Raw genomic sequence first — 57,671 nt, 5'->3', positions numbered from 1 at the left:
GTCACCGGCCTGCGGGTGCTCAAGGGCATCGGCGCCGAAGCGGCCGCGGTGGCCCGCTACCGGACGGTCAGTCAGGACTCGCTCGCCGCGGCGCTGCGGGCCGCCCGCAGCCGGGCCGCGCACGACGGGGGGCTGCAGGCACTGACCGGTCTCTTCATCGTGCTGATCGCGCTGGTCGGCGCGGTGCTGGCGATGGACGGGCGGATCAGCGTCGGTGAACTGGTCGCGGCCGTCGGGCTGGCGCAGTTCCTGCTCGGCCCGTTCCAGGTGCTCACCTGGGCCAACGGCGAGTTCGCCCAGGGCCGGGCCTCGGCCGGGCGGATCGCGGAGGTGCTCGCGGCGCCGCCCGCGGTACCGCACCACGGCGCACCGGACCAGGCCTCGCCAGGCGGCACGGGCGCCGGCGGCCTGCGGCTGCGCGGCGTCAGCTACGGCGCCCTGCGCGGGCTGGACCTGGAGGTCGCGCCCGGCGAGCTGCTGGGCGTGGTCACGGACGATCCGGCGGCCGCCGCCGACCTGCTGACCTGCCTCGGCCGCGAGGCCGATCCGGCCACCGGCGCGGTCGAGTTGGACGGCACCGGCCTGACCGCCCTCCACCCCGACCGGCTGCGCCGCTCGCTCCTGGTCGCCCACCACGACGCGGTGCTCTTCGCCGGCACCCTCCGGGAGAACGTCCTCGCCTCCCCCGACGGCGAGCTGACCGAGGCCGTACTCGCCGCCTCCGCCGCCGACGAGGTGGCCGCCGCCCTACCCTCCGGGCTGGACACCGAGGTCAGCGAGGGCGGCCGTTCGCTCTCCGGCGGGCAGCGCCAACGCGTGGCGCTGGCACGGGCGTTGGCCGCCGCCCCGGCCGTGCTCGTGCTGCACGATCCGACCACCGCCGTGGACTCCGTCACCGAGTCCCGGATCGCCGGACGGCTGCGCGAGCTGCGCCACGGCCGCACCACCGTGCTGATCACCACCAGCCCGGCCCTGCTCGCCCGGGCCGACCGGGTGGTGGTGCTCACCGGCGGCGCCGTCACCGCCGACGGCACCCACCACACCCTCACCGCCGACCCCGCCTACCGCACCCTGGTACTGGCATGACGACCACCGCGGAGGACCCGACCATGGCCACCCCGTCCGTCCCCGTCACCCCTCCGGGCTCCCCGGAGGGGGAGCTGCTGCCGGTCGCGAGCGGCGCCGAGACCTGGGCGGTGCTGCGGCGCCTGCTGCTCCGTCAGCGCGCCCTGACGGCGGGCGCGCTGGCCGTGCTGGTGCTGGGCACCACCGTCGGGCTGCTCACCGCCCCGCTGCTCGGCCGCCTGGTCGACCTGGTGGCGCGGCGGGCCGGCACCGGCTCGCTCACCCTGCCGCTGGCCCTGCTGGTAGCCGTCGCGCTGGTGCGCGGGGCCGCCGTCGCGTACGGCAGCGCCCTGGTCGCCCGGTTGGGCGAGGGCGTGCTCGCCACCGTGCGCGAGGAGTTCGTGGAACGGGCGCTGCGGCTCCCGCTGGAGCGGGTCGAGCGGGCCGGGACCGGCGACCTGACCTCCCGGGTCACCGGGGACGTCACGCTGGTGGCCCGGACGGTCCGTCAGGCGCTGCCGGAGTTCGCCCGCTCGGTGCTCACCATCCTGCTCACGCTGGTGGCCCTGACCGTACTGGACTGGCGCTTCGCGCTCGCCGTGCTGGCCGCCGCGCCCGTGCACTGGCTGACCATGCGCTGGTACCTGCCGAAGGCCGTCCCGGTCTACGCCGCCCAGCGGGCCGCCGCCGGGGAGCTCCAGCAGCAGCTGCTGGACGGCGTCGGCGGGGTGCGGACGGTGCGGGCGCTGCGGCTGACGGAGCGCCAGGTGGCGCTGGTGGAGCAGCGTTCGGACGCCTCCGTCCAGCTCTGGATGCGCGGCACCCGGCTGGTCACCGGCTTCTTCTCCCGGCTCAACCTGGCCGAGTTCATCGGCCTGGCCTCGGTGCTGGTGGCCGGCTTCCTGCTGGTGGACGGCGGGGCGGTGAGCCTGGGCACGGCCACCGCCGCGGCCCTGTACTTCCACAGCCTCTTCAACCCGATCAACGCCGCCCTGGTCCTGGTCGACGACGCCCAGTCGGCCGGCGCCGCGCTGGCCCGACTGGTCGGCCTCGCCGCCCTCCCCGCCGAGCCCGAACCCGCCGACCCGGCCGAGCCCGCCGACGCCTCGGTCACCGTCTCCGCCCTCTGCCACGCCTACCGCGACGGGCACCCCGTCCTCCACGACGTCTCCCTGACGGTCCGTGACGGCGAGCGGGTCGCCCTGGTCGGGGCCAGCGGGGCCGGCAAGACCACCCTCGCCAAGCTGGTCGCCGGGGTGCACCGGGCCTCCGCCGGCACCGTCCGGCTCGGCGGCGCCGAGCTCGCGGAGCTCGGCCCGGCCGGGGTCCGGCGCAGCGTCGCCCTGATCAGCCAGGAGGTGCACGTCTTCGCCGGCCCGCTCGCCGACGACCTGCGGCTCGCCCGCCCGGCGGCCACCGACCCGGAGCTGCGCACCGCACTCGCCACCGTCGGCGCCCTGACCTGGGTGGACGCCCTCCCCAAGGGCCTGGCCACCGTGGTCGGCGACGGCGGCCACCGCCTGACGGTCGCTCAGGCCCAGCATCTCGCCCTGGCCCGGCTGGTCCTCTCCGACCCCCCGATAGCCGTCCTCGACGAGGCCACCGCCGACGCCGGCAGCGCGGGCGCCCGCGACCTGGAGGCCGCCGCCGACGCCGCCCTGGCCGGCCGCACCGCCCTCACCGTCGCCCACCGCCTCACCCAGGCCGCCACCGCCGACCGCATCGTCGTCCTCGACGCCGGCCGCGTCGTCGAGACCGGCACCCACGCCGACCTGGTCTCGGCCGACGGCCCGTACGCCGCCCTCTGGTCCGCCTGGTCCGCCGAACGCACCCCGGCCGGGCGCCGTGACATGCTGCCGGGGTGATCCTGACGAGCAGTGCGACCAGCCTCCGCCTGAGCCCGGTGAGCTACCAGTTCGGGGCCGCCCGTGGCGAGTACCACGACGACAACTGGCTGGTCATCGCCGGCCGGGTCACCGACCCGGCCGGCAGCTGGAACTTCCGGGACCCTTCCCTGCTGACCGACGAGGCCCGCCAACTGACCCACTGGCTGCGCGCCACCGCCGCCGGGCGGACTCCGGTGGCGCACCGCGACTCGGACGACGAGTGGTCACCGTCCCTGGAGTTCCTCGAACCGAACCTGCTCTTCAGCGTCGCCGCCCGCACCACCGGCGCCGTGACCGTCCGCCTCACCCTGCACCTGGAGGCCGCACCGCCCTGGAGCAGGGACGCCGACGGCGACGTGGAGGCGTACGACGTCCGGCTCGAACTCACCGAGGCCGATCTGCTGGCCGCGGCCGAGGAGTGGGAGCGCGAACTTCTCCCCTTCCCCGGCCGCTGACTCACTGCGCCCTGCCCGCCAACAGCCAGCGGCGGACCGGCACTTCGAGGAGGACGCGGCCGCAGTCGGGGCGCCACGGGGCGGTGACGTCCCAGTCGACTTGGCGGCGAAGGCCGCCACGATCTCCGGCGGGAAGTCGTCCTCCTGACGGACCGTGACCTCGCCCTCTGCGACCACCGGGTAGTCGCCGCCCTCCAGGGCGAGCGAGACGGTGGGGAAGCGGAGGGCGTTGCGGACCTTGACGTTGAGGGCGTCCGAGCCGATCCACCACACGCCGTCCCGGTGGACGAACCAGACGGGGGTCACGTGCGGCGTGCCGTCGGCGCGGACGGTGCAGAGCCAGGCGTTGCGCTCCACGGCGAGGCGTTCGGCCACCGACTCGGGCAGGGGTGTGTCGTTGTTCATGCCCCCATCCCACCCTCCCGCCGGGCCGGGCCGCCACGGGCGTCGGCCCTACGACCAGCGGCCCAGGACCGGGCCCGCCGCGCCCCGCCGCGCCCCGCCCGCCCCGGTACCCCGTTCCGTACGGAGTGCCGGGGCGTCGGCGCGCTGTTCCTGCTGTTCGCATGGGCCGTGCTGGCCGACCGGCTGGCGCGCTGGAGCGTCACCGGGCCGCTGGCCTTCGCCCTCGCCGGGATGGCGCTCACCACCGGCGACGACCCCACCGTCGCGATCGACCTGGACGCGCACGGCTTCCAGCTCACCACCGAAGTCGTGCGGGCCGTCCGGCCATGACCACCACGCCCGGCCCGGTGTGCTCGTCGGCGGGGATCCTGAGTTCGGCGACCACGTGCAGCCCGGCCCGCTCGATCAGCTCCACCAGCTGCTCCGGCCGCCACTTGTACGTGGTCCAGCGGACGGGCACTCCCCCGTAGGCCTCCGTACGCACCGCGTCCTCGTCGCCGACGTGGGTGGCCGTGATGAGGTGGCCGCCGGGCTTCAGGGCGCGCGCGAAGTGGGCGAGCACCTGCGGAAGGACCTCACGGGGGAGGTTGAACAGCGACCACCACCCGAGCACGCCACCGAGCGAGGCCTCACCGAGGTCGAGCTCGGTGGCGGATCCGACGCTGAAACGGCACTGCGGATAGAGCCGACGCGCGTTCTCGATCATCCGGGGAGAGAGGTCCACCCCGGACACGTCGAGCCCCCGTTCGGCGAGGTAGCCGGTCACCGTGCCGGGCCCACAACCGACGTCGAGCACCGGCCCGAGCCCGCCGACGGTGTCGGCGAAGGCATCGATCGCGGCCTTGAGCCAGGGGTGCCGACGGATGTCACCGATACCCGTCGTCACCACCATGTCGGCGTAGTTGTCCGCCACCAGGTCATAGGACTCCCGAACGACGTCGAGATCAGCCGGCCGGTCCACGGGGTGTGTGCGCATCCGACCACCATAGGGCGGCTGCCTCCGCTCGGTGGTGACCCGTCAATCTTGGTCGCTCCGACGGTCCGCGCGGAAGCGCCAGAGTCCGAGGAGTCGGTGATCATGCTCCGAGAACTCATCGAGCGGTCCGACCCGCTCGTACGCCCACCCGGTTCTCGGGTCGTCGCGGCAGGCGAGTGCGAAGGCCGCCTCCATCCGCAACTCCTTGTCGTCCCGGTCGAGGAGTGCCACGAGGGCATCCATCGTCGGGGGCGTGCGGTCAGCGGAGACCGACAGGGACTGGGCAGCGTGGCGCCGTACCCCGATGTCATCGTCGCGGAGCAGCACGAGCAAAGCGTCCCGGATCACCGGCGCGAGCTGATCGTCGGACGCGAACCGCGGGTTGAGCACCTGTGCCACGGATGCCCTGACCCCCGCCGCGGGGTCGGTCACCATGCCGAGCAGCGCCGATGTAACCGCCTCACTGCGCGCGGTCCGCTCCCGGCTCATGCAGAACGCCGCTTCGCCGCGCACGCGGGCGTCCGGATGGCCGGCGTACCGCAGACCGATGGCCACCTCCTCGGGGTGATCCCAACCGCTGTAGACGTCCAGAACTGCGGCGAGCACCTGCCCGTCGGGCTCCTCCTTCGCCCAGGACGCCAGGAAGTCGGCGTCCCCGGCGCGGTCCGTCGCGCGGTCGACGGTGGCCAGGAAGCTGCGCTGCCACAGGACCGAGGCCACGAAACGACGGTGCACGGGATCGGGATCCCGGCGCAGGGCGGTGAGCTCCGACCAGATTCGTGGGCCCTGCCGCTGACCGAGGTAGTGGGTGGCGGCGAACCAGTTGTTGTCCTCGTTCTCCGCGTGCGGAACGGCGCGGGCCATCAATTCGGCAACAGGCGGCATGATGCCGAAGTGCCACTCCAGCTGGGTGAGGATCGCGCCGTGCCCGGCCCGCACCGTGCGCCCGCCGAGTGTGACCTCGTCGAGCGTGTCACCGGCCGGCAGAACGTCGACCTGGCGCGTGACGGCAGGTCCCGTGGCCCCGGTCCGGCGGCGCAGCTCAGCGACCACGCCGACTTCGAGCCAGTGCCGCGCCAGGTCGAGCAGCTGTTGCCGGCGGACCTCGGGAATGCGGAGTCGGGGAGCTTCGCCGAGCATCACGTTGACCAGCATCCAGGAGCCGGTGTCGACGGCCCGCAGCAGAGGGGTGCTGCCGTCGGGGAGTTCACGGTCCTGGCCGGCGCCCCCTTCGACCAAGGTGTCGGCGACGGAGTCATCGAACCCGGCCACCGCGCTGCAGAGCAGGGGCAGTCCATCGGGGCCCGATGTGTCGGGATCCGCCCCCTGTTCCAGGCAGACCCGCACCGCGGCGGCGTCCCCGGTAGCCACGGCATCGATCAACCGGCCGACAAGGTCCGACGACGGCTCTACCAACGATCCTCCTGATGACGCGTTCGAGGAAAGCACCGTACCCGGACGAGGTGGGCTCATGCCGCCGGTGCGGCGGCGAGGCGGTCGACGCCGATGCCGCCGATCAGCAGGCGCTCCTTGCGGTTGCCGGTGAGGTGTTGGGTCCAGTCGGTGAAGCCGCCGTCGGCGACCTCGACCGGGCCGTCCGGTGTGACGAGGTGGACCTTGTAGCAGAGGCCGGAGTAGTAGCCGCGACCCGTGGCCCGGTCGGGGTCCTCGATCACGTCCAGGCCCGGGGTGCCGGCCATCCCGGTGCGGACGTGCTCCAGCAGCGGGGCGGCGGAGGCGTCCAGGGCGGTGAGGCGGATCTCGGCCCGCCCGCTGCCGGCCAGGGCCCGAGCCGCGAAGCGGAGGTGTTCGAGCAGGTGCTGTCGCTCGAAGCCCTGCCCGCCGGTGTCCCGGCCCGCCGTCACCAGGGCGAAGAGCTGGAAGTGCGCGAGCTTCCCGGCGCCCTCGAACCGCTGGGCCCGCACCACCCGCTGACTGCCCGCCAGCCGTACCGGCCCCGACGTCCCCTCCGCTCGCCGCCGGGCCGCCTCCAGCGCCAGCCCGTTGGTCGGATCCGCCGCCACCTCCGTGCCGCGCACGGTGGCCACCACCTTGCGCGGATCGACCGGCGCGACGGCGGTGTGCGTGGCCAGCGGCACCAACGGGGCGAGCGTCACCAGCTCGAACCCCTCGGGCAGCGCCGCCACCAACCGGTCCTCGGCCCGCCGCAGTTCCCGGTACCCGACCGGGGCCGGCGCCACGAAGCGGTCGCTGCGGTAACGCCGCATCACCTCGGCCGGCCCGGTGCGCTCGGCCCGCCGTCGGTACACCTCCAGCATCAGCGTGGTCAGGTCCGCCCCGCTCAACTCCTCGGCGAGCAGCGCCAGCGCCTCAGAGCCACCCGCCCGCGCCAGCACCCGCCGCAGCGCCGGACCGTCCACACCCTGATCACCCGTCATACCGGCCGAGTATGGCGGCCCACCAACCCCTCTGCCAGCGACTTTACCGAGCCTCCGCCATCAGCACCACGGCGTCCGCCTCCGGGTCGTACCCCAGGACCGGACCTCCGTAGCCGCCCTCCCCCGTCATGACCACCGCCTTCCCCAGCCGGCGCCCGACCGCCGCCAGGAACCGGCACAGGGTGTCCACGCCCTGCTGCCCCTGCAGCTCCCGCAGGTCCACGTCGAAGTCGATCTCCCCGGCCACCATCGGCCAGAAGCTCACCAGCACCCCGTCGGCCGGCCTGACCCGCAAGGTCACCACGTCGTCCTCGGGCGAGCGCGCGAACACCTGCTCCGCCGTCGGCAGCGGCCCCGCCACCTCCCCGACCAGGTACTCCCGCCCCCACCCGGCCTCCGCCACGAGGTCGAAGACGGCCTGCCAGTCCTCGACGGAGGCGCCCTCCACGCAGACGTCCGGCAGCACCCCCGTCAGCTCCGGATCGAAGTAGTCCCGCACGTCGTCCCACCGCAGATCGGTCACCACGCCATGGTCCCACCACGCAGCACCTGACCGAACGTCCGCTTGTCGAAGAGCAGGTCGTACCGGGCGCCCGTGATCTGCACCCCGTTGACGGCGACGGTCGGGGTGCCGGGGCCACGACGGTCGGCGCCGCCGGCCGCCTCGTACTGCTTCTGCGAGGCGGTGACGAAGTCGGCGTACTTCATCGTGGTGACCGCGGAGTCGAAGGTCTCGCTCCGCAACCCCGCTACCTGGTCGGCCAGTTGCAGCAGCGAGGCCGTGGTGTAGCCGCCCGAGCGCTCGTTGCGGGTCATGTTCTTGAACAGCACGGCGTGGTACTCGGCGAACCTTCCCGCGTCCAGCGCCGCGCGGAGGGCGTTGACCGCCCGCTTCGATCCGTCGCCGCCCAGGCGGTCGTCCTTGAAGGAGGCGAGGGTGTACACCGTCTTGGCCTCGCGGCGCAGCGTCATCTCGCGCAGCGCCGGGGCGCCGGTCGCCTCGAACTCCTCGACGACCGGACAGCGCGGGTCCTCGTACAGGCGGACGGTGGTGGCCGGCTCGGGGTCCCCCACCACGACCGTCGTGCCGTCGGCGGCGAGCTGCTCCGGCAACTCGCCGACACCCGCGTACGGTGCCGCCCTCGGTGCGTCGGCAACATCCTCGGCCGCCGAGCGCGTCCGCTGTCCGCAACCCGCCACCATCAGTGCGGCGATGACGACCGCCGTCACGGCAGCGACACCTCTTCCGTTCTTCACCACGAATCCCCTTCCCCGGGCACGGCACTAGGCGTCGGGGGCGGGGAACCGCACGGGAATTCCGGCTGCCGGACAGCAGGCTCAGCAGCGTTTATGTGTTTGGCGGGGCGCCCTGGTCACTGCTAGGTTGCTCGTGACCGTGTGGCAGAACGAGGAGGTGGTACCCGTGAACGTAGTTTCGACGTGGGTGCTCCTCTCCGAGGTCACGGTCGGGCGGTAGGTCGCCCGGGAGCGCCGTTTCTGAGCTCTCCCGAAAGGCATGACCACCATGCGCTTCACTTCCGAACAGCGTCTCGACGGCAAGGTCCTCGAGCGCGGGTTCACTCTCGGCGACGTCCCCGGTTTCCTCTGGATGCCCGAACCGACCGCCACCCCGGCCCCGTTGATCCTGCTCGGGCACCCTCCGCTCGGGCTGGCCCGGATGTACCCCGCCCTCCAGGCGCGGGCGCTCCGCTCCGCGGCGGACGGCTTCGCCACCGCCACCATCGAACTGCCCGGCAGCGGCGAGCGCCCGCGTCTGCCCGAACTCGACCGGGGCCGGGCCGAGTTGCGCCGCGCGATGGAGGCCGGCGAGCCGGTCGGGCCCGAGACCGTCGACGCCCTGGTCCTCCCGCTGGTGGAGCTCGCCGTCCCGGAGTGGCGGGCCGCGCTGGACGCGCTCCTCGCACTGCCCGAACTCGGCGGCCCGGTCGGCTACTCGGGCGGGGTGATCGCCATCGGCACCCGCCTCGCCGCCGTCGACCCGCGCGTCGAGGCCGCCGTGCTGTTCGCCGGGAGCTTCGTGCCGGCCGCCACCGTCGAGGACGCCCGCCGCGTCACCGTCCCGCTGCACGTGCTGCTCCAGTGGGACGACCACGGCAACGACCGGCAGGCCTCGCTCGACCTGTTCGACGCCTTCGCCTCGAAGGAGAAGACGCTGAACGCCAACATGGGCGGGCACACCGGCGTACCGCACTTCGCGGGAGAAGCGGCCGCCCAGTTCTTCGCCCGGCACCTGAAGTAGCGGCAGCTGCCGCCTGATCAAGGTCCTTTGCCCGTCGCCGAGCCTCGTGAGAGCATCGAGGCTCGGCGAGGGACGGGACCGTTTTGATCTACGCAGCAGAGGCCCGCATCGAGGATGCGGACAACATCCTGGTCGCACCTTCGACCCTGCGAGACGGTGACCTGATCGGGGACTTCTTCGGGTCCGTCGTCACCCCCGAGGACTTCGCCACCGGCGAGGTCACCGTCGCGGGCAGGAACGTCTACCTCTGCGGCGGCACCACTCGGTTCAGCGAGGACGAACTCCGTTCGGCGGGAAGGGTGTTCGTCGTTCGCGAGCTGTCCGACGAGCGCGAAGGCCGATGGCCGCTGATCGGCCTCGGCCGGGTCCCGCTCCGCGTGCACGGCATGGGCGTGTACTACCGCCGCTTCTTCGAGCCCGAGGCCGGCCACTTCGGGCGGATCCGGGCCGAGCACGAGTTCCAGTCCCTGACGGAGTCCACCAAGCCCGGCAGCGCCCACCGCAGCGGGATCTACCTGACGCCCGTCACCCAGGACGGAGCCGACCTGCGCTTCCGCCTGCTCCGCTGCTCCACCAACCTCGCGGGGCCGACCGAGACCTTCCGCCCGACCGACATCGAGGTCGTGGACGCTCTCAACCACGAGGCCGCCACGGTCTTCCGTGGCCACGCCCCGCTCAACCACGTGCTCGCGCAGATCTACCACAACTCCGGTGCCACGATGGAGCGCAAGCAGTCCAAGGCCAAGATCTCCTCCCACGCCGACAAGACCAAGGACATGCCCGTCAACGGCGTCATGGCCTTCTGCACCTTCTACGACGGGCTCGACCGGCTGCGGCCCATGGCGGATGACCCCTTCGACCTCGGCGTGAAGCGCGCCAGCGGTCTGACCCGGCTCGAATTCCGCCTGAAGGAACCGAACACCGCTCTCCCCGCGCGGTTCGGGATCACGCTGTATCCCGGCTCCGTCTTCTTCATGCCGCTCTCCACCAACCGCCTCTACACCCACGAGATCCGGCCCGCGTCCCTGGACGCCGAGCTGCTCCCGACCCGCCTCGGGTACGTGGCCCGCTGTTCGAGCACCGAGGCCGTCCACCGGGAGGGCCGGACCTTTCTCCAACGAGCGGGCGGGCCGGTCGAGTTGGCGGCCGCCACGCAGGAGGGCATGGAAGAGCTGCGGCGGCTGTACGCCGAGGAGAACCGGAGCACGGCGTTCATCGACTACGGCGACGATTTCCTCTTCAGCATGAACTCGGGGGACTACCTTGCTCCCCGTCCCTAGGACCTCGGACACCGTTCTCGCCTACGACCTCCCGGAGGAGCAGGGGAACCTCTTCGCGGAGCTCTCCGCCTCGGTCCGCTTCGAGGAGCTGGGGAAGGGCCGCCGGGGCACCACGATCACCAAGGTCGACTCGGCGAGCGGTGGCGTGCCGCTCGTGCGCACGACCAGTCAGTACGCCCACCCGGCGCAGCACTTCGGTGCGGTGCACGATCGCCTGGCGCGCCTGCTCCAGGAGCGCGCCGCGCTGCCGGTCGGCTTCGACAACGCCCTCGTCGAGTGCTACACGAACGCCTACGCCAAGATGGGCGCCCACTCGGACCAGGCCCTCGACCTCGCCGACGGCTCGCACATCGCGGTCTTCTCCTGCTACGAGCGTCCTGAGGCGGACCCGCCGAGGAGGCTGATCGTCGAAGCCAAGGACTCCGGCGAGACCTTCGAACTCCCCCTCGCCCACCACGGTTTCGTGGTGTTCTCGGTCGCGACGAACCGACGCCTCAAGCACAGGATCGTCCTCGACTCACCCACCCGGCGGGCCGAGAACCACTGGCTCGGCCTGACCTTCCGGGCCTCCAAGACCCACCTCCGCTTCCACGACGGACAGCCCCGTCTCCCCCAGGGCACCCGCCTGACCCTGGCCGACGAGGACCAACGGCGCGAGTTCTTCCAGCTCCGGCGCCGCGAGAACACCGAGACGGACTTCGTCTACCCGCCACTGACGTACACCATCAGCGCGAGCGACCTGCTGCCACCCGCCTGACCTCCGGACGCCGACGGGCTACCGCTCGAAGGTGATCGGGTACCCCGACGGGCCGCCGTCCAGCAGGTGGTCGTCGCAGCCCTTGAGGAAACGGTCGAAGAACGAGGAGACCAGCGCCCGGTTGGCCGCCACCGCTCGGCGTGGGTCGACCGTACCGAGTGCCGCGTCCAGCGTCGCGGCCGGCACCCGGCCGGCCAGTTGGGGCAGTAGGGCCTCGGCGTCGGTGAACGAGGCGTGCTCGGAGGCGTGCAGGGTGACGTCGGCCTTCCAGCCGCGCTGGTGCTGCCAGAACGAGGCCCAGGACGGCTCGCCGTGGATGTCGCTGGCCTCCCGGCCGGAGCTGCCCATCAGCAGGAAGGGGCGGTCCAGGCCGTGCAGCGCGACCTCGCTCAGGTGGGTGCCGTCGGGCTTCACGGTGTACTCGAGGGTGCCGTCCAGGTTGACGCCGGCCTTGATCCGCGGGTCGGCGTACATCGCGGTGGCCGTCGTGAAGCCGCCGGCGGAGTGGCCGAACATGCCGATCCGGCCGAGGTCCATGCCGGCGGTCAGCCGCTGCGGCAGGCCGGCCAGGCGGTCCAGGACCAGCTTGGTGTCGGCCTGGCGCGCCTGCATCAGCCGGGTGAAGAACTCCAGCGTCGTGCCGTTCCGGAACGCCTCCTCCCAGGCCGTCAGCACCGGGCCGTTGCCGACCAGGTGGCCGTCCGGGAACTGCGTGGCCGGCGCCTCCCCGGTGTGGTCGACGGTGACCACCACGAAGCCGCGCGAGGCGAGGTCCTCGACCAGCGACACGTTCCAGTCCCGCGAGTCCCCGGCGCCGGGCGAGTAGACGACGACCGGGAAGCGGCCCGGTGCGGCCGCGGCGTCCCGCACCGAGTGCGTCCTGGTCGCGGCCCAGTCCACCAGGCCGGCGGGCAGCTCGTTGCCCGCCTCGACCGACGGGCCGACCGCCGCGGCCACCGCCGCCGGGAACTGCTCGGTCGGCGGCCGGCCGCCGGTGTACGCGGCCGGGTAGAAGACGCTGATCATCAACTCCCGGTAGGACCGGCCGGGCACCCACGGGTCCGGCCGCCGGTCGTCGACGAGCCGGAAGGTCGATGCGCCGGTGGCGTAGCGGCCGCGTGGCGCGGGAAGTGCGAGCGTCAGGCCCTTCGCGGGGGTCGAAAACACCATGGTGGGAGGGGCGGGGGCCGCCGAGGCCGGGGCCGCGGTCGAGGCGGCGAGACCGGCCACGACGACCCCGGCCAGGGAAGCGGCGACGAGACGGTTGCTACGCATGCGGGTCCTTCGGAGGATGCGGCGTTGCGGTGCTCGGACACGTCGATCCTCGCAAGGCGGCTCCCCCCGGGCCATCCGGCTACCGGGCGGGTCCCGTCTCGGGATAACCCCCGTACGGCGGACGGCGGTCCGCCGTACGGAGGCGCTCAGGCCTGACGGGTGGTCAGGCTCGCGGGCCGGAGGTCGGTCCAGTGGGATTCGACGTGGGTGAGGCAGGCCTCGCGGCTGGTGGGGCCGAGGACGCTGGTCCAGCCGGGTGGGACGGGGGCGAAGGCGGGCCAGAGGGCGTGCTGGTTCTCGGCATTGACCAGGACGTGGAAGTCGGCCTCGGGGTCGTCGAAGGGGTTGGTGGTCATGGGGGGTGGGCTCCTCAGGCGGTGCAGGGGGTGGTCATCAGGGCGGCCAGGACGGTGAGCGGGAGGTCGGGGTTGGCGGTGGCGGCGCGCAGGAGGGTGAGGAGTTCGCCGGTCAGGGCGGCGGCCTTCTCGGGGCCCAGGCGGTCGGTGGTGTGGATCAGGGCGCAGTGCACCTCGCCGTCGCCGCGCGGCTCGTGGAAGCTGAGGGTCAGTTCGGCGGAGGTCCAGCCGGTCGGGACCGCTCCGAGGGTACCCACTCCGCCTTCCAGGGCGGCGAGTTCGGCGGCCTCGTGGTGGATGACCATGACCTCGGGCGAGCCGCCCGCCAGGTCGGTGGACCGGAGCACCTCGTCGAAGGGGAGCTCCTGGTGTTCGAGGGCGGCCAGGGTGGTCTCGCGGACCCGGGCGAGCAGCTCGGCGAAGCTCGGGTCGCCGCCGGTGTCGGTGCGCAGGACGACCGTGTTGAAGAAGCAGCCCACCAGGTCGGCGAGTTGGTCGTCGGTGCGGCCGGCCACCTTGGTGCCGATCGGCAGGTCGGTGTCGGCGCCGTGGGCGGTCAGCAGGGTGGCGAGGGCGGTGTGCAGCACCATGAACATGCTGGTGCCGGTGGCGCCCGCCAGGCGGTCGACGGCGCGGTGCAGGCGCGCGTCGAGGGTGAAGGGGACGTACGCGCCGTGGTGGGAGCGCACGGCCGGGAGCGGGCGGTCGGCGGGGAGCGCGAGGCGGGTCGGGACTCCGGCCAGGGTCCGCTGCCAGTAGGCGAGTTGGGAGGTTCCGAGGCCGGCGGCCAGGACGGCGTGGGCCCAGCGGGTGTAGTCGGCGTAGTCCACCGGCAGCGAGGTGGAGGCCGGGGCCCGGCCGGGGCCGGCGAGGCGGGCGCGGTAGGCCGTGGTGAGGTCGCGGAGCAGCGGGACCACGGACCACTCGTCCACGGCCAGGTGGTGCAGCGTCAGCAGGACGGCCTGGGCGCCGGCGGGGTCGGTGAGCAGGTGGGCCCGGAGCGGCGCGCCGCCGGGGAAGACGGCGCGGTCGGTGGCCAGTGCGGCGATCCGGCTCTCCAGGTCGGGGCAGGTCGAGACCTCCAAGCGCGGTCCGGTGACCGGGAGTTGGCCGCTCTCGGCCGCCGAGGTGCGCAGCGGGGCGTGCCGCGCCACCAGGTCGCCGAGGGCGGCGGCCAGCGCCGCCCGGTCCAGGCCGCCGGGTGAGCGCAGCACCAGGGCGTGGTCCCAGCCGGGGTGCACCGGGCTGGCGTGCCAGCGCTGGACCGGGGCCAGCGGCAGGGGGCCGGCGGCGGGTGCGGGTCGGAGGGCGGGGCGGGTGGTGGCCGAGGTGCCGAGCTTGGCGGCGAGGCCGGCCACGGTGGGGGTGTCGAAGACGTCCCGGACGCCGAGTTCGGCGCCCAGTTCGGCCCGCAGGCGCGCGACCAGTCGCATGGAGGCCATCGAGTGGCCGCCGAGGGCGAAGAAGTCGTCGTGGCGGCCGATGCCGGGCAGTCGGAGGATCTCGCGGAAGGCCCGGCCCACCGCCTGCTCGGCCGGGCCGTCGGGCTGGTCGGCTCCGGTCAGTCCGGCCCAGTCAGGGGCCGGGAGGGCGGCGCGGTCGAGCTTGCCGTTCGGGGTGAGCGGCAGCGGGCCGTCCAGCGGGAGGAGGGCGGTGGGGAGCATGTACTCGGGGAGGGTGGCGGCGAGCAGTTGGCGCAGGACGGCCAGGTCGAGGGTGTGCCCGGCGGCGGGGACGACGTAGCCGACCAGGCGGACGATGTCCTCCCGGCGGTCGGGGAGCACGGCGGCCTGGGCGACGGACGGATGGGCGGCCAACGCGGCCTCGATCTCGCCGAGTTCGATCCGGAAGCCGCGGATCTTGACCTGGGTGTCCACCCGGCCGAGGAAGTCGAGGTTGCCGTCGCGGCGCCAGCGGGCTCGGTCGCCGGTGCGGTACATCCGGGCGCCGGGGGCACCGAAGGGGTCGGCGACGAAGCGGGCGGCGGTCAGGCCGGGGCGGGCCAGGTAGCCGCGGGCCAATCCCCGTCCGGCGACGTGGAGTTCGCCGACCACGCCGGGCGGGACGGGGCGCAGGCCGTCGTCCAGCACGTAGCAGCGGGTGTTGGGGTCGGGGGCGCCGATCGGGACCTGGCCGGTGCGGCGGCCGGTACGGGCGGCGGACCAGAGGGTGGAGTTGACGGTAGCTTCGGTGAGTCCGTAGGCGGCGATCAGGTGGACGCTGCCGGCCCACCGGTCGATCAGGTCCGGCGGGACGGTCTCGGTGCCGACCAGGATGGTGGAGCCCTCGGGGAGTTCGCAGCCGGGCGGGAGGGCGGAGACCAGGGAGGGCGGCAGGATCAGGTGGGTGACGCGCTGTTCGGCCAGGAAGTCGGTGAGCGCGGGGCCCGCCACCCGGGCCTCGTCCGGGATCAGCACGAGGCGGCCGCCGTGGCACAGGGCCATGGCGAGTTCGAAGACGAAGACGTCGAAGCCGACGGAGGCGAACTGGAGGACCCGGCTGTCGGTGGTCAGGCCCATCCGGTCCACGGCGGTGGCGACCAGGCTGGCGATGCCCTCGTGCGGGACCACCACGCCCTTGGGGCGGCCGGTGGAGCCGGAGGTGTAGATGACGTACGCGGCCTGGTCGAGCGTCACGGAGGCCGCGGGCGCGGACTCAGCGGCCACGGTCAGTTCGGCGGCCACGGCCGGGGCGTCCAGCAGCAGGAGCGGGGCGACCGGCGGGAGCTTGCCGGCGACGGGTTCGGTGGCGACGACCAGGGTGGCGCCGGAGTCGGTGAGGAAGTGGGTGAGGCGGTCGGCGGGGTGGGCGAGGTCGAGCGGGAGGAAGGCGGCGCCGAGGCGCAGCACCGCCAGGACGGTGGCGACCAGGTCGGCCGAGCGCGGGACGGCGACCCCGACCACACTCTCCGCGCCGACTCCCCGGGCGGCCAGCAGGGCGGCGATCCGTCCGGCCCGGGCGTCGAGTTCGGCGTAGCCGACCTCCCGGCCCCGGTCCACCACGGCCACGGCGTCGGGGCGTTCGGCCCGGCGGGCGGCGAAGAGCTCGGGGAAGGTGAGCTCGTCGACCGGGCGGGCGGTGGCGTTGAAGGTCTCCAGGACCAGCTCCCGCTCGCCCTCGCGGAGCACCTCGGCCCGGGACAGCGGCCGGGACGGGTCGGCGAGCACGGCGGTGAGCAGCAGCTCCAGGCGGGCGGCCAGCTCCTCCACGGTGCGGCGGTCGAAGAGCTCGGTGGCGTACTCGACGCGGCAGGTGAGCCGCTCCCGCTCGCCCAGCTGCTCGGTGAAGCTGAAGACCAGGTCGAACTTGGCGGTCCGGGTCGGGTGCGGCAGGTACTCGGCGCGCAGGCCGTCCAGCGCCAGGGGTGCGTCGCCGCGGGTGTGGTGACCGACCATCACCTGGAAGAGCGGGTTGCGGGAGGTGGAGCGGGCCGGGTTGACGGCCTCCACGACGCGTTCGAAGGGCAGGTCGGCATGGGAGAACGCGGCCAGGTCGGTGGCGCGGACGCGGGTGAGGAGCTCGGCGAAGCCCGGGTCGCCGGTGAGGTCGGTGCGCAGGGCCACGGTGTTGACGAAGAAGCCGACCAGGTCGTCCAGGGCCTCCTCGCCGCGGCCGGCGACGGGTGCGCCGATCGGCAGGTCGGTGCCGGCGCCGAGCCGGTGCAGCAGGGCGGCGACGGCGGCGTGCAGCACCATGAACATGCTGGCGCCGTGGAGGCGGGCCAGCGCGCGCAGGGCGCGGTGGGTGTCGGGGGCGAGGTCCACGGCGAGGTCGGCGCCGTGGAAGCCGGGGCGGGCCGGGCGGGGGCGGTCGGTGGGGAGCTCCAGCTCCTCCGGCACTCCGGCCAGGGTCCGCTTCCAGTAGGCGAGTTGGGTGGCGGCGAGGCTCCCGGGGTCCTCGTCGGCGCCGAGCAGCCGCTGCTGCCAGAGCGCGTAGTCGGCGTACTGGACCGGGAGCGGCTCCCACGCGGGGGCCCGTCCGGCGCGGCGGGCGGCGTAGGCGGTGGTGAGGTCGCGCAGGAACGGGCGGTCGGACCACTCGTCGGTGGTGATGTGGTGGAGCAGCAGGACCACCACCCGGTCGTCCGGGTCGATCTCCAGCACGGTGGCGCGGAGCGGGAGTTCGGCGGCGAGGTCGAAGGGACGGGCCACCGCGGCGGCGACCAGGTCGGGCAGCAGCTCCTCACTGGCGGGGACCACCGTCACCTCGGGCCGGGCCTCGGCAGGTGCCAGGACGTGCTGGTGGGGCCGGCCGTCGCGGACCCGGAAGAGGGTGCGCAGCGGTTCGTGGCGGGCCGTCAGGTCGGCGAGGGCGGCCGTCCAGGCGGTGAGGTCGAAGGGGCCGCGCAGCCGGAGCACCAGCGGGAAGTTGTAGGCGGCCGAGGTGGCCTCCAACTGCTGGATCAGCCAGAGGCGTTGCTGTGCGGCGGAGAGCGGGAGCTCGGCGGGGCGGTCGGCCGCGCGGAGCACGGGGCGGGCGGCCGGTGCGGCCGCGCGGTCGGCGCGGGCGACCAGGTCGGCCACCGTGGGGGCCTCGAAGAGGTCGCGGATAGCCAGGTCGGCGCCGAGCACGGTGCGGGCCCGGCCGATCAGGCGGGTGGCGAGCAGGGAGTGGCCGCCGAGGTCGAAGAAGTCGGCGTCGAGCGTGACGCTGCCCTCGGGCAGGCCGAGCACCTCGGCGTAGAGCGCGCAGAGGGCGCGTTCGCGTTCGTCGCGGGGGGCACGGCCGGGGCCGGTGAGTCCGGCCGGGTCGGGGGCGGGGAGGGCGCGGGTGTCGAGCTTGCCGTTGACGGTGAGCGGGAGGGCGTCGAGCAGCACGGTGGTGGCGGGGACCATGTAGTCGGGCAGCGTCTCGCGCAGGTGGGCGCGGAGCTCCTCGGGGGTGACCGGTGCGGAGGGGACGGCGTAGCCGACCAGGCGGCCGCCCTCGCCCACCACCACGGCGGCCTGGGCGACGGCCGGATGGGTGGTCAGGGCGGAGGCGATCTCGCCGAGTTCGATCCGGTAGCCGCGGATCTTGACCTGGTCGTCGGTGCGGCCGAGGAAGTCCAGCAGGCCGTCGGGGCGGCGGCGGACCAGGTCCCCGGTGCGGTACATCCGCTCCCCCGGCTCGCCGAACGGGTCGGCGACGAAGCGCGCGGCGGTCAGCCCCGGCCGGTCGTGGTAGCCGCGGGCCAGGCCGGTGCCGGCGATGTAGAGCTCGCCGGGGGCGCCGGGGGCGACCGGGCGCAGCACGGCGTCCAGGACGTGGGCCCGGGTGTTGCGGATGGGACGGCCGACGGTGGGGGTGGGGCTGTCGGCGGTGGAGCCGCCGAGGGTGTTGATGGTGTACTCGGTGGGGCCGTAGAGGTTGTAACCGTAGGTGGCGTCGCTCTCGCGCAGCCGGTGCCAGACGGTGTCCGGGACGGCCTCCCCGCCGAGCAGCACCAGGGCGGGCCGATGGCCGTCCAACAGGCCCTGTTCGATCAGGAGTTGGGCGTAGGTCGGGGTGACGTTGACCACGTCCACCGCGTTCCGGTCGCAGTAGGCGACCAGCTGTTCGGCGTCCCGGCGCAGCTCCTCGTCGCAGACGTGCACCTCGTGGCCCTCGACCAGCCAGAGCAGCTCCTCCCAGGACATGTCGAAGGCGAAGGAGACGGTGTGGGCGATCCGCAGCCGGCGCCCGCCGGCCGAGGCGACGGCGGGGGCGAACACCTCGCGCTGGTGGTTGAGCTGCATGTTCGTCAGGCCCCGGTAGGGGGTGACCACGCCCTTGGGGCGGCCGGTGGAGCCGGAGGTGTGGATGACGTAGGCGGGGTGCTCCAGCCGGCCGGGGCGGCCGGGCTCGAAGCCGGGGACCTCGGCGAGCGGCCCGGCGGGGAGGGCGGCCAACTCGGCCTGGACGGACGGGTGGTCGAGCAGGACGGGCTCGGCGGCACCGGCCAGGGCCGGGGCGGTCCCGGTGGTGGTCAGCAGGCAGAGCGGGCGGGTGTCCTCGAGCATCAGCCGCAGGCGGTCGGCCGGGTGGTCGAGGTCGAGCGGCTGGTAGGCGGCGCCGGTGCGCAGCACCGCGAAGAGGGCGACCACGGTCCGCACCGAGCGCGGCAGGGCGAGCGCCACCACCCGCTCGGGGCCGGCGCCCCGGGCGAGCAGGAGGCGGGCCAGGCGGTTGATCTCGGCGTCCAACTCGGCGTAGCTGAGCCGCTGTTCGCCGCAGACCAGGGCGGTGGCGGCCGGGGTGCGGCGGGTCTGCTCGGCGAGGAGTTCGGCCACCGTGCGGTCCGGGAGGGGCTCCCGGGTGCCGCTGGTGTCGGGGGCCTCGCCGGGCAGCAGCAGGTCCAGGCGGCCGACCGGGGTGGCGGCGGCCAGGCCTTCGGCGAGGCGGGCCAGCACGGTGGTGTAGCGGTCCAGGACGGTGCGGGCGGCGGCAGCGGGGAAGTGGTCGGGGCGGGCGGCCAGGGTGACCCGCAGGCGGGCCTCGGGGGTGACGATCAGGGTGAGCGGGAAGTGGGTGCCGTCCACGTTGCCCACCCCGGTGATGCCGTGCTGGGCGCGCAGGGCGGCGGCGCGCTCCTCGCCGTCGGCCGAGCGGAGCACGAAGAGGGTGTCGAACAGCCGTCGGTGGCCGGTGCGTTGCTGGATCGCGCCGAGGCCGAGGTACTCGTGCGGCATCAGCTCGGCGCGCTCGGTCTGGAGGCGGCGGAGCAGCTCGGGCACCGGCTCGGCGGGGCGGAGCGCGACCCGGGTGGGCACGGTGTTGAGGAACATGCCGATGATCCCGGCCACCTCGGGCACCTCGGCGGGGCGCCCGGCCACGGCGGTGCCGAAGACCACGTCCTGGCGGCCGAGGACGGCCGAGAGGGTCAGGCCCCAGGCGGCGCTGAGCAGGGTGTTGAGGGTGAGGCCGTGAGCGCGGACGGCGGAGCGCAGCCGCTCGCTCAACTCGGCGTCCAGCAGGGCGTGGTGGTCCTCGGGGATGACCGGGCCGCCGTCGCGGCCGGCGGGGACGGTGAGGGTGGGCTCGTCCAGGCCGGAGAGAGCGCGGGCCCAGGCGTCGAGGCCGGCCGCGGAGTCCTGGGCGGACAGCCAGCGCAGGTGGTCGCGGTAGGAGCCGGGCCGGGCGAGGCCGGCGGTGTCGCCGGAGCGGGCGTAGAGGGTGAAGAGCTCCTCCAGGAACAGCCAGGCGGACCAGCCGTCCCAGAGGATCAGGTGGTGGGTGACGACCAGGGTGTCCCGGCCGCCGCCGCGCCGGAGCAGCAGCAGGCGGCAGAGCGGGGGCTCGGTCAGGTCGAACCGGCGGCGACGGTCGGCGGCGAGCAACTCGGCGGTGCGGTCCTCCTGTTCGTCCTCCGGGAGCTCGGAGAGGTCGGCCACGGTGAGGGGTATCGCGGCCTCGGCGACGAGGTACTGGACCGGGCCGGGGACACCGTCGGCGGTGAAGCCGGCCCGCAGGCCGGGGTTGCGCTCCAGCAGGGCGCGGCAGGCGGCGCGCAGCCGGTCGGCGTCCAGGCGGTGGTCCAGCTCCAGGGTCTCCTGGGAGAGGTAGACGTCGAGCGCGTCGCCGCTGTCGTAGCTGGCGTGGAAGTACATGCCCTCCTGGAGTGGTGAGAGCGGCCACACCTCGCTGACGGTCCGTCCGGCGGTGGCCTCGACGCTCGCGAGCTGCTCGTCCGTCAGCTCCAGCAGCCGGGCCGGGGCGGGGGCGGCGGGTGCCGCCGCGGTGAGCTTCGCCAACAGCGCGCGCAACGCCGGATCGGTGCTGCCCTGCTGGGCGAGCAGGGCCTGGAGGGCGGCGGCCTCGGCGGCGCCCAGGGTGAGGTCGGTCGGTTCGGTCACGGCGGTGGCGGGCTCCGGCTCGGTGGTCGGTGACGGTGACAGCGACGGTGACGGCGCGTCGGGGAGGAGCGCGGCCAGGGCGGCCGGGGTGCGGGCGGTGAACACCTCGCGCGGGCCGACCGGCAGGCCGAGCCCGCGGGCCCGGGTGGCCACCGCGATGGAGGTGATGCTGTCGCCGCCCAGCACGAAGAAGTCGTCCTCGGGGCCGACCTCGGGCAGGCGCAGCACCTCGGCGTAGACGGCGCAGAGCTCGCGCTCCAGGGCGCTGCCGGGGGCCCGGCCCGCGGTGGCGGGGCCGCCGGCGGGGGCCGGGTCGGGCAGGGCGCGCTGGTCCAGCTTCCCACTGGGCGTCAGGGGCAGCTCCGGCAGCGGGAGGACGGCCTGCGGGACCAGGGCGGCGGGCAGCACCGCGGCCAGCGCGGCGCGCAGGGCGGCCCCGTCCAGCACGGTGCCGGGAAGCACGGCCGCGGAGGGCACCGCGTAGCCGAGCAGCGCGCCGTCCCGGGCGATCACGGCGGCCCGGCCCACCCCGGGCAGAGCGGCCAGCGCGGCCTCGATCTCCCCCAGCTCGATCCGGTGGCCCCGGATCTTCACCTGACGGTCCGTCCGGCCCAGGTACTCCAGCGCGCCGTCCGGCCGCCGCCGCACCAGGTCCCCGGTGCGGTACATCCGGCTGCCCGGCTCGCCGAACGGGTCGGCGACGAAGCGCCCGGCCGTCAGCGCGGGCCGTCCGTGGTAGCCCCGGGCCAGCTGGACCCCGGCCAGGTACAACTCACCGGGCACGCCCTCCGGGACGGGCCGCAGGAAGGTGTCCAGCAGGTGCAGCCGGGTGTTCCAGACCGGGTGGCCGATCGGCACCGGGCCCGGCTCGGGGCCGGCCTCGAAGTGCGTGACGTCCACGGCGGCCTCGGTCGGACCGTAGAGGTTGTGCAGCGGGACCCCGCCCGAGACCTCGGCCCAGCCCGCGGCCGCCTCTCCGCCGAGCGCCTCGCCGCTCGCGAAGGCCCGGCGCAGGCTGCCCGCCCAGCCGGGCTCACCGGCCACCCTCATGGCCTGGACGAAGGCGGTCAGCATGGAGGGCACGAAGTGCAGGGTGGTTATCCGCTCGGCCCGGACCAGCGCGGCGAGGTAGGCCGGGTCCTTGTGGCCCTCGGGTTCGGCGAGCACCACCGCCGCGCCCTCGCACAGCGCCCAGAAGAACTCCCAGACGGAGACGTCGAAGCTCGACGGGGTCTTCTGGAGCACCCGGTCGGTGGCATCGAGCCGGTAGCGGTCCTGCATCCAGGCCAGCCGGTTGACGATGGCCCGGTGGGTGACGGCGACGCCCTTGGGGCGGCCGGTGGAGCCGGAGGTGTAGATCAGGTAGGCGGGATGGTCCGGCCCGGCTGCCACGGGGACGGCCACCACGGGGACGTCCGCCGGGGCGGGGAGGTCCTCGTGCTCCTCGACCAGCAGCCGCTCCACGCACGGGAGTTCGGGGAGGCGGACCCCGGCCGTGGTGACCACCGTCCGGGCCCCGGAGTCGGCGAGCATCCCGGCCAGCCGCTCGGCGGGGTAGTCCGGGTCCAGCGGGAGGTAGGCGGCGCCCGAGCGGAGCACGCCGAGCAGGGCCACCATCAGTTCGGCCGAGCGCGGCAGGGCGACGGCCACGTAGCCCTCCGGCCCGGCGCCCCGGGCCCGCAGTCGCCGGGCCAACCGCTCGGCGCGGAGCTCCAGTTCGGCGTAGGAGAGGGTGGTGCCGGCGAAGACCACGGCGGGTGCGTCCGGGGTGCGGGCGGTCTGCTCGGCGATCAGCCGGGGCAGGGTGGTGGCGGGCACCGGGTGGGCGGTCGCGTTGAGTGCGGCGAGTTGGTAGCGCTCGCGGTCGGAGAGCAGGTCGAGCGCGGCGAGCGGCAGCCAGGGTGTGGTGACGGCGGTGGTCAGCAGGGCCGTCAGCCGGGCGGCCAGGGCGGCGGTCTCGGCGGCCGTGATCCTGGCACCGTCGTGCTTGAACCGCAGTTCGAGCTGCTCGCCGGGGAGCACGATCAGGGCCAGCGGGTAGTGCACGGTGTCGCGGACCTCGACCCCGGTGATCCGCAGGCCGTCCCCGGCGGGGCCGGCCTCCAGAGCGGCCGTGGGGTGGTTCTCGAAGACCACCAGCGTGTCGAACAACTCGCCGCCACCGGCGATCCGTTGCAGCTCGGCCAGGCCGAGGTGGTGGTGGTCCAGCAGGGCGCTCTGCTCCTCCTGGAGCCGGGCCAGCAGGTCGGCGAGCGGCTCCTCCGGGCGCAGCCGCACCCGGGCCGGGACGGTGTTGCTGAACAGCCCGACCAGCTCGGCGCTCCCGTCCACCTCGGTGGTGCGGCCGGAGACGGTGGTGCCGAAGACCACCTCCTCGCGGTCGGCCAGCGCGCCGAGCAGCACGGCCCAGGCCCCGTGCAGCACGGTGCTCTGGGTGAGGCCGTGGGCGCGGGCGAACTCGGCCAGTCCTTCGGTGAGTTCGGCGGGGAGCCGGACCGTCACCGTCCCGGCTACGGCGGCGGGATCCACTGCATCACCCAGCAGCTTCAGGGGCTCGACCGGACCGGCGAGGGCGGTGCGCCAGGCGGCGCGGTCGGTCTCGCGGTCCCGGGTGGCCAGCCAGCCGAGGTAGCCGTCCGGGGACGGGACGGGCGGCAGCGGGGCGCCCCGGTAGGCGGCCGTCAGGTCGCGCAGGACCAGGGCCACGGACCAGCCGTCGGCCACGATGTGGTGCAGCGTCAGCAGCAGCCTGGTCCGGCCCGGCGTACGCAGCAGGGTGGCCCGCAGCAGCGGCGGCACCCCCAGGTCGAAGCCGGCCGCCCGGTCCTCGGCGAGCGCCGCCTCCAACGGACCGCCGGAACCGGCCCCGGCCTGCCCGCCGTCCAGCTGCCCGACGGCGGACGACGAGCCGTCGGCGAGGTCCTCGCTCCGCGAGCCTGCCGACGGCTGACCCGGGGAGGCCTCACCTGCCCAGGCCTCGGTCCCGCCCGCCCGGTCGGCGGCCCCACCCGGTTCGAGCACGCGCCAGGGCGGTTCGCCTACCGGCGCGATCCGCTGCACCACCCGGCCGTCCGGGAGCTGGCGGAACCCGGCCCGCAGCAGCGGGTGCCGCTCCAGGACGGTGTGCAGCGCCCCGCGCAGGCGCTCGCCGTCGACCTCGCCGGCCAGCTCCAGCACCTCCTGCACCAGGTAGCCGTCCTCCAAGCCCCCGTCCAGCGCCGCGTGGAAGAAGAGGCCCTCCTGGAGCGGGGAGACCGGCAGCGCCTCCCGGTCCAGCTCCACCACCGGGGCGGTGGCGACGAGCGGCCCGGCCGGGGTCGCCACGGCGGCCAGCGCGGCGACGGTGCGCAGCCGGAAGACCTGCCGGGGCGTCAGCGAGATGCCGTGCGCCCGGGCCGCGTTGACCAGCCGGATCGCCACGATGCTGTCGCCGCCCAGCTCGAAGAAGCTGTCGTGCACCCCCACCGAGGGCAGGGCCAGCACCTCGCCGAAGAGCCTGGCCAGCGTGGACTCCAGCGGGGTGCCGGGGGCCGAGCCGACGCCGCCGCCGGCGGTCCAGTCCGGGTCGGGCAGCGCCCGGTGGTCGAGCTTGCCGTTGGGGGTCAGCGGGAGCGGCCCGTCCAGCACCACCACCGCGCTCGGCACCAGGTACTCGGGCAGCTCCCCCGCCACCGCCACGCGCGCCGCCGCCACCTCGGCCTCGCCGCCCACCAGGTAGGCCACCAGCCGCTTCACGCCCCGGTGGTCCTCCCGGACCAGCACGGCGGCCTGGGCGATGCCGGGGCGGGCCATGAAGGCGCTCTCCACCTCGCCGGGCTCGATCCGGTGGCCGCGGATCTTCACCTGGCCGTCGGCCCGCCCGAGGAACTCCAGGTTCCCGTCGGCCCCCCAGCGGACCCGGTCCCCCGTCCGGTACATCCGTCCGCCGGGCTCGCCGAACGGGTCGGCGACGAACCGCCCGGCCGTCAGCCCGTGCCGCCCGAGGTAGCCCCGGGCCAGGCCGCGCCCGGAGACGTAGAGCTCGCCCTCCACCCCGACGGCGACCGGGCGCAGCGCCTGGTCGAGCACGTGGCAGCGGGTGTTCGGGTCCGGGCGGCCGATCGGCACCGGGCCGCTCCAGCCCGAGGTGGCGGGCCAGAGGGTGGAGTTGACGCTCGCCTCGGTCAGTCCGTAGGCGACCACCACACGCAGCCGGCCGGACCAGCGGACGACCAGCTCCTGCGGCACCGCCTCGGTGCCGACCACCAGCACCGCGCCCTCGGGGAGGGTGCACTCCGGCGGCAGGGCGGCCACCAGGGAGGGCGGCAGGATCATGTGGGTGACCTGGTGCTCGGCCAGGTACTCCGTCAACGCGGGCCCGGCGACGCGGCGTTCGGCGGGGACCAGCACCACCTGTCCGCCGACGCAGAGCGACATCACCAGGTCCCAGACCGTCACGTCGAATCCGACGGAGGCGAACTGGGCCACCCGGCTGTGCTCGGTGACGCCGATCCGCTCGGTGGCGGTGGCGATCAGGCTGCCGATGCCGTCGTGCGGGACCAGCACGCCCTTGGGGCGGCCGGTGGAGCCCGAGGTGTAGATCACGTAGGCGGCCTCGTCCAGGGCGATGTCCAGCCCCGGCGAGCTGGGCTCGGCCTCGGCCAGCGCCGCCCGGACCTCGGGGGTGTCGATGGCCAGGGCCTCGATCTCGGGCGGGAGTTCGGGGGCCAGCTCGGTGGTGGTGAGGACTGTGCGAGCCCCCGCGTCGGCCAACATGTAGGCGATCCGCTCGCGCGGGTGGTCGGCGTCCAGCGGGAGGTAGGCGGCGCCGGCCTTGAGCACCGCAAGCAGGGCCACCACCAGCTCGGCGGAGCGGGGCAGGGCGAGGCCGACGGGCTCCTCACGGCGCACGCCGCGGGCGAGCAGCAGGTGCGCCATGCGGTTGGCGGCGGCGTCGAGTTCGGCGTAGCTCAGCCGCCGGTCCTCGCAGACCAGCGCGGTCGCCTCCGGGCGGCGGGCGGCCCGGCGCTCGAAGGCGGCGGGCCAGCTCAGCTCCGGGCTGTCCACCGGGTCGGCGCCGAACTCCTCGAGCATCTCGGTCAGTTCGGCTCCGGAGAGCAGCTCGATCCGGCCGACCGGGAGGCCCGGGTCGCCGGTGAGGGCGTCCAGCACGCGCAGCAGGCGGCTCTGGTGGCCGGCGAGTTCGGCCCGCGTGGTCTCGTCGGCCGGGGCGTCCAGCGCCAGGTCGAGGCGGATGCCGTCGCCGGCCAGGGTCTCCCCGAAGGTGACCGCGAGGTCCGCGGCGGGGCCGAGCCAGAGCGGGCGGAACTCCGGGGCGTGCCCGGCGAAGCCGATTCCGGTGCCGACCGGCAGGATGTTGACGGTGGGGCCGGTGAGCGCGGCGACGCCCTCGGCGAGGCCCAGCTCGCGGGCCAGCTGCTCGGCGCGCAGGCGGCTGTGCGGGAGCAACTCGGCGATGCTGTCCGCCACGTCGGCGGCCAGCGCGGCGAGGGTGGTGTCGGGGCGGACGGTGAGCCGCAGCGGCAGGATGTTGGAGAGCATCCCGGGCACCTCGGCCCGGCCGCCGTCCGGCCGGGCGGCGACCGGCAGGCCGAGCAGCAGGTCGCTCTCCCCGGTGCTGCGGTGCAGGTAGGCCGCGACCGCGGCCACCAGCAGGCGGGAGGTCCGCACACCCATGCCCCGGGCGGCCGCCCGCAGCCGGGCCACCCGCTCGGCACCCAGCTCCACGTACCGGGTCACCCGCGCGACGCCGACCTCCTGACGGTCCGTCGGACCGGCGGAGCCGTCGCCCGTCCGCCCGTCCTCGGTACCCCCGCCTGCGGCCAGGCCCCCCGGCCCGCCGTCGGCCGGGGCGCGGTGACGGGCCGTCGCCAGGCGGGCGGGCTCCGGGCGGTCCGCCAGCCGGGCCCGCCAGTAGGCGCGGTCGGCCTCGTGGTCCGGCGAGCCGAGGTAGTCCCGTTCGGCGTCGGTGAGGCGGGCCGGCCGCCAGTCCGGGGCCGGTGCGGACGGATCGTCGTAGAGCACGGCGGCCCGGCGGGCGATCAGCGCCACGCCCGTGCCGTCCACCGCGATGTGGTGGTACACCTGGTACCACCGCACCACGTCGTCGGCCAGCCGGAGCAGCGCGTGCCGGTACAGCGGCCCGGTGGCCAGGTCGATCGGCCGCACACGGTCGGCCGCCGTCCACGCCTCCGCCGCCGCGTACGGGTCGTCCTCCCCCCGCAGGTCCACCAGCTCCGGCTCCGCCACCGCCCGCTCCCCGTCCGGGAGTTGGACGGGGCCCGGCGCGAAGCGGACCCGCAGGCACTCGGCCTCCGCGACGGCCTGCCGGGCGGCGGACGAGAGCCGGGCCAGGTCCACCGCCCCGCGCAGGTCCAGGTGGTAGGCAGCGTGGAAGGCGGTGCTCTCCGGTTCGTACTGCCGGGCGAGCCAGATCCCGTGCTGGCCGCCGGTCATCGGGAGGCCGGCGGGCGCGGTCAGGTCGGGCTCGGCAGCAGACATGGTGGAACGCCTCTCTGGATGGACTGGTGATGGCGCGTCGGGCCTCGACGGGCCCTACCGCTTGGCGCTGAGCAGCGGCTCGATCTGGTCGATCGCGTAGGGGATCGAGAGCACCGTGTTGAAGGAGAACGCCGCGCCCACGTCCGGGTCGGTGTAGGGGACGAAGAGGTCCCGCTTCTCCTGCTCCACCTTGAGCTTGCGGTAGAACGGCTCGCCCTTGATCCGCTCGTTGGCGGCGGCGCTGGAGGTGACCCAGACCAGCCTGTCGGTGTCGAGCACGTCGAGCTTCTCGGCGCTCAGCTCGGCGACGTTCCAGCCCGGCTTGGCCAGGGCGTCGATCTCCGGCTTGAGCTCGAAGCCGAGCTCGTTGAAGAAGATCGCCTTCGGGTCGGCCCGAGTGAAGGCCGAGTACTTGCCGGCCTCGAAGCTGTCCGCGACGGCCAGGGTCTGCTGCGCCCACTCGGGATGGCGGCCCTTGACGGCCTTGAAGCGGTCGCCGATCGCGGTGATCTTCTGCTCGGCCTCGGCCTCCTTGCCGAGCGCCTTGCCGATCTGGCGGGTCATCACCTGCCAGGGCGCGGCGTAGTCCTGGTGCTCCTTGGGCTGGGCGACCACCGGAGCGATCCTGCGCAGGGTGTCGTACTGCTCCTGCTTCATGCCGGAGTACTGGGCGATGATCAGGTCGGGCTTCAGCCCGGCGATCTTCTCCATGGTGTACTCGTCGCGCTCCCCGACCACCTGCGGGGCGGTGCCGCCCCAGAGGTCCTTGGCCCACGGCCACTTGCCGTACGGGCTCTCCTTGAACCAGTCCACCGCGCCGACCGGCCTGACCCCGAGCGCGAGCACCGCGTCCTGGTCGGAGAGGCCGAGGGTGACCACCCGCTTGGGGGCGGACTTGATCTCCGTACTGCCGTACTTGTGCTGGACGGTGACGGGGAATCCGGCAGCGGTGGAGCCGCTCGGTGCGCCGTCGGCGGCGGGCGTGGCGGCCGGTGTGGTGCCGCTCCCGCAGGCGGCCAGGGCGAGGGCGGCGAGAGCGGCGGCGGCCGCGTGCGGGAGGCGTCTTGCGGAACGGTGCACGGTCTTCCCTTCGAGGCGGAAACAGAGTCAAACTTAGGTAAGCCTAAGTTAATGTGCAAGTGCCCACCTCGGATCGTCTCGGTCCGCTCCGTCGACAACTGGCCATTCGATGGCCGGAGTTCGCCCTCGTTGCACAACTTAGGTAAGCCTTGCTTTACTGACCGCATCCGGCTGTCCCTTCCGAGGAGGAACCTTCATGCGGGTCGTCATGTTCGGCTATCAGACCTGGGGCCACCGCACCCTCCGAGCGCTCCTGGAGTCCGAGCACGACGTCGTCCTGGTGGTCACCCACCCCGCCAGTGAGCACGCCTACGAGAAGATCTGGAGCGACTCGGTCGCCGAGCTCGCCGAGGCCCACGGCGTCCCGGTGGTGATCCGCAACCGGCCCGACGACGAGGAGCTCTACGCCCGCCTCAAGGAGGCCGACCCGGACGTCATCGTGGCCACCAACTGGCGCACGCTGATCCCGCCGCGGATCTTCCAGCTCCCGCGCCACGGGACCCTCAACGTGCACGACTCGCTGCTGCCCAAGTACGCCGGCTTCTCCCCGCTGATCTGGGCCCTGCTGAACGGCGAGCCCGAGGTCGGCGTGACCGCCCACCTGATGGACGAGCACCTGGACGCCGGGGACATCGTGCTCCAGCGGGCGGTCCCGGTCGGCCCACGGGACACCACCACCGACCTGTTCCACCGCACGCTCGCGCTGTTCGGCCCGATCACCGTCGACGGATTGGCCGAAATCGCCTCCGGGCGCACCGACTTCACCCCGCAGGACCGGTCCGGGGCGACCTTCTTCCACAAGCGCGCGGAGGAGGACATCCGGATCGACTGGCGCTGGTCCGCCGAGGAGCTCGACCGTCTGGTCCGGGCCCAGTCCGCCCCGTACCCCGCCGCCTTCACCCACCACCGGGGCCGGCGGCTGGAGATCCTCGCGGCCCGGGTCTCCGAGCAGCGCTACGGCGGCACCCCCGGCCGGATCTTCTACCGCGAGGGCGACGGCGTGGTGATCGTCGCCGGGCCCGACGCCCGCACCGGCCGCGCCCACGGCCTGGCGGTCACCCGGGTCCGCACCGAGGACGGCCGGGAGCTGCCCGCCCTCGAGTACTTCGCCACCATGGGCGGCTACCTCACCGACCGGCCCTGAGCCCTACCGGACGGTCACCGTTCCACTTGTGCCGCACGGGTTCTGCGGTGGTGCGCGAACGGGACGGGGTGTGGTGGAGTGTCGGGCATCAGCTTCCACGGGGGAAGGACACTCTGCCATGCCCGAAAACTTGTCACGACGCTCCCTGCTCGGCCTCGGTGCGGCGGCCGGGGCCGGGGCCCTGCTCGGCCCGCTCGCCGGGGCCGCGTCGGCCGCCGACGACGGTTGGCACCTCGCCGGGCCGGATCGCCGGCCGAACGGCTTCGCGCTTCCCAACGGCTTCCGGCCCGAGGGCATCGCCATCGACGCGCGGGGCCGGGCCTACTTCGGCTCGCTGGTCGACGGCCGGGTTCTCCGCTACGAACTCGCCACCGGTAAGGGCGAGTTGCTCTACGCCGGCCCGGCCGCCGGGACGCCCTCGCTCGGCATGAAGGCCGACGACCGCGGCCGCCTGTTCACCGCCGGGGCCTTCGGCGGTGACGCCCGGGTGCTGGACACCAGGACCGGGGCGCTGCTGGCCTCCTACCAGCTCGCCACCGACCCGGCGAACACCTTCGTCAACGACGTGGTGCTGACCCGGGACGTGGTCTGGATCACCGAGTCGCTCCAGCCGGTGCTCTACGGCCTGCCGCTCGGCCCCGGGGGCCGGCTGCCCCGGCCTGACCAGGTGATCCGCCGTCAGCTCACCGGCGACGTGGACCACGTGCCGGACGAGATCAACTCCAACGGCATCGAGACCACCCCGGACGGCCGCGCACTGCTCGTGGTCAACATGACCACCGGCGTCCTCCAGCGGATCGACCCGGCCACCGGGGCCACCACCAAGGTGGACCTCGGCGGCGCGTCGCTGGTGAACGGCGACGGACTGCTGCGGTGCGGCCGGGAGCTCTTCGTGGTGCGCAACCAGAACAACGAGGTCGCGGTCGTCCGCCTCGACGCCTCCGGCCGCCGGGGCACCGTCACCCGCCGGATCACCGACCCGCGCTTCCGGGTCCCCGCCACGGTGGCCGCCTTCGACGGCCGCCTCTACCTGCCGAACGCCCGCTTCGGCACCGAGCCCACCCCGGAGACCGACTACGACGTGGTCGCCGTCCCGATGCACTGAAACACCACGGCCACGGGCCGCCGGGGTCCGTCCCGTTGACGGACCCCGGCGGCACAATGGCACCCATGGAGATCCGCATCGAGGCGCACGACCTGCCCGGCCGCGACTGCCCGCCCGGGCCCGGCTTCCCCGGTTACCGGGAGGTCGTGGTGGGCCTGCAACGCAAGGGCCGGGCCGACGAGTTGCTCGACCCGGTGCCGGGGGACGCCGCCTCCGCCCGCTGGACGGCGGAGTGCGCCGTGAAGGGGGCGGGTGACCTGACCGGCCCGTACGTCCAGGGCCGCCCGGGCGCGCGCTTCCTCTACCTCACCTGGACGGGCGTGCCCCCCGACGGCGGCCGCGAGCTGTTCCGCCGGGCCAAGCTGATGCTGGACGGCGTGCCGCCCGAGGTGTTCGAAACCGCCCTGGCCACGGGCCGGTTGACGGGCCGTCTGGGCCTGACCGACCGGCTCGGCCACCCGCTCTGCGCGGCGGTCCGCCCGCCCGTCATCGACTGGACGGGCGAGCGGACCGACTGAGACCGACCGATCAGTTGGTGAGGATGCCCGGGTCCGAGCTGCCCGGAGCACCGGTCTCGACCACACCCGCCAGGCGGCGGACGAAGTCGGCCGAGGTGTTGGAGGTGACGGTGACGTCGTACCAGCGGTGCCCGGCGGTCAGGTCCAGCGAGAGGCTGACGGTGGCACCGGTGGCGACGTTCACCGTGCGGGTGGTGTTGCCGTAGGCGTTGACCACCGTCAGGACGGCGGCCGCGCCCGCGTTGGTGCAGGTCAGGTCGAGCTGACCGGTGGCCGCGTTGTGACGGGCCGTCACCTCGGGGCCGGCCGTCTTGCCCGGGTTGCGGAAGCGGCGCAGGAAGCCGTTCGGCCCGTGCACGGTGAGGTCGGTGACGCCCTTGGAGTAGGTGGTGTTCCAGGTGTCCGCGATCGACTTGCCGGCCTCGGCGGTGTAGGTCCACGGGGCGTCGGTCCGGTTGGCCGAGGTCACGTAGAACTGGGCACCGGCCGACGGGCCGCCGCTGAAGGTGAGCTTGAACTTGCCGCCCGCCACGTCGGCCGAACCGTCCACGTACGGCGCGTACTTGAGCGGCCGGGTGGGCTTGGCCCCGGCCTCCTGGCGCGGCATGGTGCCGGTGGCGGGGGCCACCGCGAGGAAGTCGCTGTGGCGGTTCTTGTCCGGCGGGTAGTAGCCGGCCGTGGAGGGCAGCGCGGCGGCGGTGCCGGTACGGGCGAAGTCGAACGCCGAGGTGAGGTCACCGCAGATCGCGCGGCGCCAGGGCGAGATGTTCGGCTCGTTGACCCCGAAGCGCTTCTCGATGAAGCGGATCACCGAGGTGTGGTCGAAGGTCTCCGAGCAGCTGTAGCCACCGGTGCTCCACGGCGAGACCACGATCATCGGCACCCGGGGGCCGAGCCCGTACGGACCGGCCACGTAGCCGGTCTTGCCCGGGAAGTAGTCCAGCGTGGTGGGCACGGTGGACAGGCCCTGGGAGGCGCCGGAGGGCGCGAACGGCGGGACGACGTGGTCGAAGAAGCCGTCGTTCTCGTCGTAGGTGATGAAGAGCGCGGTGCGGGCCCACACGTCCGGGTTGGAGGTGAGCGCGTCCAGCACCTGCGAGACGTACCAGGCGCCGTAGTTCGCGGGCCAGTTGGCGTGCTCGGAGAAGGCCTCGGGCGCGGCGATCCAGGACACCTTGGGCAGGGTGCCCGCCTGCACGTCGGCGCGCAGCTTGTCGAAGTAGCCCTCGCCGGCCTTGGCGTTGGTGCCGGTGCGGGCCTTCTCGTAGAGCGGGCTGCCGGGCTGGGCGTTGCGGTAGTTGTTGAAGTACAGCAGCGAGTTGTCACCGTAGTTGCCGCGGAAGGCGTCGTTGATCCAGCCCCAGGAACCGGCCGCGTTCAGGCCGTCGCCGACGTCCTGGTAGACCTTCCAGGAGACCCCGGCAGCCTCAAGGCGCTCGGGGTAGGTGGTCCAACCGTAGCCCGCCTCGGCGTTGTTGAGCACGGGGCCGCCGCCGGTGCCGTCGTTGCCCACGTAGCCGGACCACAGGTAGTAGCGGTTCGGGTCGGTGGCACCGATGAAGGAGCAGTGGTAGGCGTCGCAGATGGTGAAGGCGTCGGCCAGCGCGTAGTGGAACGGGATGTCCTGCCGCGTCAGGTAGGCCATCGTGGCGGTGGTCTTGGCGGGGATCCAGTTGTCGTACTTGCCCTTGTTGAAGGCCGACTGGCCGCCGGCCCAGTCGTGGTTCAGGCCCTGGAGGTACTCCATGCCGAGCTTGGCGGAGTTGGGGCGGAACGGCAGGGTGACCTTGCCGCCGCTGGACTGGTTCCAGACCGACTTCCCGCTGGGCAGGGTGACCGGGCGCGGGTCACCGAAGCCGCGGACGCCCTTCATGGCGCCGAAGTAGTGGTCGAAGGAACGGTTCTCCTGCATCAGCACGACGATGTGCTCGACGTCCTGGATGGTACCGGTACTGCCCTGCGCGGGGATCGCGGCGGCCCGGGCGATGGAGTCCGAGAGCATGGTCAACGCGGCGGTACCACCGGCGAGTTGGAGGAACCGGCGGCGATTGATGTCGGTCATGGGTGGCTTTGACCTCGGGAGGGTGAGGGGGCTGAGGACTGGCGGCCACAAGAAAAACGCTCCTCGGGTACCGCCCGGCGGACCTCTGATGGCTGCCCGCGGTACACCTGGCAAACGCATGCCATCACGCCGAGTTGTCCTGTCCGACAGAGCCGGTTGTCTGGCCATTTTCCCCTTCTGTCCGCAACCTTGTCCGCCCCCTTCCGCTCCCCTGCACCTCTCCTGTACCACCCCTTGCCCGCCGATCGAGAGGGTGGAGCCACTCGCAACCGAGCAGAGCAGGAGCACTGATGCAGAGTCACCGTCCCGACCGTCGGCGTCCGACCCGCTTCCGGGTCGCGGTGGCCGCCGCCGTCGCGGTCGCCGCAGCCGCCACCGTCACCGCCGGGGTCGCCCAGGCCGGGGACGACGACCGGCGCGGCAGGCCCACCGAGCGTGAGATAGCCGCCCTCTTCGACCAGTGGAACGCGGCCCTCCGGACCGGGGACCCGGCCAAGGTCGCCGACCGCTACGCCAAGGACGCGGTGCTGCTGCCCACCGCCTCCCCGCAGATCCGCACCAACCGGGCCGAGATCACCGACTACTTCGAGCACTTCCTGCAGAAGAAGCCGCGCGGCGAGAAGGTCCGCAGCGTGATCAACATCCTGGACAAGGACTCCGCGCTCGACGCCGGCGTCTACCGCTTCCACCTGACCGACCCGAAGACCGGCGTGACCAAGCCGGTCGAGGCGCGCTACACCTACGAGTACGAGAAGCGCAACGGCAAGTGGCTGATCGTCAACCACCACTCCTCGGTCCTCCCCGCCGAGGGCTGAGCACCGGAACGGGCCGCACGGACGGGAGGCACATGCTCCCGGTCGTGCGGCCCGTCCGTCTCCGTGCTGTCAGCAGGCGCCGTTGTCCGCCCACACTCCCCACTGGCCGCTGAGCGTCGGATCCTCGTTCAGGGTCCACCACTTGTTGGTCCAGTAGTGGCCCTTCCAGGAGACCTTCGCACCCGCGGTGGCGTAGGTGGTGGTCGCGCTCCAGCTCGGCGCGGCCGAGCAGCCGCCGCCGGACGGGCTCGGGCTGCTGCTCGGGCTCGTGCTCGGCGAGGGGCTGGGGGTGGTGGTGGGCGGGGTCGCCCCGGCGAACTTCACGGTGTACTTGGTGAAGTCCCAGTCGTTCTGCACCACGCTGGAGCAGGCGCCGGACAGGCCCGGGTCCACGGTGCCCGCGCACTGCCGGTCGCGGTTGACGGACCAGTAGGTGTAGCGGGCCAGCCGGTGCGCGGTCGCGAAGTCCAGCACGGTCTGGAAGTCGGCCTGCCGGAAGTACTCGGCGGCGTCGGTGCGGCCGTTCATCAGCGAGACGCCCTCGTGCGCGTACGCGGTCGCCTCGTTCCAGCCGAAGGTGCTCTGCAGGATGCCGTTGAACTTCACCAGCGCGTCGGTCTGCGCCGCCGCGCCGTTGAAGCCGCCGTCGAACGGCATGATCGAGTAGTTGTCGGGGGTGAAGCCCTGCGACTTCGCCTCCAGCAGCATCTGGGTACCGAACCAGCCGGTGCCGGCATTGGTCCCGGCCGTGGTGATGGAGATGTAGATGCCCGGGTTGTTCTGCTGGAGGATCCGGGCCGCGCCGATCTCGTTGTGGATCGCGGCGGTGTTCTCGTACTCCGGCTCCTCCAGGTCGAAGTCGATCGCCTTGAGGCCGTACTTGGTCACCACCTTCTGGTACGCGGCGGCGGTCGCCTCCGGGGTGCCGCAGGTCTGGCCGAGCTTGGTGCCGCCGTAGCCGCCGACCGAGACCGAGACGTCGCCGCCCTTGTTCCGGATGGTCTGGATCACGGCGGGCATGGTGGTGTCGGTGTCGATCGAGGACGTGCCGCCCCAGGCGGGGCTGCAATTGCTGCCCTGGGCCAGGATGAACGCCAGTTGGAACGCCTTCTGACCGGTCGCGTCCATCACCGCGGCGGCGTTCGGCGGGCTGTTGTCCTCGGGCATCAGGTACGGCGCGGAGGCGTACCAGTTGGAACCGATCCCGGCGGCGGCGACGGCGTTCGCCGTACCGCTCGCGGTGACCGCGGCGACGCCGCCGGCCAGCAGTCCGAAGACGGCCACTGCCACGGCGACGGCGCGGCGCGGCCGACGGGCGGCGGGGGCAGAGGCAGGGGCAGGGGCAGAGGCAGGGGCATGAGCGTGTGGGGGCAGTACGCGTTCCATCGGGAACCTCTCCAGGAGGCGGCGAGGACGGTGGCCCGGACGCGCGGAGAGTGGGGGCGCGCGGCCGGGCCAACGGTCGGGAACCAGGCCGAAGTTGACGTGACTGACCACTGGTATAGACCTGTACCGGACTACCGTCAACCCTTGACGGGCCGTCATGTCCCGGGCGCACCCCGCTCGACAAAGCACAGGTCAACGGGGGGTCAAGAGTCGGTCGACACCGCCAGGCGCTTCGCCATCACCCGCTCGCGGCGCACGCCGTCGGGCAGGAGGTCGCCCGGCTCACCCGTGTCCGTGAAACCGTGGCGCTCGTAGAGCAGGGTCGCCTTCGGGTTGTCCGGCATGACGGACAGCCGGATGGTCGTGGCCCCGCGCTCCGCCGCCCACCGCTCGATCGCCCGGATGAGCCGGTCACCCACGCCCTTGCCCCGGGCCTCGGGGCCGACCCACATCGAGATCAACTCCACGGTCCCCGCCTCCTCGCCCGGCACTCCGCCGGCGATGCCCACCGGGCGGCCGTCGAGGAGCGCGACGAGGTCGTGCGCGCCGGGGACCGACAGCCGGGCACGCCAGCGCTCCTCCCGGTCGCCGGGGCCCTGCCACTGGTCCAGGGTCGATCCGAAGGCGTAGGGCGCCTCGGTGAGCGCGGCCAGTCGCACCCCCCGCCAGAGGAGCCAGTCGTCCGAGGTCAGAGCACGTAGTTGGATCATGATCCAGACCCTGCCCGCCTACCCGGCCGGTCAGCAACTCGTTTACCGTCCCGGGACGCTAACGTCCCGTCCGGGACTCGGTCCTGAGGGTGATCCCGACCCGGAGGCCGCCGCCCGGGGCCTCGGCGAGGGTGGCGGTGCCACCGTCGTCGGTGACCAGTTGGCGGACGATCGCCAGGCCCAGGCCGGAGCCGGTGCGGCCGGTCAGGCCCTGGCCGCGCCAGAAGCGGTCGAAGGCCCGGGAGCGTTCGGCCTCGGACATGCCCGGTCCCTGGTCGAGGACCTCGAGCAGCACCTGGTCGCCCGGGCGGGCGGTCAGCCGCACGGTGATGGTGGAGCCGTCCGGGGAGACCTCCAGGGCGTTGGAGAGCACGTTGTCCAGCACCTGGTCGAGGTTGCCCGGCCCGGCCAGCACCCTCGGCAGGTCGTCGGTGCCCCCCGACAGCGCGATGGTCACCCCGCGCTCCTCCCCCGCCGGGCGCCAGACCGCCAGCCGCTCGGCCACCAACTCCCGTAGCACCAGCGGCTCCGGGGCGGACACCTTGGCCTCCGCCCGGGCCAGCACCAGCAGACCGCTGACCAGCCGGCTCATCCGGACCACCTCGGCGGTGGCCTGCTCCACGTCCTCCCGGACGAACTCGTCGTCCACCCCGTCGGCGATGTTGTCCAGCGACAGCCGCAGCGCGGTGAGCGGGGTGCGCAGCTGGTGGGAGGCGTCGGCGACGAAGATGCGCTGCGAGGCGACCAGGGTGTCCAGCCGCTCGGCGCCCTGATTGAGGGTCAGGGCCAGCGTCCTGGTCTCCTGCGGCCCGGTGACCGGAGAGCGGGCGGTCAGGTCCCCGGCGCCGAACCGGCTGGCCATCTCGTTGAGTTGGCGCAGCGGGCGGGTGAGCAGCCGGGCCACGATGGCGCCCAGCCCGGCGGCCACCGCCAGCACGCCGACGGCCAGCACCGCGCGGAAGCCCCAGATCCGCCAGAGCCGGTCGGTGAGGTCGGCGGTGGCGTAGCGGATCCGCACCGCGCCGGTGATCGTGCCGGCGTCCGGCGCGCGGGCGGGGACGGTGACGACCAGTTCGGGGCCCCAGACCAGCCGGGAGCCCCAGTCCACCGTGGTGCGGCCCTCGCTGACGGCGCGTCGGAGCGCCTTGTCCTGCGGATCGTCGGGGCGGGGCAGGGAGTCCACCGCTCCCCCGTCGGCGGCCACCAACTCCACCCGGCCCGGGGTCTCCTCGGCGTAGGCGCCGGCCAGCCGGGAAAGCGCTTGCCTGGCCGGCTGGTCACCCGCGCCGAGCAGCAGCGCCATGGTGGTGGCCTCGCGGCGCACCGACTCCTCGGTGTCGCCGCGCAGCTGCGCGGTCAGGGTGAAGGCCACCGGCACCGTGAAGGCGGCCAGCGCGACCGCCACCAGCAGCACGTAGCTGACGATCAGCCGGCGGATCATGCCGGACCGTCTCCTGCTCCGCCCCCGGGCGCAGTCTCCTCGGTGATGACCAACCGGAAGCCGACCCCGCGCACCGCCTCGATCACCACCGCCCCGGCGAGCTTGCGCCGCAGCGCGGCCACGTGCACGTCCAGGGTCTTGGTCGGGCCGAACCAGTTGGCGTCCCAGACCGCTTCCATGATCTGCTCACGGCTCATCAGGGCGCCCGGCTCCTCGGTGAGGAAGGCCAGCAGGTCGTACTCCTTGGGCGCGAGCGCGACTTCGGTGCCGTCCAGGTGGACCCGGGCGGCGCGGCGGTCCACCGTGAGGCGGGCGCCGTAGCGGTCGGGCCCGCTGCCCGCCCCGGTGGCGGAGCGGGGCTGGACCCGCCGCATCACCGCCCTGATCCGGGCGATCACCTCGCGGACCCCGAAGGGCTTGGAGACGTAGTCGTCCGCCCCGAGTTCCAGCCCCACCACCCGGTCGGTCTCGTCGCTGCGGGCACTGATCACGATGATCGGCACCGTGCCCCGGGCCCGCAGCTCCTTGCACACGTCCAGCCCGTCGGTGTCGGGCAGTCCGAGGTCCAGCAGCACCAGGTCGTAGGGGTCGGCGGCGGTCAGCGCCGCCTGTCCCGTGGCGACCCACTCCACCTCGAACCCGTAGCGCAGCAGGCCCCGCCGCAGCGACTGGGCGACCGGCTCGTCATCCTCCACCAGCAGTACACGCACGTGAGCCACCCTAACGGGGCCTCAGCACGGCCCCGGACCGGGCCCGCCGTCAGGCGTGCTCGGCGCCGGCCGTCCGCTGGAGGCCGAGCAGCTCGATCGCCTCCGCCCGCATCTCCACCTTGCGGATCTTGCCGGTGACGGTCATCGGGTACTCCTCCACCAGGTGGACGTAGCGCGGCACCTTGTAGTGGGCGATCCGGCCCGCGCAGTAGGCCCGGAGCGCCTCCGGGGTCAACTCGGCCGCGCCGGGGCGGAGTTTGACCCAGGCCATCAGCTCCTCGCCGTACTTCGCGTCCGGCACCCCGATCACCTGGGCGTCCAGGACGTCGGGGTGGGTGTGCAGGAACTCCTCGATCTCGCGCGGGTAGAGGTTCTCGCCGCCCCGGATGACCATGTCCTTGATCCGGCCGGTGATGTTGAGGTAGCCCGCCTCGTCCATCACCGCCAGGTCCCCGGTGCGCATCCACCCCTCGGCGTCCACCGCCTCGGCGGTGCGCTCGGGGTCGTCCCAGTAGCCGAGCATCACCGAGTAGCCCCGGGTGCGGAGTTCACCGTGCGTGCCGCGCGGGACGGTCTCGCCGGTGGCCGGGTCGACCACCTTGACCTTGAGGTGCGGGCCGACCCGGCCGACGGTGGAGACCCGGCGCTCCAGCGGGTCGTCCAGGCGGGTCTGGGTGGAGACCGGGGAGGTCTCGGTCATGCCGTAGCAGATCGACACGTCACGCATGCCCATCCGCTCGACCACCTGCTTCATCACCTCCACCGGGCAGGGCGAGCCCGCCATGATGCCGGTGCGCAGGCTGCCCAGGTCGTGCTCCTCGAAGGAAGGGTCGTTGAGCTCGGCGATGAACATGGTGGGCACCCCGTAGAGGGAGGTGCAGCGCTCGGCGGCGACCGCGCGCAGGGTGGCGGCCGGGTCGAAGCCCGGGGCGGGGATGACCACGCAGGCGCCGTGGGTGAGGGCCGCGAGGTTGCCCATCACCATGCCGAAGCAGTGGTAGAAGGGGACGGGGACGCAGATCCGGTCCTGCTCGGTGTAGCCGCAGAGCTCGCCGACGAAGTGACCGTTGTTCAGGATGTTGCGGTGCGAGAGCGTGGCGCCCTTCGGGAAACCGGTGGTGCCCGAGGTGTACTGGATGTTGATCGCCTGGTCTGCGCCCAGCCCGGCGGCCACCGCGTCCAGCCGGGCCCGGTCGGACAGGTCGGTGTCCAGCAGCTCCCGCCAGCCGTCGGTGCCGATCAGCAGGACGTCCGCCAGCCCGGGGCAGGCCGGGCGGGCCTCGGCCAGCATGGCCGCGTAGTCGGAGGTCTTGAACGAGGGCGCGGCGACCACCGTCCGGATGCCCGACTGGCGCAGCACGTACTCGAGTTCGTGGCTGCGGTAGCCGGGGTTGACGGTGACCAGCACCGCGCCGATCCGCGCGGTGGCGTACTGGGTGAACACCCACTCCGGACAGTTGGGCGCCCAGATCCCGACCCGGTCACCCGGCAGGACCCCGAGCCGGAGCAGCCCGAGCGCCACCCGGTCCACCTCGTCGGCCAGTTGAAGGTACGTCCAGCGGCGCCCGCTCTCCACGTCCACCAGGGCCTCGCGCTCCGGATGCGCCAGCACGGTGCGGTCGAGGGCCTCCCCGATGGTGAGCTCCAGCAGCGGGCTCTCCGTGGGGCCGGTGCTGATACTGGGCTGGGGCACCGTCGGCATGCGGGACTCCTCGGCTCGGGTGGGCGCGGAAGCGCTCGTGCGGACTCGCCGCACGAAGGATCACCGAGTCTAGAGCAGGCCCCGCCACCGGAGTTGGGCACGGCGGGCCCTGGCCAACCGTTCTGCCGTTCGACCGACAGCCCCCGAAGCAGGAGAGGACACCGGTGGAGAACCCGCAGCCGACGATCCGCCCGTACCGCCCGGCCGACCGCGAGGCGGTGTACGACATCTGCGTCCGCACCGCCGAGGCCGGCGGCGACGCCACCGGCCTCTACCGGAACGAGCAGGTGCTCCCGGACAACTTCGCCGGGCCCTACCTCGAGTTCGAACCCGGCCTCGCGTACGTCCTGGACGACGGCAGGGGCACTGCGGTCGGGTACGTGCTGGGCACCTCCGACACCACCCGGTTCGCCGCCGAGCTCCGCGAGCACTGGCTCCCCCGGGTCGGCCACCGCTACCCGCCCCCGGCCGGCGAACCGGCCGACGGCGACGAGCTGATGGCCCTGCTGCTGCACACCCCCGAGCGGATGGTCCTGCCCGAACTGGCCGACTACCCCGCCCATCTGCACATCGACCTGCTCCCGCGGTTCCAGGGCCGCGGCTTCGGACGCCTGCTGATCGAGCGTCTGCTCGACGCCCTGCGCCAGGCCGGCGCAGGGCAGGTGCACCTCGGCATGGTGAGCGCCAACACCCGCGCCCGGGCCTTCTACGACCGCACCGGCTTCCACGTCATCCCGGTCCCCGACCCCGGCCCGCTCACCTACCTCGGCCGCTCGACCACCCGCTGACCGTCCGGAACGCCACCGTCGCCCCGGGCGGGCCCGACGGGCCGTCAGCTCTCGGAGGTGGAGCAGAGCAGGGCCGCCCTCAGGTCCATCCGGTGCTCCAGCTGGGTGAGGCTGCGGCCGGTCAGTTCCTCGATCCTGCGGATGCGGTAGTGCACCGTGTTGACGTGGATGTGCAGGGCCTCGGCGGTGCGGGACCACGAGGCGTTGTGCCGCAGGAAGGTGTCCAGGGTGTCGAGCAGGGAGACCGGGTTGGCCCGGTCGTGGGCCGCCAGCGGGGCCAGCAGACGCCACCGGAAGGCGCTCCGCACCTCCGGCGGGATGCCGCTCAACAGGGCGGCGAGGGAGCCGAGTTCGGCGCTGCTGCCGACCGGCCCCCCGGCGCCCGAGGCCAGCGCGTAGCGGGCCTGCACCAGGGCGGCGGCCAGCTCGGTCCGCTCCGGTCCGGCGCTCGGGCCGACACCGCCGCGCAGCGGGCCGTGCACGGCGAGGCGGCGCTCGAAGCGCGGCCAGAGGGCGCGCAGGGCCGCCGTGACCTCCGGCGCCGGCGCGGCCACCAGGGCCACCGCGCAGCCCCGGCCGGGCCGCGGCTCATGCGGGGGTACGGCCGCCGCGTCCCCGGACGGCAGGCCCTCCGGGGACGCCGCGGCCTGCTCCGCCGGGGCCCCGGCCCGGGCCGACCCGGACGGGCCGAACGCGTCGGCGGCCCGGTGGAAGGGCACCGGGACGCCGGCCGGGTGGGGCGGCTCCGGGGCCGCGGCGAACGGTACGCCCGCCAGGTGCAGCGCTTCCGCGAGGGCCGCGACCGCCCAGCCCTCGGGGGCGCCCTCGGCCCGGACCACCACCGGGGTGAGGGCTTTCCCGGCCGGGAGCCGACAGAGCGTCAGGGCCTCGGCCAGGCCAGGCCCGCCGTCCGGTCCGAGCAGGCCGACGAGGCGGGCGGCGGTGCGGCGCTGGGCGGCGGTGGTCGCCCTGGCCCGGGCGGCCGCGGGGGCCAGCAGCTCGGCGAGGCCGTGCAGCAGCGTACGAACGGCCGGGGCGGGTTCGGCGGCGGTCCGCAGCAGCCAGCCGTCGAAGGGGGTGTCGCCGGTCGGGCCGACCGTGACGGCCCCGCCGCCCCGCCCGCCGCCCAGGGTCGCGAGCACCTCGGCCTCCGCCTCCTCCGAGGAGGCGGCCAGCACCCGCCCGGAGCCGGTGAGCAGCGCGCAGCCCGGCAGCCCGAGCCGGTTCACCGCCGTCGCCAGCACCTCCCCCAGCACGGCGTCACGCACCGGTGACGGGCCGCCCGCACCTGCCTCCGCACCTCCCCCCGAGCCGCCCTCCGAGCCGCCCGACACACCGTCGACGGACGCACCGTCAAGGAGAGCACCACCGAAGGCCGCGCCACCGCCGTCGCCCGCCGCCGCCCGGGCGTGCGCGCCGAGCAGCGCCAGCAGGTCCCGGCGGACCGCCGCCGGGAGGGCGGCGGCACCCTCCTCCGGGGTGCCGAGGTCGCCCCAGAGCCGCAGGTACACCCGGTCGGTGACGGCCCGGAAGCTGGTGCCGGCCGGGACGGAGAGCAGCGGGACGCCGTGCAGGCGGCAGGCCTCGGCCAGCTCTGGCGGGACGGCGCCGTGGGTGCCCTCGCCCGCGAGCAGGGCGGCGGCGCCCGCGCTGCGCAGCGCGTTGGCGAAGCGCAGCGCGGCCGAGGCGGCGGCCGGGCCGTCCTCGGGGCGCCACCAGACCAACCCGGTGAGCACCAGCTCGCCGCGCTGGAGGTAGCGGGCCGGGTCCTGGAGGTCGGTGGAGGTGACTCCGGTGACCTCGGTGGCCAGCAGCTCGGGGGGTGCCCAGGCGGCTTCGATGTGCAGGTCGGCCAGGTCCAGCAGGTCCCCGACGATCATGTGGTGCTCCTTGTGCTCCGCGCCCTGGCCCACCCTCGCCGATGCCAGGAGATCACGCAGTTGTGCATGGTAGATGCAAGTTAGCGAACAGTCTTTCCCTCTGTCACTTCCTCCGAGCAACCACCCCGCCGGCCCCCTCCGCCTCGGAGACGCGCACAGTCCGGCCCGCTTCACGGGCCTCGTGCAGCGCCCGCCAGACCTTGTCCCGCAGGAACGGCGCCTCGGTGAAGCGGATGCCGGTCGCGTCCCGCAGCGCATTGGCGAAGGCGGGTGGCACCGGGTTGAACGGACTCTCCGACATCGATTTCGCACCCAGCGGGCCGATGGCATCGCTCGTCGAGCTGAAGTGCACCTCGGTTCGCGGCACGTCCGAGTAGGCGGGCAGCCGGTAGCGGCGGAAGGCGGCCGTGGTCACCTCGCCCCGCTCGTCGAGCAGCACCTGCTCGAACAGCGTCGCGCCGAGCGCCTGGGCCACCCCGCCCTCCACCTGCCCCCGGCACTGGAGCGGGTTCATCACCTTCCCGGCGTCGGCACCATGCACGCTGCGCAGGATCCGGATCTCCCCGGTGTCCGGGTCGACCGCGATCCGGAACCACTGCGAGTTGAACGCCACCGAACGCGGCGACCCCCCGAAGTGCCCGTCGGCCCGCAGCTCCACGCCCCGCCCGCGCGCGGCCTCGAACACCTCCTTGAGCGGCACCGTCCGCCCGTCGCACTCCACCGCCTCCGCTCCCAGCCGGACCAGGCTGCGCGGCGTGCGGGCGTACTCGGCCGTGAAGCTGACGATCTGTTCGGCCAGCGCGTTGGCGGCCTTCATCACCGCCTTCCCCGCCACCACGGTGCCCGCCGAGCCGAACGCGCCCGTGTCGTGCTTGACCACGTCGGTGTCGGACTGCCGGATGCCGATCCGGTCGACAGTGGTGCCCAGCGCGCCGGCGGTGATCTGCTTGTGCACAGTGGTGGTCCCGTTGCCGAACTCGGCGGTGCCGACGGCGATGTCGTACGTCCCGTCCTCCAGCAGCTTCACCGTGGCGTCCGCGATGTGGCCGCCGGGCGGGCCGCAGGCGATGGCCGCCATGGCGAAGCCCTGGCCCACCAACCAGCCCTCGGGGGCGAGTTCGGCGCTGGTGTCCTCGGCGAGCGCGGTGCGGACCACGTTCAGGCACTGGTCCAGCCCGTAGCTGGCGATGTGCAGGTCCTCCTCCTCGCCGAGCGGGCCCTCCATGTGCTCGCCCGGCCCGATGATGTTCCGCTCCCTCAACTCCAGTGGATCGACGCCCAGTCGGCGGGCCAGCTCGTCCATCGCCGACTCCACCGCGAAGGTCACCTGGCCCAGCCCGTAGCCGCGGAAGGCCCCGGCCGGCACGCCGTTGGTGTAGACCGAGTAGGCCTCCACCTTCTTGTGCGGCGCCCGGTAGACGCCCATCGACTCGCCGATGCTGTGGAACATCACCGCCGGGCCGTGGTTGCCGTACGCGCCGGTGTTGGACACCACCCGGTACTGCAGGGCCGTCAGGGTGCCGTCCCGCTTGGCGCCGAGCTTCACGGTGATCCGGAACGGGTGCCGGGTGGTGGCCCCGTAGAACTGCTCGGCGCGGGTGAACTCCAGCTTCACCGGCCGGTGCAGGCGCATCGCGGCGAACACCGCGATGTCCTCAGTGAGCATCTCCTGCTTCCCGCCGAAGCCGCCGCCGACCCGGCCGGCCACCACCCGCACCTTCTCCATCGGCAGGTCGAACAGGTCGCAGAGCGCCCGCCGGGTCAGGAACGGCACCTGGGTGGAGGACCGCACCACGATCCGCTCCTCCCCGCCCGGCTCCTCGCTCTCCTCGAAGTACGCGACGCAGCCGTGGGTCTCCAGGCTGGCGTGCTGCACCCGCTGGGTCCGGAAGGTCTCCTCGTACACCACGTCCGCCTCGGCGAACCCCTGCTCCACGCTGCCCATCTCACCGTGCGCCTCGCCGCAGACGTTGTTCTCCGCCCGGGCGATCCGCGACTCCGGCCCCTTGGGATGGATCACCGGGGCGCCGGGCAGCATCGCCTCCTCCGGGTCCAGCACGTACGGGAGTTGCTCGTACTCGACCACGATCCGCCGGCAGCCCTCCTCGGCCGCGCCCTCGGTCTCGGCGACCACGGCGGCGACCCGCTGGCCGACGAAGCGGACCACGTCGTCCAGCAGCCGGGTGTCGTCCGGGTCCTCCGTCGGATGCTCGTGCCGGGCCGAGGAGTAGAGCGTGGCCGGGGCGTCCTCGTGGGTGAACACGCCCACCACGCCGGGCACCCGGCGGGCCGCGGAGGTGTCGATCGAGACGATCCGGGCGTGCGGGTGCGGGGAGCGCAGCAGCTTCATGTGGAGCAGGCCCTCCACTTCGAGGTCGAAGGTGTACCGGGCCGTCCCGGTCACCACCTGCGGCCCGGCCGGGGCCCCGAGGCTCCGGCCCACCGCCTTTCCGGCGCACGGGAGTTCGGTGTGCCGGACCCCGTTGATGGCGTCCTCGATCGCGCGGTAGCCGGTGCAGCGGCAGAGGTTGCCCTTCAACGCCCTCGGCAGGTCGGCCTTCTTCTCCTCGTCGAAGGCCTCGGCGGAGGTGGTCATCAGGAACCCGGCCGTGCAGAAGCCGCACTGGAACCCCTGGGCGTCGAGGAACTGCTGCTGCACCGGGTGGAGTTCACCGCCCTCGGCCAGGCCCTCGACCGTGGTGACCGTGCGGCCCTCGGCGCGCACCGCCGGGTAGAGGCAGCTGTGCACCGGCTGTCCATCCACCTGGACGGTGCAGGCGCCGCAGTCCCCTGCGTCGCAGCCCTTCTTGACGCCGAACCAGCCGCGCTCGCGCAGGTAGGTGCGGAGGCACTGGCCGCCCCGCGGCTCCGTGTCGAAGTCCTGCCCGTTGACCCGGATGCGGTAGCTCATCGCGCGGCCTCCTCGTTCCCGTCGTTCCCGTCGTTCAGCTCTCTGCGGATCTCCTCGGCGTGACGCAGCGTCATGTGCCGCCGCCAGTCCGGAAGTCCGTGGATGTCGTCGAAGTAGTCCTCGCTCCGGATGCCGTCCTCGACCGCCTCCCGGACGGCCGCCGCGTTGGGCTCCGGCGGGAACCAGAAGCGGAACGGGCGGACGGTGGAGGCGGTGACGGTGAGGGTGAGCGATCCGTCCTGCGGGTCGCGGGCGCCGATCACCAGCACGCCGGAGCGGCCGAGCCCGTAGAGCGAGGACTGCCGGAAGGCGGTCCTCGCCGCCAGCGCCCTGGCCGGGAGGGTGATCGAGCGCAGCAGCTCACCTGGCTCGCGGACGGTCTTCCCGGCGCCGACCACGAACTCGGCCACCGGGACGCGACGGTGGCCGCCGTCCTGGCCGCGCAGCAGGCAGACACCGTCCAGCGCGGCGGTCAGCGAGATCATCGGCCCGGCCGGCAGCCCGTTGCAAAGGTTGCCGCCGACGGTGGCCAGGTTCCAGATCTTCCAGGAGGCCAGGAACGCCCGGCAGCACTGCTCCACCAGCGGCGCGGCCCGCCAGCCGGCGGTGGCGCCGTACGCCGAGAGCTCGGCGACGGTGCAGGTGGCGGCGATCTCCAGCCCGCCGTCGGGGGTCCGGGCAAGCGCTTGCCAGCCCATCCGGCCGAGGTCCACCAGGCGCCGCAGGTGGGGCTGCGGCTCGGAGAACAGGTAGGTGCCGCCGCCTAGCCAGGCGTCCCCGGGCCGCCATGTCCCGTACCGCCGGGCGTCGCACACCTCCGTCACCGTGTGCAGGTCCATCGCCGCTCCTCCCGTCCCCGGCCCGTCGTCCCTGACCGGCCGTCAGAGCGATTGAAGCCCTCGGGCCGAGCAGCGGACGAGTGGGCCGTGACACCAGGCCAGGCGGTCTTGCCTGGGTGATCCTCCAGCACCGCCCGAGCCGGGAGGGCGCCGTTCCGAATCTCCCAACTCCTGCTCTGCAGCGTGCTCAAGGCGACCGGACGGGTGAGCACGTACTCACCCGCCAACGACCGGAGCTACGCCAACGACCGTTCCTGGATCACCAATTCGGACGGCACCGTCTCCTACTGCCGCCGCGTCGGCCTCGGCGACCAGGAGCTGTGCGACCGCATCGGACCGGCGCGTGCCGGCCGGAAGGAGCCCCCCGTGAGCCGACCCGCCGCCGTCCGCCTGCGTGGACTGCTCGACGCTCCCGCCGAACTGACGGTGGCCCAGCTCCGGACCCTCCCCTCCCACCGGGTCGAGGCCCGCTTCGACTGCCTAGTGCCGTGCCCGGCACTAGGCAGCGGCGAGCAGCAGCACGGCTTCGAGGGCCCCCGCCTCTGGGACGTCATCCGCACCGCCGAGCCCCGCGTCGACCTGGTGGGCCGCAAGCAGCGCCTGCGCCTCCTGCTCACCGTGACCGGCGCCGACGGCCACCTCGCCGTCCTCTCCTGGGCCGAGATCGACCCCGCCTTCGGCGGCCAGCAGATCCTCCTCGCCACCAGCATCGACGGCACCCCGCTCGACGGCCCCGGCCCGCAGCTGGTCGTCCCGGCCGACCGCTGCGGCGCCCGCTACGTCAGCGGCATCACCGACGTCTGGCTCGTCCCGGTCCCCGACCCGGCCGTCTGCCTCTGATTCCAGCTGCGTGCGAAGGCGTGCCCCACGCACTGCACCACGAAGGAGTTGAGCGAGACTCTGACTGGGATCGCCGTGACCACGGCCCGCTCGCCCCCGAGCGCCCCCGACCGCCGTCACCTGGAGCCGAGATGTCCGAAACCCCCACGATCACCGTCCGAGACCTCGCCGCGGCCGACGAGAAGGACTGGCGCCGACTGTGGGCCGGGTACCTCGACTTCTACGAGTCCACCGTGCCCGCCGCCGTCACCGACACCACCTGGCAACGGCTCCTCGACCCGCACCAGCCACTGCTGGGCCGCGTCGCCGAGCACGACGGCACGGTCATCGGCATCACCAACAGCGTCCTCCACCACAGCACCTGGCTCACCGGCCAGGTCTGCTACCTGGAGGACCTCTTCGTGGACCCCGCCCGCCGCGGACTCGGGGCGGGCCGCCTGCTCCTCCAGGACCTCTTCGACCTCGCCACCACTCACGGTTGGGCACGCGTCCACTGGCTCACCGCCCACGACAACCCCGCCCGCCGCCTCTACGACACCTTCGTCCCGGCCGACCGCTTCGTCCACTACGAACGAGACCTGCCCACCGGCGGAGCCTGACCGCGGACGCCGTTCTATGATCGCCCCTTCGGGAGGGCGCCCTCCCGAAGGATGCCGGGCCGTGGCAGAGCGGCCCATTGCGCCCCCGTACCGCAGAGGAACCCTGCGGGACGGGGTTGGACGCCGGAGAGGGTCCTGCTCTCCCAATCGTCCCGCGGGTTCGAATCCCGCCGGTCCGGCATCCGGACCTCTGCTAGGGTCGGCGGCGTCACGGCCGGGCCCGCTCCGAGAAGATCCCCGCCCGCGCCAACCGCAGCTCGGAACGGACGAGTTCGAGCAGGCGGCCCGACCAGTTGCGGCCGCTGCCGGTGTTGTCGCCCCAGAAGGCGGAGTCCATGTCGTCGTAGATCAGCGTGGCGTCGTCCGTCCCGAGCAGGACCTCGGCGAGCCCGGGGTGCTGCTCGTACTTGGCGCGCAGCAGCTGCGTCATGACGGCGGTCCGGACGTGCGCCCAGTCCGGGCGGCGGGGCGAACCGGCCGCGAGGACGCGGGCCGCGACGGCGGTGTCCGCCGTGGCGATGGCTTGCCGGGTCTCGGGGTCGGCGGCGGACAGGGACCAGTACGCGTGGGCGGCGGAGGGGTAGTCCGTGTCCACGACCGTGATCGGGGCGGGGTAGTCGTGGCGCAGGCCGGTCTTGCCGGGGTCGGCCACCGGTTCCCTCGGGTAGGAGTGCGGCAGCTGTACGGCCGGTGCGTACGACGCCACCGGTCCGTCGGCGGGGACGCGGGTGCCCCGCTCGGCGATCCAGCGGGCGCGGTCCTCGAAGTAGGCGACGGCGCGGTCGTAGTTCTCCTGGGTCACCGTCCCGTCGAACGACAGGTAGGTCTGCCCACCGGGCCCCGCGACCAGGATCCGCAGCGGCCAGTCCTTGCTGTCCATGTCGCCCAGGGCGTAGCGGCGCTGCGACTCGTGGACGGCCAGGAAGGCGTCCCGGGCGGCGGCCCGGTTCTCCTCGGTCCGGTCGGCGAGGAAGACGTCGACCGCCGCCAGACAGCGGCCGGTCGCGTCGGGGCGACCGTTCAACTCGTCGATGCTGTCCCGGACTTCGGCGAGCAGCTGCTCGGGCGTGAGCCAGCTCTCCGGTTCGCCGAACCTCCAGTCCGCGAGCTCGAAGGCGGAGACCTCACCGCCCTCCGGGAGGGTGGTGGCCACCCAGCCGCTGTGCAGCTTCTCCTCGAACTCGGCAAGGGTGACCAGTCCCCAGCAGTCGACGAGCCCGTCCGCATAGATGAACAGGTCCGTGAGGTGGTACGTGCCGCCGTTGCGGATGAAGGCGGGCCGCCACGTTCCGGGGATACGGACGCCGTCCGCGGTGCGATGGGTGATCCGATTGCCGACCATCCCGGGATTGTGCCGCAGCGGACGGCGCACGGGTGGTGAATTTCCGTGGATGGCCGGGCCCGGCTGGAGGCGGCAGGGGTGATCACTGACCGAGGATCAGCTGGGTGCCGTCGGAGCCGACTGCTATCGCCTTGACCCGGGCGTCGCTCTCCTGGGTCCAGTTGTAGAGCCCGATGCCGTTCTTCGCGTACACCGTGCCGTCGTTGTCGAGGATCATCTGGACACCGGCGTTGGTGGAGATCGCCTTGACGCGGGCGTCGCTCTCCTTCGTCCAGTTGTAGGGACCGATGCCGCTCCTCGCGAGCACCGTACCGTCGTTCTCGAGAATCATCTGCGTACCGTCGGAGCCGACCGCGATCGCCTTGACTCCCGGGTCACTCTCCTTCACCCAGCCGTAGAGACCGATGCCGCTCTTCGCCAGCACCGCGCCGGAGCTGTCCAGGATCATCTGCGTGCCGTCCGAGCCGACAGCGATGGCCTTGACCCCCGGGTCACTTTCGAGCGTCCAGTTGTAGAGACCGATGCCGCTCTTCGCCAGGACCGCGCCGTTGCGGTCCAGGATCATCTGGACGCCCCCGTTGGTGGAGATCGCCTTGACCCCCGGGTCGCTCTCCAGGGTCCAGCCATAGAGCCCGATGCCGTTCTTCGCCAGCACCGAGCCGGAGCTGTCCAGGATCATCTGCGTACCGTCCGAGCCGACCGCGATCGCCTTGACCCCGGGGTCACTCTCCTTCACCCAGCCGTAGAGACCGATGCCGCTCTTGGCGTACACCACACCGTCGTTGTCCAGGATCATCTGGACACCGCCACCGGTCGCCTGGGCGGCCACCAGCGGGTCGCTCTCCTTGGTCCAGTTGTAGAGCCCGATGCCGTTCTTGGCGAAGACCGCGTTGTTGCTGGCGGTGAACCAGCCGCCCCCGTACGTGTGGTCCTGGCCGTCGATCTCGTTGGCGATCATGCTGACCGAGTAGGTGCCGTTGGCCAGGTCGGTGGTGTCGAAGGCGTACGGGTAGTTCTGCGCGCCGCCGCCGGCCCGCACCTCGACGTGGTAGCCGTTCGGGCCGTCGATCACGTAGTCGAGCCACTGGATGACGCCGCTCTGGGTGGGGTGCGAGGTGAGGTTCACGGTCCGGGAGAGGGTCTGGCCGGAGTTGAAGCCCCACAGCGTGACGTCGAATCCGGCCGGGACCACCGGAGCGCCGACGGGGCTGATGTAGCCGATGACCTTCTGGCCCCAGTTCTGGTTGACGGTCGGGTTCAGACCGGTGGTCTGCTGCACGACGTGGTTCTCGTTGCCGCCGACGGTGGTGATGTTCGTCCGGGAGCCGACGCTCTTGACCAGGCTGACGTGCTGCACGTCGTCGAAACCGAGGCTGCCCGGGCTGCTCGGCAGGCTCGCGCCGTTCGCGGCCCAGATCACGGCGTCGCCGGGCTGAGGGGTGTAGCCGCTGTCGCCGACCCAGTGGAAAGTACCGTGCTCCGTACCGTACTTGGCGAAGGTGTAGGCGGCGGCCGTGATGGTCCCGGTGCCGAGGACGCCGGCCTGGTTCCACGTCCACTTCGCGAAGTCGGCGCACCACTCCTCGCCGGTGCTGCAGCTGCCGAGGAAGCCGGTGCCTCCCGCGCTGTTCGTGCTGCACGGCCCCGCTCCGACGTTGGCCGCGGCGATGCCGGCCGCCGAGTTTCCCTGCGTGGTGGCGGCGGACGCGGGTCCGGCGACGGTGCCGGCGAGCAGAACGGTACCGAGAACGGTGGCGGAGGCGAGCTTGGTGAGGCGAGCGGAGACACGCGGCATGGTTGTTCCTCAGGTAGGTAACCCAGGCTCAGCACACCGGAGTTGCTGCTGTGGTGAGCGAGGAGGTCTTGGCGATGCCCCAAGCTTCGTCGTCGGCCACACGCACAGGTAGGGCTCCGGCCTGTCGGAAAGGCGCCGGGCGGGTTCTCGACAGGAGGTCCGCGCACCGGCGTGAACCCCGAAGGAGGAGCGGAGGGAGCGCGTTCACCCCGTCACGCTCGACCGATCTGCTCCTCACGGACCTCGCCCCGTGCATCACCAATCCCGAGGGCCGGCGCAACGGCGAACCGGTCTTCACCGCCGCCGACACCGCGCGTCCGTGCTCAGGCGGCCGGGCAGTGGTCGAGGAGGTGGGTGAAGGCCTCGGAGAGGGCGGCAGCCGGGTAGGTGAGGAGGAGGGTGGTGAGGTCGGCGGAGGCGATGGCGTAGTGCTCGGCGTCGTGGGAGAGGTCGTCCCAGGCCTCCCAGCGGTGGGCGCGCAGGAGGTGGTGGCCGCAGCGGTTGCAGCGTATCCAGGGGGTCAGGAGCAGGCCGGGGAGGGCGGGGCCGCCGGGGAGGAGTTCGGCGCCCTCGGTCTCGCCGTCCAGGAGGCGGACGGGGGCCGACGCCCCGTCACCGAGGCAGCGCAGCAGGCCCGGTGCGAGGAGCTCGCGTACGCCCCACGCTTCCGCGAACACCGAGATCAGGGCCCGGTCGGCTCCGCCGAGGGGCACCTGGAAGGCGAGCAGGCCCTCCACCAGCAGCCGGAGGCCGGCCTCCTGCTCGCCGGTCTCCCAGCAGTCCTTGACCCCCTGACCTGCGGCCTCCGGGAGGAGGGAGGCGAGCCGGTACCACTGGGTCCTGTCCACGTTCATGATCTGGACTCTAACCCCCGCACCACCGAGCACCTCCCGACGGTCCGTCAGTCCCGGCGCCGCGCGGACGGCCGGGCCGCGGCAACGGCGGCGAGCACGGCCACGGCCGCCGCCGCACCGGGGTCGGTCCGCAGCGGGAAGGGGGCGAGGGCCGCACGAGCAGGCCAGGCTCGCGCTGGCCGAGCTGCGCGAAGTGATCTGCGGCGTGCACCCGCAGGTGCTGACCGACCGGGGCCTGGCCGCCGCGGCCACCGAGGCGGCGAGCCGCTCGCCGGTGCCGGCCGCCGTGGACATCGCGCTGCCCGGGCAGGTGCCGGCCTCGGTCGAGGCGACGGCCTCCTTCATGGTGGCGGAGGCGCTGGCGAACGTGGCCAAGCACAGCGGCGCCGCCCGGGCCGAGGTCCGGGGGCGGCTGCTCGGCGAACTGCTGGTGCTGGAGGTCAGCGACGACGGCACCGGCAGGGCGGACCCGGCCGCCGGCACCGCGCGGCGCCGGGGTCGGCTACCTGCTCAAGGGCCCGGCCTCCGAGGGGCGTTCGCGGTCGGGCCAAACGGTGATGTGGTCCTCCTCCAGGACCAGCCGCACCCGGTGCGCCAGGCCCAGCGATTCGGTGAACTCGCGCGGGAGTTGGAGGCGGCCGACCCGGTCGAGGACGGCGTACTCCTGGCCGGCGAGCCGGGCGTCCGCCTCCTCGGCGTGCCGGAGCACCTCGGTCGAGATCCGGCCGTCGCGGATGCGCACCGTGCGGCGGACCTGGTCGGCGACCAGGGCGTCGTGGGTGACGATCAGGACGGTGGTGCCGAGTTCGGAGTTGGCCGCGCGCAGCGCGCCGAAGACCTCCTCGGAGGTGGAGCTGTCCAGCTCGCCGGTGGGCTCGTCGGCGAGCAGCAGCTGCGGACGGTTGGCCAGCGCGACGGCGATCGCGACCCGCTGCTGCTCGCCGCCGGACAGCGCGGCCGGGGTGCGCCCGGCCGCCCGGGCGATGCCCATCAGGTCGAGCAACTCCATGGCGCGGGCGTCCCGTTGGCGGCGCGGCAGGCCCGCGTAGGCCATCGGGAGCTGGACGTTCTCACGGGCCGTCAGGTACGGCAGCAGGTTGCTCGCGGTCTGCTGCCGCACCACCCCGACGGTGCGGCGCCGGTAGACCGTACGGGCCCGGCGCCCGAGCGCGGACAGGTCGGTCCCGGCGACCCGGACGGCGCCCGCGCTCGGGGTGTCCCGGCCGGCCAGGATGCCGAGCAGGGTGGACTTGCCGGAGCCCGACGCGCCGACCAGGGCCAGGAGTTCGCCCTCCTGGACGGTGAGGTCCAGCCCCTGGAGGGCCTGGACCTCGGTGCTCCGGCGCCCGGCCGTTCCGGTGCGGTAGATCCGTACCAGGCTCTCGCAGGCCACCATGGGCGCGGCGGCCCGTCCGGCGTCACCCTCGGTCGTGAGGCGGGCGGTTGGTTCGGTCGTACGGACGGTCACAGGGCCTCCCCCAGTCGCAGCACGGCCCCGAGGCCGCGTCGGCGGCTGACCGCCGCCTCGAGTGCGGCGGCCCCGAGGAGCAGCGCCGCCAGTGCGGTGCCGAGCACCGCGGTGGTGGTCCAGTCGACCTGGACGGCCGGTTCGAACGGTCCGCCGGTGAGCGCCCGCAGCTCCAGGCCGGGGCCCAGCGCGGCGGGGAGCAGCGCTCCGAGCGCGGTGCCGCCGACCACCGAGGTGGCGAACAGCGGTAGCAGCTGGAGCAGTTGGAGTGCCGTCACGCGCGGGCCGCCGAGCCCCAGGGTGCGCAGGTAGGAGGTGGTGCGGGCGCGTTCGGCGGAGCTGAGCACCAGCTCCAGGGCGACCGCGCCGAGCGCGAGCAGCAGCGCCGTCCCGGTGGTGAGCCGGAAGGCCAGCCGGAGCGAGCGGGCCAGTCCGTCGGAGCTCAGCACGGCGAACTCCTCGCCACGGTCCCGGAGTTCGACGGCCGGGCCGACCACTCCGGCCGGGGCGAGCGCGGACCCGGCCGCGGTCCGGACAGCGGCCAGGTCCACCGGCGGGCCGTCGGCGGCCGGGTGGAGCAGCAGGGCGGACGGGTGACCGCCGGAGGCGGGCAGCGCCTGCTGTGCCTGTGGGTCGGTGAAGACCAGCAGGGCGGCGGGCGGCCCGCCGGTGCCGAGCACCGGCCCGAGGACCGGGTCACGCAGGGCCTCGGCGGGGAGCGTCCCGACCACCCGGACGCGGAAGTTGGTGGCACCGAAGGCCGCCACCTCCAGGACGCCGTCGGCGAAGGAGCGGGCCAGCGCGGGGTCGGCCAGCGCCGTCCACACCCGTCCGTCGGCCGGGGCACCCTCCGTCGAGGCGCCGTCGGACGGGCCCGCCTCCCGGGCGGCCAGCAGGGCGGCGGCCAGCGGGGAGGTGGGCACGGCGCCGCGCAGGGCTTCGGCGTCCAGGGCGACCAGTTCGGCGGCCGGGACGGTGGTGCCGCTCTCCACCGCGGTCAGCTCGCCACCGGCGCCGGTGACCAGCACCTGGTGGCCCACGCTCCGGACTCCTGACAGGTCGTCGGGCAGGCGGCCGCGCGGGCCGACCAGGGCCGTCGGCGCTCCGCCGGTGCGCCAGTCGGCGGTCTGCGCGCGGCTGTCCTCCAGGGTGCGCGCGACCATGCCGCCGAAGACCCCGCTGCCCATCGCCAGGACCAGCACCAGCAGCGCGAGCCCGGCGGCGCCGCTCTGGGTGCCGGCCCGGGCCAGTGCCACCAGCGGCACCACGCCGGAGGACCGGCGGGCCCAGCGGGTGGCACGCAGCAGCAGCGGGGGCAGCGCCCTGATCAGCGCCATCACCAGGGCCAGCGCCAACAGGACCGGGACCAGGGCCAGTTGGAGGTCGATCCCTTCCCCGGAGAAGGCACCCCGGCTGCGCAGCGCGGCCAGCCCGGCCCCGGCCACGAGCAGCACCAGGGCCTCCAGCACGATCCGGCGCGAGCGCGGCAGTGTCCCGGCCCGCCCGGCCGTGGCGAGCAGGACGGCGGCGGGGGCGCACCAGACCAGCACCGCGGCCACCAGCACCGGCCCCGCCGGACCGAGCTCCGCGCCCGGTGGCGCGAGGGCCCGTCCGAGCACCCACCCCACGGCCACGCCGAGGCCCACCGGCAGCGCCGCCTCGGCCAGCAGACGGCCCGCGATGCCCGACAGCCGTGCACCACGCGAGAGTTGGAGCGCGAAGGCGCCGGCCCTGCGCCGGGTGCCGAGCCGGGCAGCGGCCACGCCGGTGGCCACCACCACCGTGAGGGTGCCGGCCAGCGCGAAGCCCTGGAGCTGCTCGGTGCGTCCGCGCTGAGCGGCGAAGGAGTCGAGTTCGGGGGTGAGACGGTCGATCAGCTCAGGGCGCGAGAACCGGTGGTCGTCCAGCCGGCAGGACCCGGCGGTCGCCGTCTTGCAGAGCCTTTCCGTCTCGACCGCGCGCAGGGCGGCAAGCGCTGTCCGCTGCGCGGCGAGCCCGGCCCGGGTGGCGGCGCGGCCGGAGCGGTCGACGGTCACCGTCAGGTCCCAGTCCACCTCCAGCGGCACCCTGCCCCGGGCCTCGGTCTGCTCGATTCCCCCGGCGCTGGTCAGCAGCTGGCCGTTCAGCTGGCTGCCGACACGGGAGTTCACGGTCACCGGAGTGACCAGAAGGGGGTACTGCTGCCAGAGTCGGGCGCCGCCCCGGTCGGTGCGGAAGACCCCGACCACGACCACCGGGGTGCTCCACTGCTCACCCTTGAGCTCGAACCGCTGACCGACCGTCAGACCGAGGCCGGCCAGACCGCTCTCGGAGAGGGCGACCTCGACCGGCGGCGGGTCGGCCGGCCGCTCCTCCCCCTTCACCCGCTCCGGGTCGGCCGGCGGCTCGGACGGGGCCCGGCCCCGGACGTACTCCACCGGGCCGTCGGCGCCGGGCTGCGCGTGGGCGAGGCTGAGCAGGGGCGGCAGGCCGTTGAAGGTCCGCACGCCGGGCCCCTCGGCCGTCGCGGACGGGGTGGACACCCGGCCCCGGGGAGGGACCGGCGGTCCGGGGAGCAGCTCCCCGGCCGCGCGGCGCAGTCCTTCGCCGAGCTCGTCCAGGGACTTGCCGAGGGTGCCCCGGCCCACCGGCGCCGGATCCAGGGTGGGGTAGTCGGAGACCGGGTCGCTGGTGGTGCGGGCGGCGAGCAGCGGGCCGGACTGCTGGGCACGGCCCAGCCGCTCGGCGAGCGTGTCGGCCGCCAACCGGTCGAATCGGGCCGGCCAGCTCAGCGGCAGGGCGGTGAGCAGGACCGCCAGCATCGCCAGGACGGCGGCCACCGGCCACCCGATCCGTGCCTCGCGCAGGATCAGACGCAGCGTCAGCATCCCCGGCCCCTCCCGTCGTTCCCCCGGGCCGCTGCCGCGACCACTCCGTCCGTCCACATCAGCCGGCCGCCCGCCCCGCCCGCGCCCCTGTCGCTCATCCGTCCTCCCCCGCCCTCAGCACCCTGACCAGGTCCACCTTGGCCAGCAGCCGGGTGAGCACCAGCACCGCGAGCGTCAGCAGCACCCCGCTCCCCAGGGCCGTGACCAGGGCGGCGGGCCGGCCCGGCGCCACCAGCAGCGCCGGGTAGAGCGGTCCGGCCGCGTCGTCCAGCACCAGCAGCGGCAGCAGCCCGGTGAGCAGCAGTCCCAGCAGCCCGCCGAGCAGGACGGGCAGGGCCGTCACCGCCACCTGTTCGGCGCGCAGCAGCCCGACCAGTTCGGAGCTCCGCACCCCGAGGGCGCGCAGCACCGCGAACTCGCGCCGCCTGGCCCGGGCCGCGCCCACCGTGTGCAGGGTCAGCGCCGTCACCGCGAACAGCGGCGCGGTGGCCAGCACCAGCAGCCAGGCGCCGCGCAGCCCGGCCCGGAAGGAGTCGTCGCGCAGTCCCTCGGCCACCGTCAGGGCGCTCTCCACCCGGCCGAGTTCACCCCGCTGCCCGGCGGCGGCCCGGGTGGCCGCCGGGTCCGAGCTCCGCAGCCACCAGCGGCTGTCGCCGGGCGGCGCCAGGCCGGCCGCCGCGCGGGCGGCGGCCAGCGCGCGCAGGTCGAGGAGCAGATGCCCCCGGTCCCGTTGGTCGCCGGGCAGGGCGTCGACGGCCGCGGTGATCCGCACCTGCTGGACGCTCAGCGATCCCTGCTCCCAGCCCAGTTGGACGGTGTCGCCGACGGCCGCGCCCAGCGTGGACAGCAGCGCCCGGTCGGCGACGGCGGGGAGGGTGGGCCTGGCGGTATCGGGACCGGTACCGGGCAGCACCACGAAGACCGCGTCGCGGTTGGCCTGGTCCGTCTTCGCGGTGGGGTCCTGGGAGCGCAGCACCGTGTGCAGCAGCTCGTCATCGCCGCCCCACCACGTACAGGCGGTGGCCCACGCGTCCTCCGGGAAGCCAACCGAGTACTTGCTCGTGCTGCCCTTCGCACCGGGGCAGCCGACCACCACGGGCTCCCCGAAGGCCGTACCGGAGCGGTACCAGCTGCTCCCCTGCGGAAGCGCCAGCGCCGCGCCCGTGGCAGGGCCGGCCGCGCTGATCCGGGGCACGCTCACCTCCAGGGTGGTGCGCGCCTCCAGGTCGGCCGGGAAGTGGACACCGAGGCGGCTGACCGTCAGGGGGTGGGCCCTGCGCTCACTGTCGGCGAGCGGGACGGTCAGGGTGTGCGGGCGGCCGTCGGCGGGAAACGGGGCGGTCAGACGCTCCGTCAGTCCGTTGGCGTCCTGGATCCAGAGGGACA

38 protein-coding genes and 1 pseudogene (2 of these 39 cut by a window edge) are annotated in these 57,671 nt (G+C 73.9%); 14 read left to right on the top strand and 25 right to left on the bottom strand.

Translation table 11 applies throughout. From position 1 onward, the window contains the following. The 3 genes in view from ACZ6ZR_RS14840 to ACZ6ZR_RS14830 are tightly spaced (at most 23 nt apart) and all read left to right on the top strand, a layout consistent with a single transcriptional unit that may run on beyond the window. Window positions 1-1,086, top strand: partial view of an ABC transporter transmembrane domain-containing protein gene (locus tag ACZ6ZR_RS14840; RefSeq protein WP_465642492.1) — the 3' portion only. 615 nt of this gene lie to the left of the window's left edge; 1,086 of the gene's 1,701 nt are visible here — the last part of the coding sequence; its start codon lies off the left edge, out of view; its stop codon occupies window positions 1,084-1,086. Window positions 1,087-1,109: 23 nt separating this feature from the next. Beyond that, window positions 1,110-2,930, top strand: coding sequence for an ABC transporter ATP-binding protein (locus ACZ6ZR_RS14835; protein ID WP_465642511.1), 1,821 nt, complete (start codon window positions 1,110-1,112; stop codon window positions 2,928-2,930). Further along, window positions 2,927-3,406 (top strand): WapI family immunity protein, encoded by a 480-nt coding sequence (locus ACZ6ZR_RS14830; RefSeq protein ID WP_465642491.1) that lies wholly within the window; start codon window positions 2,927-2,929, stop codon window positions 3,404-3,406. Before ACZ6ZR_RS14835 ends, ACZ6ZR_RS14830 begins: the two co-directional genes overlap by 4 nt. A 153-nt stretch (window positions 3,407-3,559) precedes the next feature. Here the strand turns inward: ACZ6ZR_RS14830 and ACZ6ZR_RS14825 are convergent. Next, window positions 3,560-3,811 (bottom strand): annotated as a pseudogene (locus tag ACZ6ZR_RS14825) (pyridoxamine 5'-phosphate oxidase family protein); the annotation flags it as partial. A gap of 168 nt (window positions 3,812-3,979) precedes the next feature. On the opposite strand from ACZ6ZR_RS14825, the gene ACZ6ZR_RS14820 reads away from it, so the two are divergent. Continuing rightward, window positions 3,980-4,141: a hypothetical protein gene (locus tag ACZ6ZR_RS14820; RefSeq protein ID WP_465642490.1), complete on the top strand. Its 162-nt coding sequence runs from the start codon at window positions 3,980-3,982 to the stop codon at window positions 4,139-4,141. Here ACZ6ZR_RS14820 and ACZ6ZR_RS14815 read toward each other — a convergent pair. The 5 genes from ACZ6ZR_RS14815 to ACZ6ZR_RS14795 are packed head-to-tail and all read right to left on the bottom strand — an operon-like array spanning window position 4,107 to window position 8,416. Next, window positions 4,107-4,787 (bottom strand): class I SAM-dependent methyltransferase, encoded by a 681-nt coding sequence (locus tag ACZ6ZR_RS14815; RefSeq protein WP_465642489.1) that lies wholly within the window; start codon window positions 4,785-4,787, stop codon window positions 4,107-4,109. The genes ACZ6ZR_RS14820 and ACZ6ZR_RS14815 overlap by 35 nt on opposite strands. A 42-nt stretch (window positions 4,788-4,829) precedes the next feature. Next, window positions 4,830-6,203 (bottom strand): HEAT repeat domain-containing protein, encoded by a 1,374-nt coding sequence (locus tag ACZ6ZR_RS14810; protein ID WP_465642488.1) that lies wholly within the window; start codon window positions 6,201-6,203, stop codon window positions 4,830-4,832. Window positions 6,204-6,256: 53 nt separating this feature from the next. Then, the gene (locus ACZ6ZR_RS14805) at window positions 6,257-7,186 is read right to left on the bottom strand and encodes a hypothetical protein (protein WP_465642487.1); all 930 of its coding nucleotides are present in this window, start codon (window positions 7,184-7,186) and stop codon (window positions 6,257-6,259) included. 43 nt (window positions 7,187-7,229) lie between these two features. Then, a complete protein-coding gene (locus ACZ6ZR_RS14800; protein WP_465642486.1) occupies window positions 7,230-7,709 on the bottom strand; it encodes a hypothetical protein in 480 nt (159 codons plus the stop codon). Continuing rightward, the gene (locus ACZ6ZR_RS14795; RefSeq protein ID WP_465642485.1) at window positions 7,706-8,416 is read right to left on the bottom strand and encodes a DsbA family protein; all 711 of its coding nucleotides are present in this window, start codon (window positions 8,414-8,416) and stop codon (window positions 7,706-7,708) included. Before ACZ6ZR_RS14795 ends, ACZ6ZR_RS14800 begins: the two co-directional genes overlap by 4 nt. Window positions 8,417-8,711: 295 nt before the next feature. Between ACZ6ZR_RS14795 and ACZ6ZR_RS14790 the strand changes: the two genes are divergently transcribed. The 3 genes from ACZ6ZR_RS14790 (at window position 8,712) to ACZ6ZR_RS14780 (ending at window position 11,483) form a co-directional block, all read left to right on the top strand. Beyond that, on the top strand, window positions 8,712-9,446 hold the full coding sequence (locus tag ACZ6ZR_RS14790) for a dienelactone hydrolase family protein (RefSeq protein WP_465642484.1): 735 nt from the start codon (window positions 8,712-8,714) through the stop codon (window positions 9,444-9,446). A gap of 83 nt (window positions 9,447-9,529) precedes the next feature. Beyond that, window positions 9,530-10,726 carry a hypothetical protein gene (locus ACZ6ZR_RS14785; RefSeq protein WP_465642483.1) on the top strand — a complete coding sequence of 399 codons (1,197 nt, stop codon included), beginning with the start codon at window positions 9,530-9,532 and terminating at the stop codon, window positions 10,724-10,726. Next, window positions 10,710-11,483, top strand: coding sequence for a 2OG-Fe(II) oxygenase family protein (locus tag ACZ6ZR_RS14780; RefSeq protein WP_465642482.1), 774 nt, complete (start codon window positions 10,710-10,712; stop codon window positions 11,481-11,483). The genes ACZ6ZR_RS14785 and ACZ6ZR_RS14780 overlap by 17 nt, the downstream gene beginning before the upstream one ends. Before the next feature lie 18 nt (window positions 11,484-11,501). On the opposite strand, the gene ACZ6ZR_RS14775 is transcribed toward ACZ6ZR_RS14780, so the two are convergent. The 4 genes from ACZ6ZR_RS14775 to ACZ6ZR_RS14760 all read right to left on the bottom strand — a co-directional run bounded on the left by ACZ6ZR_RS14775 (window position 11,502) and on the right by ACZ6ZR_RS14760 (window position 28,509). Further along, window positions 11,502-12,758 (bottom strand): alpha/beta hydrolase family protein, encoded by a 1,257-nt coding sequence (locus ACZ6ZR_RS14775; RefSeq protein ID WP_465642481.1) that lies wholly within the window; start codon window positions 12,756-12,758, stop codon window positions 11,502-11,504. Between the two features lie 146 nt (window positions 12,759-12,904). Next, entirely contained in the window at window positions 12,905-13,114 is a 210-nt protein-coding gene (locus tag ACZ6ZR_RS14770; RefSeq protein WP_465642480.1) for an MbtH family protein, read from the bottom strand. 14 nt (window positions 13,115-13,128) lie between these two features. Further along, window positions 13,129-27,429, bottom strand: a complete 14,301-nt coding sequence (locus tag ACZ6ZR_RS14765) for an amino acid adenylation domain-containing protein (RefSeq protein ID WP_465642479.1) — start codon at window positions 27,427-27,429, stop codon at window positions 13,129-13,131. A gap of 54 nt (window positions 27,430-27,483) precedes the next feature. Further along, window positions 27,484-28,509 (bottom strand): iron-siderophore ABC transporter substrate-binding protein, encoded by a 1,026-nt coding sequence (locus tag ACZ6ZR_RS14760; protein WP_465642478.1) that lies wholly within the window; start codon window positions 28,507-28,509, stop codon window positions 27,484-27,486. 196 nt (window positions 28,510-28,705) lie between these two features. Between ACZ6ZR_RS14760 and ACZ6ZR_RS14755 the strand changes: the two genes are divergently transcribed. From ACZ6ZR_RS14755 to ACZ6ZR_RS14745, 3 genes are all read left to right on the top strand, one after another. Continuing rightward, the gene (locus ACZ6ZR_RS14755; protein ID WP_465642477.1) at window positions 28,706-29,653 is read left to right on the top strand and encodes a methionyl-tRNA formyltransferase; all 948 of its coding nucleotides are present in this window, start codon (window positions 28,706-28,708) and stop codon (window positions 29,651-29,653) included. Window positions 29,654-29,771: 118 nt separating this feature from the next. Further along, window positions 29,772-30,758 carry an SMP-30/gluconolactonase/LRE family protein gene (locus ACZ6ZR_RS14750; protein WP_465642476.1) on the top strand — a complete coding sequence of 329 codons (987 nt, stop codon included), beginning with the start codon at window positions 29,772-29,774 and terminating at the stop codon, window positions 30,756-30,758. A 65-nt stretch (window positions 30,759-30,823) separates the two neighbouring features. Continuing rightward, on the top strand, window positions 30,824-31,276 hold the full coding sequence (locus ACZ6ZR_RS14745) for a DUF5990 family protein (protein ID WP_465642475.1): 453 nt from the start codon (window positions 30,824-30,826) through the stop codon (window positions 31,274-31,276). A 10-nt stretch (window positions 31,277-31,286) separates the two neighbouring features. Here the strand turns inward: ACZ6ZR_RS14745 and ACZ6ZR_RS14740 are convergent, their stop codons facing one another. Then, a complete protein-coding gene (locus tag ACZ6ZR_RS14740; protein ID WP_465642474.1) occupies window positions 31,287-33,338 on the bottom strand; it encodes a phosphocholine-specific phospholipase C in 2,052 nt (683 codons plus the stop codon). Between the two features lie 290 nt (window positions 33,339-33,628). Here ACZ6ZR_RS14740 and ACZ6ZR_RS14735 point away from each other — a divergent pair, with 290 nt between their 5' ends. Continuing rightward, window positions 33,629-34,153, top strand: a complete 525-nt coding sequence (locus ACZ6ZR_RS14735; RefSeq protein WP_465642473.1) for an SgcJ/EcaC family oxidoreductase — start codon at window positions 33,629-33,631, stop codon at window positions 34,151-34,153. Between the two features lie 69 nt (window positions 34,154-34,222). Here the strand turns inward: ACZ6ZR_RS14735 and ACZ6ZR_RS14730 are convergent, their stop codons facing one another. From ACZ6ZR_RS14730 to ACZ6ZR_RS14710, 5 genes are all read right to left on the bottom strand, one after another. Then, window positions 34,223-35,437 (bottom strand): chitinase, encoded by a 1,215-nt coding sequence (locus ACZ6ZR_RS14730; RefSeq protein WP_465642510.1) that lies wholly within the window; start codon window positions 35,435-35,437, stop codon window positions 34,223-34,225. A gap of 305 nt (window positions 35,438-35,742) precedes the next feature. Beyond that, window positions 35,743-36,249 carry a GNAT family N-acetyltransferase gene (locus ACZ6ZR_RS14725; protein WP_465642472.1) on the bottom strand — a complete coding sequence of 169 codons (507 nt, stop codon included), beginning with the start codon at window positions 36,247-36,249 and terminating at the stop codon, window positions 35,743-35,745. A gap of 58 nt (window positions 36,250-36,307) precedes the next feature. Next, window positions 36,308-37,690, bottom strand: a complete 1,383-nt coding sequence (locus ACZ6ZR_RS14720) for a sensor histidine kinase (protein ID WP_465642471.1) — start codon at window positions 37,688-37,690, stop codon at window positions 36,308-36,310. Beyond that, window positions 37,687-38,400, bottom strand: coding sequence for a response regulator transcription factor (locus tag ACZ6ZR_RS14715; protein WP_465642470.1), 714 nt, complete (start codon window positions 38,398-38,400; stop codon window positions 37,687-37,689). Before ACZ6ZR_RS14715 ends, ACZ6ZR_RS14720 begins: the two co-directional genes overlap by 4 nt. Window positions 38,401-38,449: 49 nt before the next feature. Next, window positions 38,450-40,102 (bottom strand): AMP-binding protein, encoded by a 1,653-nt coding sequence (locus ACZ6ZR_RS14710; RefSeq protein WP_465642469.1) that lies wholly within the window; start codon window positions 40,100-40,102, stop codon window positions 38,450-38,452. Between the two features lie 164 nt (window positions 40,103-40,266). Between ACZ6ZR_RS14710 and ACZ6ZR_RS14705 the strand changes: the two genes are divergently transcribed. Next, window positions 40,267-40,890, top strand: coding sequence for a GNAT family N-acetyltransferase (locus tag ACZ6ZR_RS14705; protein ID WP_465642468.1), 624 nt, complete (start codon window positions 40,267-40,269; stop codon window positions 40,888-40,890). A 44-nt stretch (window positions 40,891-40,934) separates the two neighbouring features. On the opposite strand, the gene ACZ6ZR_RS14700 is transcribed toward ACZ6ZR_RS14705, so the two are convergent. The 3 genes from ACZ6ZR_RS14700 to ACZ6ZR_RS14690 form a co-directional block, all read right to left on the bottom strand. After that, the gene (locus ACZ6ZR_RS14700; protein WP_465642467.1) at window positions 40,935-42,770 is read right to left on the bottom strand and encodes a helix-turn-helix domain-containing protein; all 1,836 of its coding nucleotides are present in this window, start codon (window positions 42,768-42,770) and stop codon (window positions 40,935-40,937) included. Between the two features lie 103 nt (window positions 42,771-42,873). Further along, entirely contained in the window at window positions 42,874-45,681 is a 2,808-nt protein-coding gene (locus ACZ6ZR_RS14695) for a molybdopterin-dependent oxidoreductase (RefSeq protein ID WP_465642466.1), read from the bottom strand. Further along, window positions 45,678-46,520, bottom strand: a complete 843-nt coding sequence (locus tag ACZ6ZR_RS14690) for an FAD binding domain-containing protein (protein ID WP_465642465.1) — start codon at window positions 46,518-46,520, stop codon at window positions 45,678-45,680. Before ACZ6ZR_RS14690 ends, ACZ6ZR_RS14695 begins: the two co-directional genes overlap by 4 nt. Window positions 46,521-46,724: 204 nt before the next feature. Between ACZ6ZR_RS14690 and ACZ6ZR_RS14685 the strand changes: the two genes are divergently transcribed. Continuing rightward, the gene (locus ACZ6ZR_RS14685; protein ID WP_465642464.1) at window positions 46,725-47,360 is read left to right on the top strand and encodes a molybdopterin-dependent oxidoreductase; all 636 of its coding nucleotides are present in this window, start codon (window positions 46,725-46,727) and stop codon (window positions 47,358-47,360) included. A 131-nt stretch (window positions 47,361-47,491) separates the two neighbouring features. After that, window positions 47,492-47,959, top strand: coding sequence for a GNAT family N-acetyltransferase (locus tag ACZ6ZR_RS14680; protein ID WP_465642463.1), 468 nt, complete (start codon window positions 47,492-47,494; stop codon window positions 47,957-47,959). Between the two features lie 208 nt (window positions 47,960-48,167). Here ACZ6ZR_RS14680 and ACZ6ZR_RS14675 read toward each other — a convergent pair whose 3' ends face one another. From ACZ6ZR_RS14675 to ACZ6ZR_RS14650, 6 genes are all read right to left on the bottom strand, one after another. Further along, complete coding sequence (locus tag ACZ6ZR_RS14675; RefSeq protein WP_465642462.1) at window positions 48,168-49,301, bottom strand: NADAR family protein; 1,134 nt, start codon at window positions 49,299-49,301, stop codon at window positions 48,168-48,170. 82 nt (window positions 49,302-49,383) lie between these two features. After that, a complete protein-coding gene (locus ACZ6ZR_RS14670; protein WP_465642461.1) occupies window positions 49,384-51,096 on the bottom strand; it encodes a CHAP domain-containing protein in 1,713 nt (570 codons plus the stop codon). 323 nt (window positions 51,097-51,419) lie between these two features. Next, on the bottom strand, window positions 51,420-51,950 hold the full coding sequence (locus tag ACZ6ZR_RS14665) for a hypothetical protein (protein ID WP_465642460.1): 531 nt from the start codon (window positions 51,948-51,950) through the stop codon (window positions 51,420-51,422). A 502-nt stretch (window positions 51,951-52,452) separates the two neighbouring features. Next, complete coding sequence (locus tag ACZ6ZR_RS14660; protein WP_465642459.1) at window positions 52,453-53,418, bottom strand: ABC transporter ATP-binding protein; 966 nt, start codon at window positions 53,416-53,418, stop codon at window positions 52,453-52,455. Then, window positions 53,415-56,285: a hypothetical protein gene (locus tag ACZ6ZR_RS14655; protein ID WP_465642458.1), complete on the bottom strand. Its 2,871-nt coding sequence runs from the start codon at window positions 56,283-56,285 to the stop codon at window positions 53,415-53,417. The genes ACZ6ZR_RS14660 and ACZ6ZR_RS14655 overlap by 4 nt, the downstream gene beginning before the upstream one ends. A gap of 94 nt (window positions 56,286-56,379) precedes the next feature. Continuing rightward, window positions 56,380-57,671 carry the final stretch of an FtsX-like permease family protein gene (locus ACZ6ZR_RS14650; protein ID WP_465642457.1) on the bottom strand. Its footprint extends 2,089 nt past the window's final position, so the window shows 1,292 of its 3,381 coding nt (coding positions 2,090-3,381); the start codon falls outside the window, past its right edge; it ends in the stop codon at window positions 56,380-56,382.

The organism is Kitasatospora sp. NPDC088742 (assembly GCF_055584905.1).
This window is presented reverse-complemented; position numbering and strand designations above follow the sequence as displayed.

What these genes read in the sequence shown, in the direction of transcription:
- ACZ6ZR_RS14835 (WP_465642511.1), top strand. Translation starts at nt 1,110, where the DNA reads ATGGCCACCCCGTCCGTCCCCGTCACCCCTCCGGGCTCCCCGGAGGGG.
- ACZ6ZR_RS14815 (WP_465642489.1), bottom strand. Translation starts at nt 4,787, where the DNA reads ATGCGCACACACCCCGTGGACCGGCCGGCTGATCTCGACGTCGTTCGG.
- ACZ6ZR_RS14805 (WP_465642487.1), bottom strand. Translation starts at nt 7,186, where the DNA reads ATGACGGGTGATCAGGGTGTGGACGGTCCGGCGCTGCGGCGGGTGCTG.
- ACZ6ZR_RS14790 (WP_465642484.1), top strand. Translation starts at nt 8,712, where the DNA reads ATGCGCTTCACTTCCGAACAGCGTCTCGACGGCAAGGTCCTCGAGCGC.
- ACZ6ZR_RS14775 (WP_465642481.1), bottom strand. Translation starts at nt 12,758, where the DNA reads ATGCGTAGCAACCGTCTCGTCGCCGCTTCCCTGGCCGGGGTCGTCGTG.
- ACZ6ZR_RS14770 (WP_465642480.1), bottom strand. Translation starts at nt 13,114, where the DNA reads ATGACCACCAACCCCTTCGACGACCCCGAGGCCGACTTCCACGTCCTG.
- ACZ6ZR_RS14765 (WP_465642479.1), bottom strand. Translation starts at nt 27,429, where the DNA reads ATGTCTGCTGCCGAGCCCGACCTGACCGCGCCCGCCGGCCTCCCGATG.
- ACZ6ZR_RS14755 (WP_465642477.1), top strand. Translation starts at nt 28,706, where the DNA reads ATGCGGGTCGTCATGTTCGGCTATCAGACCTGGGGCCACCGCACCCTC.
- ACZ6ZR_RS14750 (WP_465642476.1), top strand. Translation starts at nt 29,772, where the DNA reads ATGCCCGAAAACTTGTCACGACGCTCCCTGCTCGGCCTCGGTGCGGCG.
- ACZ6ZR_RS14745 (WP_465642475.1), top strand. Translation starts at nt 30,824, where the DNA reads ATGGAGATCCGCATCGAGGCGCACGACCTGCCCGGCCGCGACTGCCCG.
- ACZ6ZR_RS14740 (WP_465642474.1), bottom strand. Translation starts at nt 33,338, where the DNA reads ATGACCGACATCAATCGCCGCCGGTTCCTCCAACTCGCCGGTGGTACC.
- ACZ6ZR_RS14735 (WP_465642473.1), top strand. Translation starts at nt 33,629, where the DNA reads ATGCAGAGTCACCGTCCCGACCGTCGGCGTCCGACCCGCTTCCGGGTC.
- ACZ6ZR_RS14725 (WP_465642472.1), bottom strand. Translation starts at nt 36,249, where the DNA reads ATGATCCAACTACGTGCTCTGACCTCGGACGACTGGCTCCTCTGGCGG.
- ACZ6ZR_RS14720 (WP_465642471.1), bottom strand. Translation starts at nt 37,690, where the DNA reads ATGATCCGCCGGCTGATCGTCAGCTACGTGCTGCTGGTGGCGGTCGCG.
- ACZ6ZR_RS14710 (WP_465642469.1), bottom strand. Translation starts at nt 40,102, where the DNA reads ATGCCGACGGTGCCCCAGCCCAGTATCAGCACCGGCCCCACGGAGAGC.
- ACZ6ZR_RS14700 (WP_465642467.1), bottom strand. Translation starts at nt 42,770, where the DNA reads ATGATCGTCGGGGACCTGCTGGACCTGGCCGACCTGCACATCGAAGCC.
- ACZ6ZR_RS14695 (WP_465642466.1), bottom strand. Translation starts at nt 45,681, where the DNA reads ATGAGCTACCGCATCCGGGTCAACGGGCAGGACTTCGACACGGAGCCG.
- ACZ6ZR_RS14690 (WP_465642465.1), bottom strand. Translation starts at nt 46,520, where the DNA reads ATGGACCTGCACACGGTGACGGAGGTGTGCGACGCCCGGCGGTACGGG.
- ACZ6ZR_RS14680 (WP_465642463.1), top strand. Translation starts at nt 47,492, where the DNA reads ATGTCCGAAACCCCCACGATCACCGTCCGAGACCTCGCCGCGGCCGAC.
- ACZ6ZR_RS14675 (WP_465642462.1), bottom strand. Translation starts at nt 49,301, where the DNA reads ATGGTCGGCAATCGGATCACCCATCGCACCGCGGACGGCGTCCGTATC.
- ACZ6ZR_RS14670 (WP_465642461.1), bottom strand. Translation starts at nt 51,096, where the DNA reads ATGCCGCGTGTCTCCGCTCGCCTCACCAAGCTCGCCTCCGCCACCGTT.
- ACZ6ZR_RS14665 (WP_465642460.1), bottom strand. Translation starts at nt 51,950, where the DNA reads ATGAACGTGGACAGGACCCAGTGGTACCGGCTCGCCTCCCTCCTCCCG.
- ACZ6ZR_RS14655 (WP_465642458.1), bottom strand. Translation starts at nt 56,285, where the DNA reads ATGCTGACGCTGCGTCTGATCCTGCGCGAGGCACGGATCGGGTGGCCG.